This is a genomic window from Actinomycetes bacterium (assembly GCA_036510875.1).
In the GTDB taxonomy this organism is placed as follows: domain Bacteria; phylum Actinomycetota; class Actinomycetes; order Prado026; family Prado026; genus DATCDE01.
On sequence record DATCDE010000141.1, the window covers coordinates 1 to 41,035 of the forward strand.

The 41,035-nt window shown below is 71.8% G+C and carries 43 protein-coding genes, 1 tRNA gene and 1 pseudogene; 11 read left to right on the plus strand and 34 right to left on the minus strand.

The window, feature by feature from the left end; genetic code table 11:
- The first annotated feature begins 180 nt into the window (after window positions 1-180).
- The gene (locus VIM19_08365) at window positions 181-1,215 is read left to right on the plus strand and encodes a low specificity L-threonine aldolase (protein ID HEY5184896.1); all 1,035 of its coding nucleotides are present in this window, start codon (window positions 181-183) and stop codon (window positions 1,213-1,215) included.
- On the opposite strand, the gene VIM19_08370 is transcribed toward VIM19_08365, so the two are convergent.
- Window positions 1,203-2,981 carry a 3-hydroxybutyryl-CoA dehydrogenase gene (locus tag VIM19_08370; GenBank protein HEY5184897.1) on the minus strand — a complete coding sequence of 593 codons (1,779 nt, stop codon included), beginning with the start codon at window positions 2,979-2,981 and terminating at the stop codon, window positions 1,203-1,205. The two genes, VIM19_08365 and VIM19_08370, sit on opposite strands and share 13 nt — an antisense overlap.
- A gap of 87 nt (window positions 2,982-3,068) precedes the next feature.
- On the opposite strand from VIM19_08370, the gene VIM19_08375 reads away from it, so the two are divergent.
- Entirely contained in the window at window positions 3,069-4,574 is a 1,506-nt protein-coding gene (locus tag VIM19_08375) for an aldehyde dehydrogenase family protein (protein ID HEY5184898.1), read from the plus strand.
- A gap of 26 nt (window positions 4,575-4,600) precedes the next feature.
- Here VIM19_08375 and VIM19_08380 read toward each other — a convergent pair whose 3' ends face one another.
- Window positions 4,601-6,196, minus strand: coding sequence for a GMC family oxidoreductase N-terminal domain-containing protein (locus VIM19_08380; protein ID HEY5184899.1), 1,596 nt, complete (start codon window positions 6,194-6,196; stop codon window positions 4,601-4,603).
- A 67-nt stretch (window positions 6,197-6,263) separates the two neighbouring features.
- On the opposite strand from VIM19_08380, the gene nucS reads away from it, so the two are divergent.
- Window positions 6,264-6,938 carry an endonuclease NucS gene (gene nucS, locus VIM19_08385; GenBank protein ID HEY5184900.1) on the plus strand — a complete coding sequence of 225 codons (675 nt, stop codon included), beginning with the start codon at window positions 6,264-6,266 and terminating at the stop codon, window positions 6,936-6,938.
- A gap of 16 nt (window positions 6,939-6,954) precedes the next feature.
- On the opposite strand, the gene VIM19_08390 is transcribed toward nucS, so the two are convergent.
- The 4 genes and pseudogenes from VIM19_08390 to VIM19_08405 all read right to left on the minus strand — a co-directional run bounded on the left by VIM19_08390 (window position 6,955) and on the right by VIM19_08405 (window position 8,016).
- Window positions 6,955-7,134: a hypothetical protein gene (locus VIM19_08390; protein ID HEY5184901.1), complete on the minus strand. Its 180-nt coding sequence runs from the start codon at window positions 7,132-7,134 to the stop codon at window positions 6,955-6,957.
- Window positions 7,135-7,220: 86 nt separating this feature from the next.
- Window positions 7,221-7,616: pseudogene (locus VIM19_08395) on the minus strand (transglutaminase family protein).
- Window positions 7,613-7,798 (minus strand): transglutaminase N-terminal domain-containing protein, encoded by a 186-nt coding sequence (locus VIM19_08400; protein ID HEY5184902.1) that lies wholly within the window; start codon window positions 7,796-7,798, stop codon window positions 7,613-7,615. The pseudogene VIM19_08395 and the gene VIM19_08400 overlap by 4 nt, the downstream one beginning before the upstream one ends.
- Entirely contained in the window at window positions 7,798-8,016 is a 219-nt protein-coding gene (locus VIM19_08405; protein HEY5184903.1) for a hypothetical protein, read from the minus strand. The genes VIM19_08400 and VIM19_08405 overlap by 1 nt, the downstream gene beginning before the upstream one ends.
- Before the next feature lie 117 nt (window positions 8,017-8,133).
- Here VIM19_08405 and VIM19_08410 point away from each other — a divergent pair, with 117 nt between their 5' ends.
- From VIM19_08410 to VIM19_08420, 3 genes are all read left to right on the plus strand, one after another.
- Window positions 8,134-8,997, plus strand: a complete 864-nt coding sequence (locus VIM19_08410; protein ID HEY5184904.1) for an ABC transporter ATP-binding protein — start codon at window positions 8,134-8,136, stop codon at window positions 8,995-8,997.
- On the plus strand, window positions 8,994-9,812 hold the full coding sequence (locus VIM19_08415) for an ABC transporter permease (protein HEY5184905.1): 819 nt from the start codon (window positions 8,994-8,996) through the stop codon (window positions 9,810-9,812). Before VIM19_08410 ends, VIM19_08415 begins: the two co-directional genes overlap by 4 nt.
- Window positions 9,813-9,873: 61 nt before the next feature.
- A complete protein-coding gene (locus VIM19_08420) occupies window positions 9,874-10,251 on the plus strand; it encodes a hypothetical protein (protein HEY5184906.1) in 378 nt (125 codons plus the stop codon).
- Between the two features lie 7 nt (window positions 10,252-10,258).
- Here VIM19_08420 and VIM19_08425 read toward each other — a convergent pair whose 3' ends face one another.
- The 3 genes from VIM19_08425 to VIM19_08435 form a co-directional block, all read right to left on the minus strand.
- Window positions 10,259-12,265 (minus strand): protein meaA, encoded by a 2,007-nt coding sequence (locus VIM19_08425; GenBank protein ID HEY5184907.1) that lies wholly within the window; start codon window positions 12,263-12,265, stop codon window positions 10,259-10,261.
- 62 nt (window positions 12,266-12,327) lie between these two features.
- On the minus strand, window positions 12,328-12,666 hold the full coding sequence (locus VIM19_08430; GenBank protein HEY5184908.1) for an STAS domain-containing protein: 339 nt from the start codon (window positions 12,664-12,666) through the stop codon (window positions 12,328-12,330).
- Window positions 12,667-12,814: 148 nt separating this feature from the next.
- On the minus strand, window positions 12,815-13,669 hold the full coding sequence (locus VIM19_08435) for a 3-hydroxyacyl-CoA dehydrogenase family protein (GenBank protein HEY5184909.1): 855 nt from the start codon (window positions 13,667-13,669) through the stop codon (window positions 12,815-12,817).
- Window positions 13,670-13,735: 66 nt separating this feature from the next.
- Here VIM19_08435 and VIM19_08440 point away from each other — a divergent pair, with 66 nt between their 5' ends.
- Together VIM19_08440 and VIM19_08445 are read left to right on the plus strand one after the other, a co-directional pair.
- Window positions 13,736-14,065, plus strand: a complete 330-nt coding sequence (locus tag VIM19_08440) for a hypothetical protein (protein HEY5184910.1) — start codon at window positions 13,736-13,738, stop codon at window positions 14,063-14,065.
- A gap of 60 nt (window positions 14,066-14,125) precedes the next feature.
- Entirely contained in the window at window positions 14,126-14,875 is a 750-nt protein-coding gene (locus VIM19_08445; GenBank protein ID HEY5184911.1) for a DNA alkylation repair protein, read from the plus strand.
- 7 nt (window positions 14,876-14,882) lie between these two features.
- Here the strand turns inward: VIM19_08445 and murA are convergent, their stop codons facing one another.
- Window positions 14,883-16,163 (minus strand): UDP-N-acetylglucosamine 1-carboxyvinyltransferase, encoded by a 1,281-nt coding sequence (murA, locus tag VIM19_08450; GenBank protein HEY5184912.1) that lies wholly within the window; start codon window positions 16,161-16,163, stop codon window positions 14,883-14,885.
- A 48-nt stretch (window positions 16,164-16,211) separates the two neighbouring features.
- Between murA and VIM19_08455 the strand changes: the two genes are divergently transcribed.
- Window positions 16,212-16,796, plus strand: a complete 585-nt coding sequence (locus VIM19_08455) for a cob(I)yrinic acid a,c-diamide adenosyltransferase (protein HEY5184913.1) — start codon at window positions 16,212-16,214, stop codon at window positions 16,794-16,796.
- 56 nt (window positions 16,797-16,852) lie between these two features.
- Here VIM19_08455 and VIM19_08460 read toward each other — a convergent pair whose 3' ends face one another.
- From VIM19_08460 to VIM19_08575, 24 genes are all read right to left on the minus strand, one after another.
- Window positions 16,853-17,242 carry a F0F1 ATP synthase subunit epsilon gene (locus tag VIM19_08460; protein ID HEY5184914.1) on the minus strand — a complete coding sequence of 130 codons (390 nt, stop codon included), beginning with the start codon at window positions 17,240-17,242 and terminating at the stop codon, window positions 16,853-16,855.
- 1 nt (window position 17,243) lies between these two features.
- The gene (atpD, locus tag VIM19_08465) at window positions 17,244-18,710 is read right to left on the minus strand and encodes a F0F1 ATP synthase subunit beta (GenBank protein ID HEY5184915.1); all 1,467 of its coding nucleotides are present in this window, start codon (window positions 18,708-18,710) and stop codon (window positions 17,244-17,246) included.
- Between the two features lie 4 nt (window positions 18,711-18,714).
- Window positions 18,715-19,674 carry a F0F1 ATP synthase subunit gamma gene (locus VIM19_08470; protein ID HEY5184916.1) on the minus strand — a complete coding sequence of 320 codons (960 nt, stop codon included), beginning with the start codon at window positions 19,672-19,674 and terminating at the stop codon, window positions 18,715-18,717.
- A gap of 33 nt (window positions 19,675-19,707) precedes the next feature.
- Window positions 19,708-21,345, minus strand: coding sequence for a F0F1 ATP synthase subunit alpha (gene atpA, locus VIM19_08475; GenBank protein HEY5184917.1), 1,638 nt, complete (start codon window positions 21,343-21,345; stop codon window positions 19,708-19,710).
- A gap of 102 nt (window positions 21,346-21,447) precedes the next feature.
- On the minus strand, window positions 21,448-22,263 hold the full coding sequence (locus VIM19_08480) for a F0F1 ATP synthase subunit delta (protein HEY5184918.1): 816 nt from the start codon (window positions 22,261-22,263) through the stop codon (window positions 21,448-21,450).
- The gene (locus VIM19_08485) at window positions 22,263-22,811 is read right to left on the minus strand and encodes a F0F1 ATP synthase subunit B (protein HEY5184919.1); all 549 of its coding nucleotides are present in this window, start codon (window positions 22,809-22,811) and stop codon (window positions 22,263-22,265) included. The genes VIM19_08480 and VIM19_08485 overlap by 1 nt, the downstream gene beginning before the upstream one ends.
- Before the next feature lie 37 nt (window positions 22,812-22,848).
- The gene (gene atpE, locus VIM19_08490; GenBank protein HEY5184920.1) at window positions 22,849-23,079 is read right to left on the minus strand and encodes an ATP synthase F0 subunit C; all 231 of its coding nucleotides are present in this window, start codon (window positions 23,077-23,079) and stop codon (window positions 22,849-22,851) included.
- A gap of 66 nt (window positions 23,080-23,145) precedes the next feature.
- Window positions 23,146-23,973 carry a F0F1 ATP synthase subunit A gene (atpB, locus tag VIM19_08495; GenBank protein HEY5184921.1) on the minus strand — a complete coding sequence of 276 codons (828 nt, stop codon included), beginning with the start codon at window positions 23,971-23,973 and terminating at the stop codon, window positions 23,146-23,148.
- Window positions 23,974-23,998: 25 nt separating this feature from the next.
- Window positions 23,999-24,229 carry an AtpZ/AtpI family protein gene (locus VIM19_08500; GenBank protein HEY5184922.1) on the minus strand — a complete coding sequence of 77 codons (231 nt, stop codon included), beginning with the start codon at window positions 24,227-24,229 and terminating at the stop codon, window positions 23,999-24,001.
- An 81-nt stretch (window positions 24,230-24,310) separates the two neighbouring features.
- Complete coding sequence (locus VIM19_08505; protein ID HEY5184923.1) at window positions 24,311-24,721, minus strand: hypothetical protein; 411 nt, start codon at window positions 24,719-24,721, stop codon at window positions 24,311-24,313.
- A gap of 17 nt (window positions 24,722-24,738) precedes the next feature.
- The gene (locus VIM19_08510; GenBank protein HEY5184924.1) at window positions 24,739-25,854 is read right to left on the minus strand and encodes an MraY family glycosyltransferase; all 1,116 of its coding nucleotides are present in this window, start codon (window positions 25,852-25,854) and stop codon (window positions 24,739-24,741) included.
- A 12-nt stretch (window positions 25,855-25,866) separates the two neighbouring features.
- Window positions 25,867-27,135: a serine hydroxymethyltransferase gene (gene glyA / locus VIM19_08515; GenBank protein HEY5184925.1), complete on the minus strand. Its 1,269-nt coding sequence runs from the start codon at window positions 27,133-27,135 to the stop codon at window positions 25,867-25,869.
- A 65-nt stretch (window positions 27,136-27,200) separates the two neighbouring features.
- Window positions 27,201-27,785, minus strand: coding sequence for a hypothetical protein (locus VIM19_08520; protein HEY5184926.1), 585 nt, complete (start codon window positions 27,783-27,785; stop codon window positions 27,201-27,203).
- Complete coding sequence (locus VIM19_08525) at window positions 27,782-28,429, minus strand: L-threonylcarbamoyladenylate synthase (protein HEY5184927.1); 648 nt, start codon at window positions 28,427-28,429, stop codon at window positions 27,782-27,784. Before VIM19_08525 ends, VIM19_08520 begins: the two co-directional genes overlap by 4 nt.
- Window positions 28,426-29,286, minus strand: coding sequence for a peptide chain release factor N(5)-glutamine methyltransferase (gene prmC / locus VIM19_08530; GenBank protein HEY5184928.1), 861 nt, complete (start codon window positions 29,284-29,286; stop codon window positions 28,426-28,428). Before prmC ends, VIM19_08525 begins: the two co-directional genes overlap by 4 nt.
- Window positions 29,283-30,353 (minus strand): peptide chain release factor 1, encoded by a 1,071-nt coding sequence (gene prfA / locus VIM19_08535; protein ID HEY5184929.1) that lies wholly within the window; start codon window positions 30,351-30,353, stop codon window positions 29,283-29,285. Before prfA ends, prmC begins: the two co-directional genes overlap by 4 nt.
- Before the next feature lie 88 nt (window positions 30,354-30,441).
- Window positions 30,442-30,663: a 50S ribosomal protein L31 gene (rpmE, locus tag VIM19_08540; GenBank protein ID HEY5184930.1), complete on the minus strand. Its 222-nt coding sequence runs from the start codon at window positions 30,661-30,663 to the stop codon at window positions 30,442-30,444.
- A gap of 130 nt (window positions 30,664-30,793) precedes the next feature.
- Window positions 30,794-32,623, minus strand: a complete 1,830-nt coding sequence (gene rho, locus VIM19_08545; GenBank protein ID HEY5184931.1) for a transcription termination factor Rho — start codon at window positions 32,621-32,623, stop codon at window positions 30,794-30,796.
- Between the two features lie 273 nt (window positions 32,624-32,896).
- Complete coding sequence (gene thrB, locus VIM19_08550) at window positions 32,897-33,835, minus strand: homoserine kinase (protein HEY5184932.1); 939 nt, start codon at window positions 33,833-33,835, stop codon at window positions 32,897-32,899.
- Window positions 33,835-34,905, minus strand: a complete 1,071-nt coding sequence (gene thrC / locus VIM19_08555) for a threonine synthase (protein HEY5184933.1) — start codon at window positions 34,903-34,905, stop codon at window positions 33,835-33,837. Before thrC ends, thrB begins: the two co-directional genes overlap by 1 nt.
- Window positions 34,906-34,910: 5 nt before the next feature.
- On the minus strand, window positions 34,911-36,200 hold the full coding sequence (locus VIM19_08560; protein ID HEY5184934.1) for a homoserine dehydrogenase: 1,290 nt from the start codon (window positions 36,198-36,200) through the stop codon (window positions 34,911-34,913).
- Between the two features lie 77 nt (window positions 36,201-36,277).
- On the minus strand, window positions 36,278-37,699 hold the full coding sequence (gene lysA, locus VIM19_08565; protein HEY5184935.1) for a diaminopimelate decarboxylase: 1,422 nt from the start codon (window positions 37,697-37,699) through the stop codon (window positions 36,278-36,280).
- Between the two features lie 82 nt (window positions 37,700-37,781).
- Window positions 37,782-39,449, minus strand: a complete 1,668-nt coding sequence (argS, locus tag VIM19_08570; protein ID HEY5184936.1) for an arginine--tRNA ligase — start codon at window positions 39,447-39,449, stop codon at window positions 37,782-37,784.
- A 60-nt stretch (window positions 39,450-39,509) separates the two neighbouring features.
- Window positions 39,510-39,893 (minus strand): response regulator, encoded by a 384-nt coding sequence (locus tag VIM19_08575; protein ID HEY5184937.1) that lies wholly within the window; start codon window positions 39,891-39,893, stop codon window positions 39,510-39,512.
- Window positions 39,894-39,975: 82 nt separating this feature from the next.
- Between VIM19_08575 and VIM19_08580 the strand changes: the two genes are divergently transcribed.
- Both VIM19_08580 and VIM19_08585 read left to right on the plus strand, forming a co-directional pair.
- A tRNA-Arg gene (locus tag VIM19_08580) sits at window positions 39,976-40,047 on the plus strand.
- Window positions 40,048-40,343: 296 nt separating this feature from the next.
- Window positions 40,344-40,547, plus strand: a complete 204-nt coding sequence (locus VIM19_08585) for a helix-turn-helix domain-containing protein (GenBank protein HEY5184938.1) — start codon at window positions 40,344-40,346, stop codon at window positions 40,545-40,547.
- Window positions 40,548-41,035: the final 488 nt, after the last annotated feature.

The window sequence follows — 41,035 nt, forward strand, 5'->3', positions numbered from 1 at the left end:
CACCTTGGTCGACGCGCTGCCGGTGACCCGCCGGACCATCCAGGTACCGTCTGGCCCCTCCTCGGGCAGCTCGGCGGACAGCCCTGCGGAGAGCTCGGGCACCTCGTCCGTGCGGCGCCGGTTCGACCGCGGGCTCACCCGTCCACTCTAGGCGTCGTCGGTGCGGGCAAGATGGACGGCGTGCACCTGTTTGCCAGCGACAACTCCGCAGGAGTCCACCCAGCCGTCCTCGCCGCGCTCGCCTCGGCCAACGAGGGCCATGCCCTGGCCTACGGGGCGGACCCGTGGACCGAGCGGGCCACCGCGGCCTTCCGGGACCTCCTCGGCGACGTCGAGGTGCTGTTCGTCTGGGGTGGCACCGGCGGCAACGTGGTGGGCCTGCAGACCCTGCTGGGGCCGCAGCACGCGGTGATCTGCCCGGAGTCGGCCCACATCAACGTCGACGAGTGCGGGGCGCCGGAGCGGTTCACCGGCTGCAAGCTGGTCGACCTGCCGGTGGACGACGGCAAGCTGCGCCCCGAGCAGGTCGTCCAGCAGCTGCACGCAATGGGCGACCAGCACCATGTGCAGCCGCGGGTGGTGTCGGTCACCCAGTCCACCGAGCTCGGCACCGTGTACTCCCCCGACGAGATGGCCGCGCTGGCCGAGGTCGCGCACGCCCACGGGATGTACCTGCACGTCGACGGGGCCCGCGTCGCCAACGCGGCTGCCACGCTCGGCGGCGACGTCCGGTCCGTCACCGCGGACGCCGGGGTCGACGTGCTCACCTTCGGCGGCACCAAGAACGGCGCCATGTACGGCGAGGCGGTCGTGTGGTTCGACCCCGAGCTGGCCCGCTCCGCCCGGTTCCTGCGCAAGCAGGCAGGCCAGCTGCCCTCGAAGACCCGCTACGTGGCGGCCCAGTTCGAGGCGCTGCTCACCGACGGCCTGTGGCTGGCCAACGCGGGCAACGCCAACCGGATGGCCGGGCGGCTGGTCGACGGCGTCCGCGACATCCCCGGCGTCGACCTGCTGCGCCAGCCCGAGGTCAACGGGGTCTTCGCCCGCGTGCCCAAGGACGCGATCGCCCCGCTGCAGGCGGCGTCACCGTTCTACGTCTGGGACGAGGCGACCGGCGCGGTGCGCTGGATGTGCTCCTGGGACACCACCGACGCGGACGTCGACGCGTTCGTCGCCGGCGTCCGCTCAGTGCTCGTCGGCGGTCAGCGCTCGTAGACCCGGAAGCCGCGCCCGGTCTTGCGGCCCAGGTACCCCGCGGTGACCAGGTGCTCGAGCAGCGGCGCCGGGGCGAACCCGCGCTCGCGGAACTCCCGGTACAGCGTGGTCTGGATGGCCAGCGACACGTCGAGGCCGACGACGTCGAGCAGCTCGAACGGGCCCATCGGGTAGCCGCAGCCGACCTTCATGGCGGTGTCGATGTCGTCGGCGGTGGCGTAGTGCGCCTCGAGCATCCGCACCGCGTCGTTGAGGTAGGGGAACAGCAGCGCGTTGACGATGAAGCCGGCCCGGTCAGCGCAGCTGACCGCGTGCTTGCCCAGCTGCTGGCACACGGCCTTGGCCGTCGCGGTGACGTCCGCCGCGGTACTGACCGTCGAGACGATCTCCACCAGCTTCATCACCGGCGCCGGGTTGAAGAAGTGCATGCCCACGACGTCGTTCGGGCGCCGGGTCGCCGCGGCGCACTCGATCACCGGCAGGCTGGACGTCGTTGTGGCCAGCACGGCGCCCGGCTTGACGATGTCGTCCAGCGCCGCGAACAGGGTCTGCTTGACGGCGAGGTCCTCGACCACCGCCTCGACGACGAGGTCGACGTCAGCGAGGTCGTCCAGCCGGCTGGTGCCGCTGACCCGCGCCATCGTGGCGTCCCGGTCCTCCTCGGTGAGCTTGCCGCGGGCGATGCCCTTGTCCAGCGAGCGCGCCAGCGCGGCCTGCACCGTGGCGACCTTGGCGTCGGATCGGGCCACGAACACGGTGTCGTACCCGGCCTTGGCGAACACCTCGATCATGCCGGTGGCCATCGTCCCGGAGCCGACCACGCCGACCCGTCGGACCGGGCGGGCGCCGTCCGTGCCGTCGCCGTCCGTCGGCGTGATCTTGTCGGCGACCACGGTCGGCGAGTTTGGCGCGTCATAGGTGTAGAAGCCGCGGCCGGACTTCCGGCCGAGCATCCCGGCCGTGACCATCTGCTTGAGCAGCGGGTTGGGCGCGTGCAGCCGGTCCCGGCCCTGCCGGTACATCGTGTCCAGGATCTCGTAGGCCGTGTCCAGCCCGATCAGGTCAAGCAGCGCCAGCGGGCCCATGGGGTAGCCGGTGCCCAGCCGCATGGCCGCGTCGATGTCCTCGCGGGTGGCGTAGCGCGACTCGTACATCGAGACCGCGTGGTTGAGGTAGCCGAAGAGCAGGGCGTTGGCGATGAAGCCGGCCTTGTCCCCCACGACGACCGGCATCTTGCCTAGCTGCTCGGCGAAGTCCTTGAGGTCGGCCAGCACCGACTCGTCGGTCACCACGGTGCCGATGACCTCGACCAGCTTGAGGACCGTCGCCGGGTTGAAGAAGTGCATCCCGACGACCCTGGACGGTCGGTTCGTCGAGACCGACAGCTCGGTGACCGACAACGAGGACGTGTTCGTCGCGAGGATGGTGTCCGGGGGCGTCACGGCGTCCAGGCTGGCGAAGATCGACCGCTTGAGGTCCAGGTTCTCCGGGACCGCCTCGACGACCAGCTCGACGTCCTTGAGGTCGTCCACCGAGGTGGTGAACGTAACCCGCCCAAGGAGGGCCTGCTTGTCCTCCCCGGACATCTTCCCGCGGGACACCGCCCGGCCGGTGGACACCTCCAGGTGCGCCCGGCCACGGTCCAGCGCCGCGTCGTCGCGCTCGACGCCCACCACCGTGAGCCCGTTGCGGGCGAACACCTCGACGATCCCGGCACCCATGGTGCCGAGCCCGACGACCCCGACCGAGGAGAAAACGCGCGCCATCTCATCCGCCTTCCCGGTGACCATCTGCTCATCAGTGTTCCAGACTGGTCGCATCGTCCCCGACCCGACCCGACCCCGGAGGCTCCCGTGACCCTGGCCGACGACCGCCGCACGCTGGACACATTCCCGTCGCTGGACCCCGCGACCGGTGAGGAGATCGCCAGCTGGCCGGTGCACGACGAGCAGGCCGTGCGCGAGGCAGTGGACCGCGCCCGGGTGGCGGCCCAGTGGTGGGTCGACCTCGGCTACCGGGGCCGGGCCGAGCGGCTGCAGGAGTGGAAGGGGGTCGTGACCCGCCGGATGGCCCAGCTGGCCCAGCTGATGCACCGGGAGAACGGCAAGCCGGTCGACGACGCGATCCTGGAGATCATCATCGCGATCGACCACATCAACTGGGCGGCCAAGCACGCGCCCAGGGTGCTCGGCCCGCGCAAGGTCCGCCCAAGCCTGCTGTCGGCGAACCAGCAGGCCTGGCTGGAGTACCAGCCGCTCGGCGTGGTCGGGGTGATCGGGCCGTGGAACTACCCGGTGTTCACCCCGCTGGGGTCGATCACCTACGCGCTGGCGGCCGGCAACGCCGTCGTCTTCAAGCCGTCGGAGTACACCCCCGGGATCGGCGCCTGGCTGGTGGACGCGTTCACCCAGGTGGTGCCCGAGCAGCCGGTGCTGCAGCTGGTGACCGGCTTCGGGGCCACCGGGGCGGCCCTGTGCAGCTCCGGAGTGGCGAAGGTCGCCTTCACCGGCTCGACCGCGACCGGGCGCAAGGTGATGGCCGAGTGCGCCAAGACCCTCACGCCGGTGCTCATCGAGTGCGGCGGCAAGGACGCCCTCATCGTGGACGCCGACGCCGACCTCGACGCCGCCGCGGACGCTGCAGCCTGGGGCGGGATGTCCAACGCCGGGCAGACCTGCGTGGGCATCGAGCGGGTGTACGTCGCGGACGCCGTCTACGACTCGTTCGTCGAGAAGCTGGTGCACAAGGTGCGGGACCTGCGCCCCGGCTCGGACGCCAGCGCGTCCTACGGGCCGATCACCATGCCGGCGCAGGTGGACATCATCCGGCGGCACATCGAGGACGCCATCGCCACCGGCGGCCGGGCGGTGGTCGGCGGGATCGAGTCGGTGCGGGCGCCCTACGTCGACCCCGTCGTCCTGCTCGACGTCCCCGAGGACTCCGCGGCCGTGACCGAGGAGACGTTCGGCCCGACCCTGTCGGTGACCCGGGTGCAGGACGCCGACGAGGGCGTGGACCGGGCCAACGCGTCGTCCTACGGCCTGGGCGCGGCCGTGTTCTCCAAGCGCCGGGGCATGGAGCTGGCCCGGCGGATCCGCTCGGGCATGACCTCGGTGAACGCGCCGCTGTCCTTCGCATTCGTGCCGGCGCTGCCGTTCGGCGGCATCGCCGACTCCGGGTTCGGCCGGATCCACGGAGCGGACGGGCTCAAGGAGTTCAGCCGGGCCAAGGCGATCACCCGCCAGCGGTTCGCGCTGCCGATGCCGCTCACGTCGTTCGACCGCACGCCCGAGTCAGTGGAGATGATCGTCAAGGTGGTCACCGCCCTCCACGGCAAGCGCCGCCGCCTCCGCCCCTGACTCCCACCCCCTTCGTATGAAGGGGGTCACGCGAGAGGGGGGTGGGCCAGGATCAGGTCGGCCGCCTTCTCGGCCAGCGCGATCGTCGGGGCGTTGGTGTTGCCCCGCGGCACCCTGGGCATGATCGAGGCGTCGACCACGCGCAGGCCGTCCACCCCGCGCACCCGGCACTCGAGATCGACCACCGAGTCGTCTCCCACGCCCATCGCGCAGGTGCCCACCGGGTGGTACAGCGTCGCGCTCCAGCGGCGCACGTGCTCGCGCAGGTCGTCGGGGCTGAACGCGTCCGGGCCCGGCAGGAGCTCCTGGTCCAGGAACGGCCCCAGCGGGCCCACGGCGGCGATCTCCCTGGCCATCCGGACCCCTGCCGTCAGCGCCTCGAGGTCCTCGTCCGCGGTGAGGTAGCCCGCGTCGATCGACGGTCGCCACCGAGGGTCCGCGGACGCCAGCCGCAGCCGTCCCGAGCTCGCCACGGACACCAGGGTCGGACCCACCGTGAAGCCCGGGCCAGGGGGCTCGCCGAGCCCGTGGTCGACGAACGCCGCGGCGGCCACGTGGAACTGGACGTCCGGAGCCGGCAGGTCGGCCCGGGTCCGCACGAAGGCGCAGGACTCGGCCACCGTGGAGGCGAACGGACCCCGCCTGGTGGCCTGCCAGCGCAGCAGCTGGCCCACCGTCTCGTGGTCGTGGAGCGAGGTGGTGCCCCGGGTCAGCCAGACGACCGGCGTCGCGAGGTGGTCCTGCAGGTTGCCGCCCACACCAGGCAGGTCCGACACCACCGGCAGCCCCAGCTCACGCAGGTGCGGAGCGGGCCCGATGCCCGAGAGCATGAGCAGTTGCGGGCTGTTTACCGCGCCGCCGGAGAGGATCACCTCCGCGTCGGCCTCCGCGCGGTGCTCCGCACCGTCGTGCAGCCAAGTCGCCGCGACCGCCCGGCCGCCCTCGACGACCACCCCGGTCGCCAGCGCGTCCGTCACCAGCGTCACCCCGCCCGTGGCCAGCGCCGGACGCAGGTAGGCGCTGGCCGCCGACCAGCGAGCCCCCCGCCGCTGGGTCGCCTGGAAGAAGCCGGCGCCGTCCTGGGTGGCCCCGTTGAAGTCGTCGTTGCGCGGCAGCCCGAAGGCGACCGCCGACTCCACGAACGCCCGGGTGAGGTCGTGGCGGTAGCGCAGGTCCTCGACCCGCAACGGGCCCCCGACCCCGTGGTAGGCCGAGGCCCCCCGCTCGTTGTCCTCAGCCCGCTTGAAGTACGGCAGCAGCTCGGAGTACCCCCAGCCGGCACAGCCCAGGTCGTCGCGCCAGGTGTCGTAGTCGAGCGCGTTCCCGCGGACGTAGAGCTGGGCGTTGATGGACGACGACCCGCCCGCCACCTTGCCGCGCGGCCAGTACAGCCGGCGCCCGAGCAGGTGCTTCTGCTCGACGGTGGTGTAGTCCCAGTCGACCTGCGTCTTGAACAGGTTCGGGAAGCCGGCCGGGATCTTGATCATGTCGATCCCGGCGTCGTCGCCCCCCGCCTCCAGCACGAGCACCGAGGCGCCGCTCTCGGCCAGCCGGTAGGCCAGCACGCACCCGGCGCTGCCCGCCCCGACGATCACGTAGTCGTAGGTCCGCCGCTCGTCCATCCCCGAAACGCTAGCCGGGGTGGCGCCGGTCGGCAGCCGGATCCGGACGTCGACTACGGTGCCCTGCGTGCGGCTCGTCATCGCCCGGTGCAGCGTCGACTACGTCGGCCGGCTCACCGCCCACCTGCCCAGCGCCACCCGGCTGCTGCTGGTCAAGGCGGACGGCTCGGTCTCCATCCACGCCGACGACCGCGCCTACAAGCCGCTTAACTGGATGAGCCCACCCTGCACCACCCGCGAGGACGTCGACGACGCCGGCGCCGGCACCTGGACGGTCGTCAACAAGGCCGCCGAGCAGCTGGTGATCACGATCGAGGAGGTGCTGCACGACTCGGCCCACGAGCTGGGCGTCGACCCCGGCCTGGTCAAGGACGGCGTCGAGGCGCACCTGCAGCACCTGCTGGCCACCCACGTGGAGACCTTCGGCGTCGGCTGGCGGCTGGTCCGCCGGGAGTACCCGACCGCCATCGGCCCGGTCGACCTGCTCTGCCGGGACGCCGCCGGCGCGACGGTCGCGGTCGAGGTCAAGCGGCGCGGCGAGATGGACGGCGTGGAGCAGCTGACCCGCTACCTCGAGCTGCTCAACCGGGACCCGCTCCTCACGCCGGTCCGCGGCGTGTTCGCGGCCCAGGAGATCAAGGCGCAGGCCCGGGTCCTGGCCACCGACCGCGGGATCGAGTGCCTGACGGTCGACTACGACGCCCTGCGCGGGCACGACGACCCCGGCTTGCGGCTGTTCTGACAGCGGCTGACGGCGGTCACCGCCCCAGCTGCGTGATCTGGACGTCGACGACGAGCCCCCCGCTCGGCCCACCGGCGTAGATCCCCTTGAGCGGCGGCACGTCGGCGTAGTCACGGCCCCTCGCCACGACGACGTGCGCCGAGCCCACGACCCGGTCGTTCGTCGGGTCGTGGGCCTGCCACCCGCCGTCCCACACCTCCGGCCAGGCGTGGCTCTCGCCGTGGACCGTCTCCCCGACGGCTCCTGCTCCTGGTGCAAGTAGCCGGAGACGTACCGGGCCGGGATGCCGACGGCCCGCAGCAACGACAGGGTCGCGTGGGTGAAGTCCTGACACACCCCGAAGCCGGACCCCCAGGCCTCGCCGGCCGTCGTCGAGACGGTGGTGACCCCGGGCGTGTAGGCGAGCCGGTCCCGGACGATCCCGATGGCGGTGCGCACGGCGTCGGCCGGCCTGGCCGACGCCTGCAGCCGTTCCACGGCGGCGGCCCGCTCGGCTTCCGTGGCGGCGTCCACGTAGCCGGTGGGGCGCAGGAACTCCGACAGCGGTCGCGCACCGAGACCAGGTCCGCCCAGCCGACGCCGGGGGCGGCCCGGTGCCCGCCCGGCGTCTCGACCAGGCTGGTGGCCACCACCTCCAGCGCCTCGTGGCTCTCCTGCGTGTCGAAGGCCTCGACTCACGCGCCCCAGTAGTCGGGGTAGCTGAGGATCGCCGCCCGCGGCTCCACGTGCAGTTCGTGCTGCAGCAGCCGCTGGCCCCCGTCGTCGAGCCGGGTCATCCGCACCTCGTTGAACGACGCGACCACGGGAGCTGCGTACCGGTACCCGGTCCGGTGGGTGACCTGCAGCAACCGGCCGGCCATCAGTGGCTCCACACGATCGTTCCGGACTGCCGGAAGAAGTCGAAACCCACCGCGTCCGAGGCCCGCCCGGCCGCGGCCTGGGCCCGCTCGGTCAGCCGCTCCGCCTCGTCCGGCCCGGGGGCCACCGCGAACTCGAGCATCGAGCGCAGCAGGCCCACCTCCCGCAGCAGCTCCCCCGAGTCGGTGTCCCCCAACGCCTGCCCGGTGGCCTCGGTCACCGTACGCTTCGACGCCTCGCCGGTTTCGGGCCGGTTGCCGAGGCGTTTCGGATGGACGCCTGACGAACGGGCCGAAGGCCTGTTGACCGAGGCGGCCCGGCCGGACACGATCGAGCCATGGCTGAGCCAGCGATCCTGGTGAGCGCCTTGCACAAGGCCTACGGGGACACCTACGCGGTCGACGGCGTCGACCTGGCGATCGACCCCGGCGAGTGCTTCGCGCTGCTCGGCCCGAACGGCGCCGGCAAGACGACGACGGTCGAGATCCTGGAGGGGTACCGGCACGCCGACGCTGGCACGGTGAGCGTGCTCGGGGAGGACCCGTCCCGTCCCACGCCGGGCTGGCGGGCCCGGATCGGCATCGTGCTGCAGTCCGCCGCCGACCTCGCCGACCTCAGGGTGGACGAGGTCGTCCGGCACTTCTCGACGTACTACCCGAACCCCCGCGACTTCGACCAGGTGATCAGCGCGGTGGGGCTCACCGAGAAGCGCCGGTCGAAGGTGACCGACCTGTCCGGCGGCCAGCGCCGGCGCCTGGACGTCGCGCTGGGCATCATCGGCCGCCCCGAGCTGCTGTTCCTGGACGAGCCGACCACCGGGTTCGACCCGGAGGCCCGGCGGGAGTTCTGGGACCTGATCGCCTCGCTGCGTGTCGACGGCGCGACCATCCTGCTGACCACGCACTACCTCGAGGAGGCCGAACACCTGGCCGACCGGGTCGCCGTCATCGTCGACGGCCGTATCGCAGCTCTGGGCGACCCCGCCACCCTCGGCGGACGCCGCACGGCGGAGGCGCTGGTCTCCTGGCGCGACGGCGAGCCGCGCGAGGCGCGGACCTCCGCGCCGACCCGGTTCGTCCAGGAGCTGGCGGCACAGTTCGGCGGCGAGATCCCCGAGCTCGCCGTCCGCCGACCCACCCTCGAGGACGTCTACCTGAAGCTGGTCGGCGCCCGGACGTCCGAGACCGACGAGGCGCCATGAGCACCACCACGCACCTGCCCGGCGCCGCCGCCATCGGCTGGCAGCGGTTCCTCATCGAGCTCAAGTCGTTCTTCCGTGGTCGCGAGACGGTGATCTTCACGTTCTCGTTCCCGATGCTCCTGCTGCTCGTGTTCGGCACGGTCTTCTCGGGCGTGGCCGACCCCAAGAGCGGGGTCACCTACAGCCAGTACTTCCTGGCCGGCATGATCGCCTCCGGCCTGGTCTACAGCGGCTTCCAGCAGCTGGCCTTCGCCATCCCGATGGAGCGCGACGACGGCACCCTCAAGCGGCTGCGCGGCACCCCGATGCCGGCGGCGGCCTACTTCCTCGGGAAGTTCGGCGTCGTCCTGGTCGGCTACGTCGGTCAGGTCGTCCTGCTGCTGCTCATCGGGGCCGCGCTGTTCGACGTCAGCCCGCCGGCCACCGCCACTCAGTGGTTCACGCTGCTGTGGGTGAGCGCCCTCGGGCTGGTCGTGTGCGTGTCGCTCGGGATCGCGATGTCCGGCGCGGTCCGCAGCGCGCGGACGACGAACGCTGTGGTCACCCCGATCGTTCTGGTGCTGCAGTTCACGTCCGGCGTCTTCTTCGTGTTCTCCCAGCTGCCGCACTGGATGCAGGTGGCGTCCTCATTCTTCCCGCTCAAGTGGCTGTGCCAGGGGATGCGTTCGGTGTTCCTCCCCGAGTCCTTCGCCAACCAGGAGCCGGCCGGCAGCTGGGAGCTGGGGAAGGTGGCCGCCGTGCTGGCCGTGTGGGCCGTGGTCGGCGTCGCCCTCGCCCTGCGCGGCTTCCGCTGGCAGCGCCGGGAGGAGATCTGACCGGACGTCGGCAGGTCGAACGACCGGTCCCCACCAGTCCGTCCGGGCCTACCCTGAGGTCATGAACAGCACCAAGAAGTGGGACGAGGAGCTCGTGGAGCGGGCCAAGACCGCCGCGCAGCAGGTCGTGCGCGACGCGCAGAGCGCCCTGGCCCACGGCCAGCAGGCGCTCGACGAGTGGCAGGTGCGCCGCGATGCCAGCCGGCTGCTCGCCGACCTCGGCGCCGCGTACTACGGCGAGCAGCGCAGCGGCGGTGAGCCGGGAGCGGTGCGGGCTGCGATGGAGCGGCTGGACGACCACGTCCAGCGCTACGGCTGGGTCGGGTTCCCGCCCGGCGTGATGCCGGCCGGCGAGCCGCCTGCAGCCGTGCACACGGTCGAGCGCGTGGTGGAGCCGGCCACCGAGCCGGCGACCGAGGAGCACCCCCCGGAGGACTGAGCGCGGGTCAGCGCCCGGCACCCTCGAGCAGCGGCCGGAGTCCGTGTGCCTGCCGGATTTGCTCGACGATGCGCCCCATGACCGCGGTGATGTCGAAGTCCTTCGGGGTGAACACCTCGGCCACGCCCTGCGCGGTGAGCTGCTCGGCGTCGGCGTCCGGGATGATGCCGCCCACGACCACCGCAACGTCCACGAGCCCCTCGGCCCGCAGCCCCTGGACGATCTCCGGGACCAGCTGCAGGTGCGAGCCGGACAGGATCGAGATCCCGACGCAGTGCACGTCCTCAGCGACCGCGGCCGCGACGATCTGCTCGGGGGTCAGCCGGATGCCCTGGTAGACCACCTCGAATCCGGCGTCCCTGGCGCGTACCGCGATCTGCTCGGCCCCGTTCGAGTGCCCGTCCAGGCCGGGCTTGCCGACCAGCAGCCGCAGCTTCCCACCGAGCTCCTGCCCGGTGCGCCGCACCGCCTCCCGGACGGCGGCCAGCTCGTCGCTCGCCGTCGACATGCCCACGACGCCGGCCACCCCGGTGGGGGCCCGGTACTCCCCGAAGACCGAGCGCAGCGCGCCGGCCCACTCCCCCGTGGTGACGCCCGCCCTGGCACAGCGCAGGGTCGCCGCCATCAGGTTCTCGGTGCCCGCCGCGACGGTGCCCAGCTCGGCCAGCGCGGCCGCCACCTCGTCGGCGTCCCGCGCCGCCCGCCAGGCCCGCACCGCGTCGACCGCGTGCTGCTCGACCGCCGGGTCGACGGTCTGGATCGCGGCCTGCAGGTCCGCCGTGAGCGGGTTGGGCTCGGTCGAGGTGAACTGGTTGACCCCGACGACGACGTCCTGCCCGGACTCGATGCGGGCCCTCCGGGCGGCGTGCGCCGCGACCAGCCCGTGCTTCATGTAGCCGCTGTCGATGGCGACCACCGCGCCGCCCATCTGCTCCACCGTGGCCATCTCGGCCCGGGCGGCGACCACCAGCTCCGCGGTCTTGGTCCCCACGACGTGCGAGCCGGCGAACAGGTCGTCGTACTCCAGCAGGTCCGACTCGTAGGCCAGCACCTGCTGCATGCGCAGCGACCACTGCTGGTCCCACGGACGGGGCAGGCCCAGCGCCTCGTTCCAGGCCGGCAGCTGGATCGCCCGCGCCCTGGCGTCCTTGCTCAGCGTGACCCCGAGCATCTCCAGCACGATCCGCTGCACGTTGTTCTCCGGCTGCGCCTCGGTCAGGCCGAGTGAGTTCACCTGGACGCCGTACCGGAACCGCCGCTGCTTCGCGTCGGTGACCCCGTAGCGCTCCTGGGTCAGCTCGTCCCACAGCACCACGAAGGCGCGCATCTTGCACAGCTCCTCGACGAACCGCACCCCGGCGTTGACGAAGAACGAGATCCGCTCGACCACCTGGCCGAACCGCTCGGGCGGGACCTGACCGGAGTCGCGGACGGCGTCCAGCACCGCGGTCGCGGTCGACAGCGCGTAGGCGATCTCCTGGACCGTCGTGGCACCGGCCTCCTGCAGGTGGTAGCTGCAGATGTTGATCGGGTTCCACTTGGGCAGGTGGTTGACCGTGTACGCGATGAGGTCCGTGGTCAGCCGCATCGAGGGAGCGGGCGGGAACACGTAGGTGCCCCGCGACAGGTACTCCTTGATGATGTCGTTCTGGGTGGTGCCCTGCAGCACGGCGGGGTCGACGCCCTGCTCCTCGGCGGTGACCTGGTACAGCGCGAGCAGCCACATGGCGGTCGCGTTGATGGTCATCGACGTGTTCATCTCGCCCAGCGGGATGCCGCCGAACAGCCCGCGCAGGTCGCCGAGGTGGCTGACCGGGACGCCGACCTTGCCGACCTCGCCACGGGCCAGCGCGTCGTCCGGGTCGTAGCCGGTCTGGGTGGGCAGGTCGAAGGCCACCGACAGCCCGGTCTGCCCCTTGGCCAGGTTGCGCCGGTACAGCGCGTTGGACGCCGCCGGCGAGGAGTGCCCCGCGTACGTCCGCATCACCCACGGCCGGTCCCGGTCACCGCTCATGGCGAGCACCCCTCACGTGTCGTCCCACCAGACGAGCCTACTGAGCGGTAACCGGCGTCGGGTCAGGCGGTGGCCGCCCCGCGGGCGGCGGCCTCCCGGTCGAGGTAGAGCACCCTGTGCAGCCGGGTGACCGCCAGCAGCCGCAGCAGCCGCGGCTGGGGGTCGACGAGGACGAGCCGTCCGCCCAGCCGGGCGCAGGTGCGATGCGTGGTGACCAGCAGCCCGAGCCCGACGGCGTCCACGACCTCGACCAGGGAGACGTCGGCCACGACGTCACCCGTGGGGCTGGCCGCCAGGACACAGCCCAGCGCGTCTCGGACCGACGCCACGGTCGACACGTCCAGCCGCGTGGGCAGCCGGAGATCGACGCTCGGCGACGAACCCGCACCTACGTCCCGCATGGCCTCTCCCTCCGGGGCGGCCACACGCCGAGCAACCCGCGAGCCAGCGGGTTGCCGGGAGGGGAAGGGACCGCCACCGACGATGGTGCCGACAGGCTAGGGGCTGCTCAGGCCTCGGGGGGCGCGACACGCAGGGCGCGCGCGCCGCTCAGCCGCCGTACCGGTAGAAGCCCCGCCCGGTCTTGCGGCCGAGATCACCCGCGGCGACCATCCGCAGCATCGACTCCGGTGGGAGGAACTTGCTGTCCTGGGTCTCGCCGTAGATGTTGCGCGCGGCGTAGACCATGATGTCGACCCCGGTCAGGTCGGAGGTCTCCAGCGGCCCCATGGCGTGGCCGAAACCGAGCCGGCAGGCCACATCGAGGTCCTCGGCGCTGATCACACCGGACTCCACCAGCCGGGCCGCCTCCATGGCCAACGCCTTGTCGCGGTTGACCACCACGCAGGTCTTGCCGACGGACTCGGCGAACGCCCTGGCCGTGGCCAGTGTCTCGTCGGAGGTCTTGTACCCGCGGACCAGCTCGACCAGGCGCATCATCGGCACCGGAGAGAAGAAGTGGGTCCCGATGACCGACTCGGGGCGCCGGGTCACCGCCGCCACGGAGGTGATCGGGATGGCCGAGGTGTTCGTGGCCAGCACCGCATCGGGCCGACAGACCTCGTCGAGGACGGCGAACACCTCGTGCTTGACGTCGATGTGCTCGAACACCGCCTCGACCACGATGTCGGCGCTCGCGGCGGCCTCCTCCAGGTCGGTGGTCACCGTGATCCGCGCCAGTGCCGCGTCCGCGTCCTCGCGGGAGAGCTTGCCCTTCGCGACGAACCGGTCCACCGACTCGGTGATCGACCGGACGCCCCGGTCCAGCTGCTCCTTCCCGACATCGCGCAGCCGGACCTCGTGACCGGCCTGAGCGGCCACCTGGGCGACACCCGAACCCATGAGCCCGGCCCCGATGACTGCGACGGTCGACGTGAACGGCTCCTGATCTCTCGGCTGGCGCACCGTTGTCCCTTCGGCGACCCTAGCGCTGGGGGTGCCGGGGGCAGCTGGGCGGTCCACACTGGTGGAGTGGCCAGCTGGGGCGCCTACACCTACGCCTTCGGGCCGTTGCTGGCGTTCGGCGGGCTGGGCCTGCTCATGCTGCTGCTGCGCTGGGCGTTCGGGCACGGTGGCTCGCTGGTCGAGCGGCCGGTGCGACCGGGTGACCCCTCGGACTACGGGCTGCTGGTCCCGGTGGCCGCCCCGGTCGACTACCCCGAGGGGGAGCGGCAGCGGCGCACCCTCGAGCGGGCCGGCCTGCGCGCGACGCTCGCCACGACCCGGTCCGGCCATCGGGTGCTGGTCTTCGCCGGGGACGAAGAGCGCGCCCGCGAGCTGTTGAAGCCGCCACCCCCCTGAGCTCCGGTCGGTTGACCATGTTTGGCGTGCGGTCGAGTGCCCGATCGAGAGGACTCCCCAGTGAGCGAGCCAATCGCCTTCGCCGACGTGCTTGCGCTCGTACCCGCGATGGAGGAGCAGCTTCGTGCGGCCGGGACGAAGGAACGTGCCGATCATGAGCAAGCCTACCTGAAGAGCTCGCTCGAGCACTTTGGCACATCGGTGCCCGCGATCCGGGCGGTGGCCGTCCGGCTGCATCGCAGCCGCCCGGATCTGGAGCATGACGACGTCGTCCGGCTGGTCGAGGCGCTGTGGTCGGCACCCGTGCACGAACGTCGGATGCTGGCGGTGGAGGTGCTCGACCAGTTCGCCGGTCGCCTCTCCCCGGCCGACCTGGGTCTGGTCGAACGCCTGGTGCGGGAGTCGAGGACCTGGGCCTTGGTCGACGGGTTGGCTGCCGACGTCGCCGGCCGGATCGTTCTGGCGGCACCGGACGACGCCGTCGTCGGCGCGACGCTGGACCGATGGGCGGCCGACGACGACTTCTGGGTGCGTCGGGCCTCACTGCTCGCCGAGCTCAAGCTGCTGCGCGACGGTGGGGACTTCGCCCGGTTCGCTCGGCACGCTGACGCGATGCTCGGCGAGAAGGAGTTCTTCATTCGCAAGGCCATCGGCTGGGTGCTGCGGGAGACGGCACGGACCCGGCCCGACGAGGTCGTGGCGTGGCTGGAGCCGCGAGTGTCCCTGGCCTCCGGCGTGACCCTGCGCGAGGCCGTGAAGCCGCTCTCCGACGACCAGCGGGCGCGACTCGGGGTTCGTCGCCGTCCGTAGACGCTGGTCAGCCTCCGGCAGCGAACGGGTCAGGCTCGCGGGCCACGGTGGCGCCCAGGGTGCGCAGCTGGGCGTCGAAGTCGGGGTAGCCGCGGTCCAGGTGGTGCACCTCGCTCACCGTCGTCACACCGTCGGCCACCAGCCCGGCGAGGACCAGCCCGGCCGCGGCCCGGATGTCGGTCGCCCGCACCGGCGCACCGGACAGCCGCTCCCTGCCCCGGACCACGGCGTGGTGGCCGTCGGTGCGGATGTCGGCGCCCAACCGCTGCAGCTCGTCCACGAACACGAACCGCGCCTCGTAGACGTTCTCGGTGACCATGGCGGAGCCGTCCGCGACCGCGTTCAGCGCCAGCAGCATCGGCTGCAGGTCGGTCGGGAACCCGGGGTACGGCAGGGTGACGACGTCCACGGCGCTGGGACGCCGCTCGCAGGCCACCCGCACCCCGTCGTCCAGCCGGTCGATCTGCGCGCCGGTGCCGGCTAGCTTGTCGAGCACCATCTCCAGGTGCTCGGGGCGGGCGTTGCGGACCGTGACGTCCCCGCGGGTCATCACTGCCGCGATCAGCCAGGTGCCGACCACGATGCGGTCCGGCACGGAGGTGTGCTCGGCGGGGTGCAGCGCTGGCACGCCCTCCACCTCCAGGGTGGAGCTGCCCGCTCCACCGATGCGCGCCCCCATGGCCGTGAGCAGGTGGCACAGGTCGACGATCTCCGGCTCGCGGGCCGCGTTGTCGATCACTGTGGTACCCGTGGCCAGGACCGCGGCCATGAGCAGGTTCTCGGTGGCGCCGACGCTGGGGAAGTCCAGCCAGATCGGCGCCCCGACCAGCCCGGCCGGCGCCTTGGCCACGATGTAGCCGTGCTCGGTCTCCACGGTCGCCCCGAGCCGCACCAGCCCGTCCACGTGCAGGTCCAGCGGCCGGACCCCGATGGCGTCCCCCCCGGGGCGAGCGACGTCCGCCTGCCCGCAGCGGGCCACCAGCGGCCCGAGGACGCAGATGGAGGCCCGCATCCGGCGGACCAGGTCGTAGTCGGCCTGGTGCCCCAGCCGCTCCGGGACGTCGATGAACACGGTCGCGGCGGCCCGGTCGTGGGTGACGGTGCAGCCGAGCCGGCGCAGCAGCTCGGCCATGATCTCGACGTCGAGGATGTCGGGCACCTCGTGCAGGGTCGAGGTGCCCTGCGCCAGCAGGGTCGCAGCCATCAGCTTGAGCACGCTGTTCTTGGCCCCGCCGACCCTGATCTCGCCCGCGAGCCGCACTCCGCCCTCGACCCGCAACCGCTCCACCTGGCCAGCGTAGGACGGCCGGCTCCGGCGGAGGCTTAGGCTCGTGGCGTGGTCAACCTCACGCGCATCTACACCCGCACCGGTGATGACGGCAGCACCGCACTCGGCGACATGAGCCGCACATCGAAGACTGACCCCCGGCTGGTGGCCTACGCCGACGTGGACGAGGCGAACGCCGCCATCGGGGTGGCGCTGGCCCTGGGCGGGCTGCCCGACGCGGTCAGCGCGCTGCTAGTGCGGATCCAGAACGAACTGTTCGACGTGGGCGCCGACCTGTGCACGCCCGTCGTGCCCGACCCGCAGTTCCCGCCCCTGCGGGTCGAGCCGGAGTACGTGGACCGGCTCGAGCTGGCCTGCGACACCTTCAACGAGGACCTGCCCCACCTGCGCTCGTTCGTGCTGCCGGGCGGCACGCCGGGGACAGCGCTGCTGCACGTCGCGCGCACGGTGGTCCGCCGCGCCGAACGTTCGACCTGGACGGCACTGGAGACGTACGCGGACACCATGAACCCGCTGACCGCGCGCTACCTCAACCGGCTCTCGGACCTGCTGTTCATCCTGTCCCGGGTGGCCAACACCCCGGCGGCAGGAGGCGACGGCGACGTGCTCTGGCTCCCTGGCGCCACCCGCTGACCCTCCCGCATGCCGACCCTCCGTATGAGGGTCCCGTCATGCGGGGCCGGGGGGGATCAGCTGTGCGGGACGGGGTGGGCGGCAGCGCGCAGCCGGACCTCGGCCCGCTGCACCGCCGCCTCGTCGGGCTCCCCCGCGGCCTTCGCCCGCTCCAGCGCCGCCTCGGCCCGCTTGACGTCGATCTCGGAGGCGAGCTCGGCAGTCTCGGCCAGGATCGCCACGTTGTCGGAGTCCACCGAGAAGAATCCCTGGTGGACGGCGGCGATCTGCCGCTCGCCCCCGGGCAGGTGGACCCGGACGACGCCGTCGACGAGCAGGGCCAGCACCGGCTCGTGGCCGGGCATGATCCCGATCTCGCCCTCGACCGTCTTCACCACGACCATCAAGGCCGGCCCCTGCCAGATCTGCCGGTCCGCCGCGACGATCTTGACGTTGAGCTCGGCCATGTCAGCCGGCCAGCTTCTTCGCGTTCGCCTCGACGTCCTCGATACCACCGCACATGAAAAACGCCTGCTCGGGCAGGTGGTCGTACTCGCCGCTGGCCAGCGCCTTGAAGGAGGCGACGGTCTCCTCGATCGGCACGAACACGCCCGGCTGGCCGGTGAAGGCCTCCGCCACGAACATGTTCTGCGACAGGAACCGCTCGATCCGGCGGGCCCGGTTGACCAGAACCTTGTCCTCCTCGCCGAGCTCGTCGATGCCTAGGATCGCGATGATGTCCTGCAGGTCCTTGTACCGCTGCAGGATCTCCTTGACCCGCGCGGCCACCGCGTAGTGCTCCTCACCGACGTACCGCGGGTCGAGGATCCGCGAGTTCGAGTCCAGCGGGTCGACCGCCGGGTAGATGCCCTTCTCCGAGATCGGCCGGGAGAGCACCGTGGTGGCATCCAGGTGCGCGAAGGTCGTCGCCGGCGCCGGGTCGGTCAGGTCGTCCGCCGGCACGTAGATCGCCTGAAGTGAGGTGATCGAGTGGCCGCGGGTTGAGGTGATCCGCTCCTGCAGCTGACCCATCTCGTCGGCCAGCGTCGGCTGGTAGCCCACCGCGGACGGCATCCGGCCGAGCAGGGTGGACACCTCCGAGCCGGCCTGGGTGAACCGGAAGATGTTGTCGATGAACAGCAGCACGTCCTGCTTCTGGACGTCGCGGAAGTACTCCGCCATCGTCAGCGCGGACAGCGCGACCCGCAGCCGGGTGCCCGGCGGCTCGTCCATCTGGCCGAACACCAGCGCGGTCTTCTCCAGGACGCCAGACTCCGACATCTCCAGGAACAGGTCGTTGCCCTCACGGGTCCGCTCACCGACACCCGCGAACACCGAGACGCCGCCGAACTCCTCGGCCACCCGGTAGATCATCTCCTGGATAAGCACGGTCTTGCCCACGCCGGCGCCCCCGAACAGGCCGATCTTGCCGCCCTTGACGTAGGGCGTCAGCAGGTCGATGACCTTGATGCCGGTGGCGAAGACCTCGGTCTTGCTCTCCAGCTGGTCGAACGCCGGCGCCTGGCGGTGGATCCCCCACCGCTCGGTGATCTCCAGGGACGACTCGGGCACGTCCAGCGGCTTGCCCAGCGTGTTCCACACGTGGCCCTTGGTCACGTCACCGACCGGCACTGTGATCGGGCCGCCGGTGTCGTGCACCGGCGTGCCCCGGACCAGGCCGTCGGTGGGCTGCATCGAGATGGCGCGCACCATGTTGTCGCCGATGTGCTGAGCCACCTCGAGGGTGAGGGTGTGGACGGTCTCCCCCTCGACATGCACGGAGCCCAGCGCGATGTCGACGTGCAGAGCGTTGAACAGCTCTGGCATCGACTCGGCGGGGAACTCGACGTCGACGACGGGGCCGGTGACCCGGGCGACCCGGCCGACCCCGGGGGCGGCCTGCGCTGTGCTCGGGGCGTCAGTCGTGGCGGTCATGGTCTCACTCACTCCCTGCTGCGGCTGCGGCGAGCGCGTCCGCGCCACCGACGATCTCACTGATCTCCTGGGTGATCTCCGACTGCCGGGCCTGGTTGGCCTGGCGGGTCAGCGACCGGATGAGCTCTTCGGCGTTGTCCGTGGCGGACTTCATGGCCCGCCGACGGGCTGCGTGCTCCGACGCCGCGCTGTTCAGCAGCGTGGTGTAGATGACGTTCGCCACGTACCGGGGCAGCAGCGCGTCCAGCACGGCGTCGGCCGACGGCTCGAAGTCGTACAGCGGGAAGATCTCGCGCTCCTGGCGGCCCGGCAGGTGCGGATCGGCGTCCGCGTCGGGGACACCGAGGGGCACGACCTCCTCGACGACCTCCAGCGGGAGCACCCGGTTCGCCGACGTCCGCTGCACGACGGTGTTGACGAACTGGGTGCCCACGATGTGGATCTCGTCGGCGCCGCCGTCCTCGGTGCGCAGCAGGAACAGCTCAAGCAGCGCAGCGGCGATCTCCTGCGCGTGGTGGTACTGCGGCGCCTCGGTGAACCCGGTCCACGACTGGCGAACCTCGCGGTTGCGGAACCGGTAGAAGCTGACTGCCTTGCGCCCCACGAGGAAAGGCACGACATCCTTGCCCTCGGCCCGCAGCAGGTTGGTGAGCGCCTCGCCCTCCTTGATGGCGTTGGACGCGTAGGCGCCGGCCAGCCCGCGGTCGGAGCTGATCACCAGGATGGCGGCCCGCTGCTGCAGCCGCGCCTGCGCGGTCAACGGGTGGTTGCCCACCATCGCGGCGTGCGAGACGGCGGCCGTGATGGCCCGCACGAGCTCCTGGGTGTACGGCCGAGCGGCGTCCAGCCGCTGCTGCGACTTGACGATCCGCGACGCGGCGATGAGCTCCATCGCCTTGGTGATCTTCTTCGTCGACTGCACCGAGCGGATCCGGCGGCGGTAGACCCGCAGCTGGGCTCCCATGCGATCAGGCCCCTTCCTTCGCTGGACCCGCCATCAGGCCTGGCGGACGCGACGGGTGATCTTCTCGTGGTCGACGTCCTCCTCCGTCAGGGCCGCGACCGGCTCGTCCTTGACCAGCAGCTCGCCCGAGCTGGTCGTGAACTGCGCCTTGAACGTCGTCACGCCCCTCTCGAGCAGACCGACCGTCTCGTCGGAGATGTCCTTGGACGACGCGATCGTCGCCAGCACTCCGGCGCCGTCACGGCCGAGGAACTCGAGGAACTCCGACTCGAAGCGGCGGATGTCCTCGACCGGCACCTCGTCCAGCTTGCCGGTCGTGCCGGCCCACACCGAGACGACCTCCTGCTCCATCGGGAACGGCGTGTACTGGGGCTGCTTGAGCAGCTCGACCAGACGAGCACCTCGCTCCAGCTGCGCCTTCGACGCGGCGTCCAGGTCGGAGCCGAACGCCGAGAACGCCTCTAGCTCGCGGTACTGGGCGAGTTCCAGGCGCAGTCGGCCGGCCACCTTCCGCATGGCCTTGACCTGCGCCGAGCCACCGACCCGGGAGACCGAGATGCCGACGTTGATCGCCGGCCGGACACCGGAGTTGAACAGGTCCGACTCGAGGAAGCACTGGCCGTCGGTGATCGAGATGACGTTGGTCGGGATGTACGCCGACACGTCGTTGGCCTTCGTCTCGATGATCGGCAGGCCGGTCATCGAGCCGGCACCGAGCTCGTCGGACAGCTTGGCGCAGCGCTCGAGCAGGCGCGAGTGCAGGTAGAAGACGTCACCGGGGTAGGCCTCGCGGCCCGGCGGACGGCGCAGCAGCAGCGACACCGCGCGGTAGGCCTCGGCCTGCTTGGACAGGTCGTCGAAGATGATCAGGACGTGCTGGCCCTGGTACATCCAGTGCTGGCCGATGGCGGAACCCGTGTACGGGGCCAGGTACTTGAAGCCGGCCGGGTCGGACGCCGGGGCCGCAACGATGGTGGTGTAGTCCATCGCACCGGCGTCTTCGAGCGCGCCGCGGACCGCCGCGATGGTGGACCCCTTCTGCCCGATGGCCACGTAGATGCACTTGACCTGGCGGGTCGGGTCACCGGAGGCCCAGTTGCCCCGCTGGTTGATGATCGTGTCGATCGCGACCGCGGTCTTGCCGGTCTGCCGGTCGCCGATGATCAGCTGCCGCTGACCACGGCCGATCGCGGTCATCGCGTCGATCGCCTTGATGCCGGTCTGCATCGGCTCCTTCACCGGCTGCCGCTGCACGACGGACGGCGCCTGCAGCTCCAGGGCCCGGCGGGTCTCGGCGACGATCTCGCCCTTGCCGTCGATCGGGTTCCCCAGCGGGTCGACGACCCGGCCGAGGTAGCCGTCGCCGACCGGGACCGAGAGGATCTCGCCGGTCCGGCGGACCGGCTGCCCTTCCTCGATCTTCGACCCGTCGCCGAGCAGCACGACGCCGATCTCGCGGATGTCGAGGTTCAGGGCCAGGCCGAGCAGGCCACCCTCGAACTCCAGCAGCTCGTTCGTCATGGCCGAGTGCAGGCCCTCGACGCGGGCGATGCCGTCGCCGGTCTCCATGACCCGCCCGACCTCCTCGCGAGCGGTCTCGGGCGCGTACGCCTCGACGTTCCGCTCGATCGCGGCCCGGATCTCGTCCGGACGGATCGTCAGCTCGGCCATTGCTTCCCTGCTCTCTTGCTCGGCGCCCCCAAGGCTGAGGGGCGGTGGGTCAGATTCGGGCTGGGGTTCGAAGCCTGCTGCTGCGCGGTCATCGGGTGGTCATCAGGCCAGCTGCTGCCGGGCCTGTTCGAGCCTGCGGGCGACGCTGCCGTCGATGACCTCGCCACCGACGACGACCTTCACCCCGCCGACCAGGTCGGGCTCGACGATCTGGGCGATGCGGACCGATCGGCCGTAGATCCGGGTCAGCGCGGCCGCCAGCCGGGTCGGCTGGTCGCCGGTCATCGGGGTGGCCACGTGCACCTCGGCCATGACCTCGCCGTGACGGTCGGAGGCCAGCCGGGCCAGCTCGGTCAGGGCGTCCTCGAGCCGGCGGCCACGGGGGCTGGCCACCACCTGCTCCACGGCGACCTGGGTGGCCGTGGTCGTCCGCCCGCCGAGCAGGTCGCGTACGAGCGCGACCTTGCGCTCGGCCGGCAGCCAGCGGTCGGACATCGTGTTCCGCAGCTCCACGCTGCCCTGGGCGACCCGCGACAGGCGGTACAGCTCGTCCTCGACGGTGTCGAGGCTGCCGTCCGCCTCCGCTGCTAGGAACAGCGCCTGGGCGCCGAGCGCCTCAGCGGCGTCGGCGAGGTCGTTGGCCTCCGACCAGCGCCGCCCGACGACGTCCACGACGACCTCGACGGCGCGCTCCGTCAGCTTCCCGGTGAACAGCTCCTTGACCAGGGCGGTGCGCCGGTCGAGGTCAGTGCCGCTGTCGGACAGCAACCGGCGCAGCTCGAGGTTGTCGTCGAGCAGCCGGGCCACCGAGAACAGCTCGGTGGCCAGCTCGGGGTAGCCCGCGGTGCCATCGGCCTGCGAGCGTGCGGTCAGCGCCCCGCGGGCCTCGTCGAGGGAACGTCGGCTGGCCCCGAGCATCAGACCTGCTCCACCGTGGAGGTGGACAGCTGCTCGAGGTCGGCGATGAACCGGTCCACCGTCGCGCTGACCCGAGCGTCGTCGGTCAGCGACTCGCCGACGATCTTGCCCGCGAGGTTCACCGATAGCGACCCGACCTCGCGGATGAGGTCCGTGCGCATCTGCTGCTGGTCGGCCGCCAGCTGCGCCTGCGCCCGAGCAGTGACCTGCTCGGCGGCCGCCGTCGCCTCGACCCGCGCCTGCTCGACGATGGTCTGCCGGTCGGCCTGCGCCTGCGCCCGGATCTCGGCCGCCTCGTTGCGGGCCTGCGCGAGCTGCTGCCGGTACTGCTCGAGCAGCGCGTTCGCCTCGGCCTGGGCGTGGTCGGCCCGGGCCATGCCACCCTCGATCTTGTCGACCCGCTCGGCGAGGGTCTTCTTGATGTTCGGGAAGGCGAACTTGGCCAGCACGAAGAACACGATGAAGAAGGCGACGGTGCCGATGATGAGCTCGTCCAACGGCAACCGCAGGACGTTGGGGGTGGTCGCTTCGCTCGCGAGGTGGATCACGTGGCTCCGCCCTTCGTGGTGATGGCTGCGGCCTCGGTCAGGTGCCGTAGACGAACGGGACCACGAAGCCGATCAGGGCCAGCGCCTCGGCCAGCGCGAAGCCGAGCAGCATGTTCTGCCGGATCACGCCGTAGGCCTCGGGCTGCCGGGCGATCGCCTGGACGCCCTGGCCGAAGATGATGCCGATGCCGATGCCGGGGCCGATGGCCGCGAGGCCGTACCCGATCGAGCCGATCGAGCCGCTGACCGCGGCGAGGAGGTTGATCATTGCGTGTCCTTCGTGTCGTCCACGCCGGCTGTTCCGACGGGGGGCGGGGTGAAGCGATGCTGCGCGTCAGTGCTCGGCGTGCAGCGAACCGGAGATGTAGACGGCGGTGAGCAGGGTGAAGATGAACGCCTGCAGGGCCTGGATCAGCAACTCGAACGCGGTGAGGATGACCGTCACGAGGAACGACGTCGCCGAGCCGATCGCCCCCATCAGCGACGGCGACAGCAGGTACCAGGCGCCCAAGGTGAACACCGTGAGCAGCAGGTGCCCCGCGAACATGTTGGCGAACAGTCGGACGGCCAGCGTGAACGGCCGGACCAGGACGTTCGAAATCAGCTCGATCGGCGCGAGGATCACATAGATCGCCTTGGGGATCCCGGGCGGGAACATCATGTTCGTGAAGAACTTGATGGGCCCTTGGTGCTTCAGACCGAGGTACATGTAGAGCACCCAGACCATCACCGCGAGGGTCACGGGGAACGCGAACCGGGACATCGGCGGGAACTGCGCCAGCGGGATGATCCCGAAGATGTTCATGATCCAGACGAAGAAGAACAGCGACCCCAGGAACGGGACGAACTTGTCCCCCTCCTTGCCGATCACGTCGCGGGCGATCTGGTCCCGGATGAACAGGTAGCCCATCTCACCGACGTTCTGCACGGGGCGCGGCACCAGCCGTGGCCGCCCGAAGGCCACCAGGAAGAACACGATGACCAATGCCGCCCCGAGGATCACCAGCAGCGACGACTTGGTGATGTCGAAGGTGATCCCGAACAGGGTGAACGACGCGTAGGGATCGAACTGGAAGATCCCCGCGTTCGGGGCCGGGAACCCGCATCCGGACCCGAGGTGGCAGCCCCCCTCGGAGAGGGCGACGGCGGCGGCGCTGATCACGCGGAGTACCTCCGGGTGGCGGTCGTCATTGACCGTCCGTGCTGTGGATGCGGACGAACACGAGATATAGGGCTGCGGTGACGCCCACGAGGACGCCAATGGGAAAGAAGACCGGGCCACCCCCGCGCCACCGGTCGATCAACCACCCCACACCGCCCCAGACGAGGATGCCTGAGAGCAGATAGCTGACGATCGACCAGGCAGCGTTCGCGGTCGAGGAACTCGTCCGCGGGGCGTCCTGGCGCTCCCCTTCCATCGGTGCAGACCCTATCAGCGGCCAGGTGACCGCCGGAAATCGGGACCCCGCCTGGACAGCCCCTGGCGCCGGCCGGCTCGGCTAGTGCCGGTCGGCGTCCTTCGGATCGACGTAGAGGATCTGCAGCCTGGTGAACCCGCGGACCTCGAACCCGGTCCAGACCAGCGTGCAGACCACGATGGTCAGGCCGAACGCCTTGGTGTCGAAGATCGTGGTGTCCTTGAACGCGACGATCAGCGCGAAAAGCACCCCGATCTTGACCAGGTAGGTCAGGATCGCGGCGTTCATGGCCGCGTATGCCGAGACCCGTGAGGCCCGCCCGACCACGACCAGGCCTACCGTGAAGAACACCACGACCACAAGCACGCCGAGGGCGGCGCCCAGCGCCGCCTTGCCCCCGCCGACGAACGCCGCGACAACGACGGCGAGGACCCCGACCAGCACGGTCGGGATCAGGGCGGCGCGCAGGATCGAGGCATCGTGCTCGTGCATGGTCTACGAGGCTACCGCTATCCGCGGCCGGCCCGCCCCGCCGCAGCCCGGGCGGCCCGCCGCGGACCACGGACGACGATCACGAGCGTGGCGAACGCGACCGCGGCCAGGACCAGCGCCAGCCAGGTCGGCAGGAAGGCCAGCCCCACGGCCAGGTAGGCCAGCAGCGCGGTCCACCCGTACATGATCAGGACCGCCCGGCGGTGCGAGTGGCCGATCTCCAGCAGCCGGTGGTGCAGGTGCTGCTTGTCGGCGGAGAACGGCGAGCGGCGGGCCCTGGTCCGCCGCACCACGGCGAGCACCAAGTCCAGGAACGGCACCGCCAGGACGGCGAACGGCAGCAGCAGCGGCAGCAGCGTGGGGAACAGGTTCAGACCCGAGTAGGACGCCGGGTCCAGCCGCCCGGTGAGCGTGATCGACGACGCGGCGAGCAGCAGGCCGATGACCATCGAGCCGGAGTCGCCCATGAAGATGCGGGCCGGGTTGAAGTTGTGCACGAGGAACCCGGCGCAGACCCCGGCGAGCACCGCCGAGATGAGCGAGGGGGTGAGCGCGCGCTCGATCGCGTTCTGCACCGAGAGCAGGTAGGAGAACAGGAAGAACGCGCTCGCGCTGATCCCCACGATGCCGGCGGCCAGACCGTCGAGGCCGTCGACGAAGTTCACCGCGTTGACCGTGACCACGACGACCAGGACGGTGATCAGGGTGCCCTCGGCGGGCCCGAGCGCGATGGTCTGCCCCGGCCCTGGCAGCCACAGCAGCTGGACGCCCTGCAACGCCATGAGCCCGGCCGCCAGGGACTGGCCGGCCAGCTTGGTGATGGCGTCCAGCCCCCAGACGTCGTCCACCACGCCGACCAGGCAGATCACCACCGAGGCGAGCAGCACGCCCTTGGGCTCGTCCCCGGTCGCGAACACGCTGCGCAGCAGGGGCATCTTGCTCGCGACCAGCAGGGCCGCGGCCAGGCCGACCAGCATGGCCACCCCGCCGAGGCGTGGGATCGGCACGTCGTGGACGTCCCGGTCCCGCACCTCGGCGACCACCCCGAACCGGACGGCAACCGCCCGGACCGGCCCGGCCACCAGGTAGGTGACCGCGGCCGCGACGAACGTGGTGAGCAGGTACTCGCGCACCCCGCGTGCCTGCTACCCGCGGGGGTAGGCCCGGTGGCGGGAGACGAGGGTCCCCACCACCTCGCGGATCTCGGCCGCGGCCGAGCCGTCGGAGTCACGCACGGCCCGGCCGATCAGACCGGCGATCTCCTTCATGTCGGTCTCGGTCATGCCCTGCGTGGTCACCGACGGCGTGCCCACCCGGATGCCCGAGGCGACGCTCGGCGGCTGCGGGTCGAACGGGATGGCGTTCTTGTTCAGCACGATGCCGGCGGTGTCGCAGCGCGTCTCGGCGTCGGCACCGGTCACCCCGAGGCCCTGCAGGTCGATGAGCGACAGGTGGGTGTCGGTCCCGCCGGTCACCGGACGCATGCCCTCCTCGGCCAGGCCCGCGGTGAGCGCCTGGGAGTTGGCGATCACCTGGCGCGTGTAGGCCTGGTACGCCGGGGTGGCGGCCTCCTTCAGCGCGACCGCTTTGGCGGCGACCGCGTGCATGAGGGGGCCGCCCTGCATCATCGGGAAGACCGCCTTGTCCAGGGCGGCCGCGTGCTCCGCCGTGGACACGAGCATCCCGCCGCGCGGGCCGCGCAGCACCTTGTGGGTGGTGAACGTGACGACGTCGGCGTACGGCACCGGGCTCGGGATCGCCTGGCCGGCGACCAGACCGATGAAGTGCGCGGCGTCCACCATGAGGATCGCGCCGACCTCGTCGGCCACCGACCGGAACGCCGCGAAGTCGATCAGCCGCGGGATCGCCGAGCCGCCACAGATGATCATCCTCGGGCGGTGCTCGAGGGCCAGGTCACGGACCTGGTCGTAGTCGATGTCCTCGGTGGTCGGCGAGACGCCGTAGTGGACGGGGTTGAACCACTTGCCGGAGAAGGAGACCTTGGCGCCGTGGGTGAGGTGGCCGCCGTGCGGCAGGCTCATCGCCAGCACCGTCTCGCCCGGCTTGACGAACGCGCCGTAGGCGGCCAGGTTCGCGCTGGCCCCGGAGTGCGGCTGCAGGTTGGCGTGCTCCGCGCCGAACAGCTCCTTGGCCCGCTCGATGCCGATCGTCTCGGCCTTGTCGACCTCGCTGCAGCCGCCGTAGTAGCGGCGTCCTGGGTAGCCCTCGGCGTACTTGTTCGACAGGGTCGAGCCGAGTGCGGCGAGCACAGCGGGCGAGGTGAAGTTCTCGCTGGCGATCAGCTGCAGACCACTCCGCAGCCGGTCCAGCTCGGAGAGCAGCACAGCCGCGATCTCCGGGTCCTCTTGCTCGAGCTCGGCAAAGTCGGGACCCCAGAAGGGCACCTCGGTCATGGTCTTCTCCCTGACGGATCGGCGGCGCGGCCGAGTCTACGACGCGAAGCAGCCCGGACCGCCGACTAGAGCAGGTCAAGAACGGCCAGCACCGCCGCCCGGATCTCCGCGGCGGCCTGCTGGTACGCCGCCGGCGGACCGCCGTACGGGTCCTCCACGTCGTCGTCGAAGTGCCCGGTGCCGGCCACCAGCCCCCGGCGGTCCTCGGCCAGCTCGACCAGGACCTCGAACCTCTCGGCCAGACCGGCGGGCGGCAGCGACCGGGGGTCCAGCCCGCTGGCCAGCCGGGCCAGCTCCTTGAGCGTGAAGGTGCGCCGCAGGGCACGCGGCTGCAGCTGCAGGACCTGCCGGCGGTGGTCGGCCGTCGCCACGAGCACCAGGTCGGCGGCGTTGACGAGCGGCTCGCGCAGCCAGGTCGCCCGGAAGCCGTCCACCGGGTAGTCCAGCCCGGCCAGCACGGCCGCCGCGGGGGCGTGCATCGGCTGGCCCGCGTGCCCGCCGTAGGTGCCCGCGCTGGTCACCTCGACCGCTGCCCCCGCCGAGCCGAAGTGGCGGTCCAGCTCGGCCCGCATGATCTGCTGAGCCATCGGCGAGCGACAGATGTTGCCGGTGCATACGTGCAGGACACGGAAGACCGACCCGTCGGTCACGGCGCCACCTGCAGGTCGGGGACGACGGTGCGTAGCGTCTCCAGGTCGATCGCCCCGGACCGGAGCAGCAGTGGGACCGGACCGGTGAGGTCAACGATCGACGACGGCACCGGGTCACCGGCGGGGCCCCCGTCGAGGTACACGCGCACTGAGTCGCCGAGCTGGTCGACCGCCTCGTCGCAGGTGGTGGCTGGCAGCTCGCCGCTGCGGTTCGCGCTGCTCACGGCCATCGGTCCGACCATGACCAGCAGCTCGATGGCCACCGGGTGCAGCGGCATGCGCAGCGCCACCGTGCCGTCGGTGTCGCCGAGGTCCCAGGCAAGGGAGGGCTGCTGGTTCACCACGATGGTCAGCGCGCCCGGCCAGAACGCCTCGACCAGCCGCCGCCCGGCGTCGGTGATGTCCGTGGCCAGGCCCTCGACGGTCCGGGGGGAACCGACGAGCACGGGCACCGGCATGTCCCGCCCGCGACCCTTCGCGGCCAGCAGCGCGGCCACGCCGCCGGGCGAGAACGCGTCCGCGCCGATGCCGTAGACGGTGTCGGTGGGCAGCACCACCAGCTCACCGCGGCGGGCCGCCTGCGCCGCTTGTTCCAGGCCGCGGACCCGCTCGGCGGGGTCGTCACAATCGAACCGGCTGGTCACGCGGTCTTCACCTGTTCCATCCTCCTCGCGGTGCAGAACCGGTCACGACCGGCCAGGTCGTGATGGTCCATGACGTCGGCCCATCCTCCCCCGGCCGCGACCAGAGCCGGCACGGACTCGCCCTGCGCGTCCGCGTGCTCCACGACCAGCCAGCCGCCGTCGCGCAGCAGCCGGCCGGCCGCGGCGGCGATGCCGCGCATCAGGTCCAGCCCGTCCGGTCCCCCGCCCCACAGCGCCTCGGCCGGGTCGTGCTCGAGCACCTCCGGGTCGCGCACCAACCCGTCGTCGGGGATGTACGGCGGGTTGGAGACAACGACGTCGACGGAGCCGTCCAGCTCGAGCAGCGCGACCACGGCGTCGCCCTCGTGCAGGACGACCGAGCTGCCGGCCAGGTTCCGGCCGGCCCAGACCAGCGCCGCCGGGGCGAGCTCCACCGCGTGCACGACGGCCTCGGGCACCTCGCTGGCCACCGAGAGGGCGATGGCCCCTGACCCGGTGCACAGGTCGACGACGAGTGGACGGCGGCCGGTCGAGGCGACCTCGCGGGCCCGGTCGATCGCCCAGCCGGCGACCACCTCGGTCTCGGGACGGGGTACGAAGACCCCCGGGCCCACCGCCAGCTCGACGTGCCGGAACGCGGCCCAGCCGAGGATGTGCTGCAGCGGCTCGCGCCGAACCCGCCGGGCGACCAGCCGCTGGTAGGCCTCGGCGTCGATCTCGCCGTGCTGGAGCAGCCCCACCCGGGACACCCCGAGCACGTGGGCCGCGAGCTGCTCAGCGTCGTGGCGCGGTGAGGGAACGCCCGCGGCGGCCAGCCGCCGGTCGGCCTCGGCGATCGCCGCGCGCAGTCCGGTCACGCCTGGCCGGACAGCTTCGCGGCCAGGTCGGCGTCCACCGCCGACTGGATCACCGGATCAAGGTCGCCGTCCAGGAGCTGGTCGAGGTTGTGGGCCTTGAACCCGGTCCGGTGGTCGGCGATCCGGTTCTCCGGGTAGTTGTACGTGCGGATCCGCTCCGAACGGTCCACGGTGCGCACCTGGCTGCGGCGCACGTCCGAGGCCTCCTGGCTGGCCTGCTCGAGCGCGTGGGCGAGCAGCCGGGCCCGCAGGATGCGCAGCGCCTGCTCCTTGTTCTGCAGCTGGGACTTCTCGTTCTGGCAGGAGACCACGATGCCCGTGGGCAGGTGGGTGATCCGGACGGCTGAGTCGGTGGTGTTCACGCTCTGCCCGCCCGGCCCGGAGGAGCGGTACACGTCGATGCGCAGGTCGTTCGCGTTGACCTCGACGTCCACCTCCTCGGCCTCGGGCAGCACGAGCACGCCGGCCGCGGACGTGTGGATGCGGCCCTGCGACTCGGTGACCGGGACCCGCTGCACCCGGTGCACGCCGCCCTCGTACTGCAGCCGGGCGAACGGTGCCTCCCCCGGTCCTGGGGTGCCCTTGGCCTTCACGGCGACCGCGACGTCGCGGTAGCCGCCCAGGTCGGACTCCTGCGCGTCCAGGACCTCGGTGCTCCAGCCGCGCCGCTCCGCGTAGCGCAGGTACATCCGCAGCAGGTCACCGACGAACAGCGCGGACTCGTCGCCGCCCTCCCCCGCCTTGATCTCGAGGATCACGTCGCGGTCCTCGGCCGGGTCGCGCGGCACCAGGAGCACGGTGAGCTCCTCGGCCAGCTCGTGCAGGCGGGCGGCCAACATCTCGGCCTCCGCGGCGAACGCCGGGTCCTCGCTGGCCAGCTCGCGGGCGGCGCTCAGGTCGCCGCCGGTGCGCACCCAGTCACGGTAGGCGGCGACCACCGGACCCAGCTGTGCGTACCGGCGGCCGAGCCGCCGGGCGACGGCCTGGTCGGTGTGGACGGCGGGGTCGGCCAGCTGGCGCTCGAGGTCGTAGTGCTCAGCGACCAGCTCGGCCACGTGCTCGAACACGGTTCCTCCGGAGGGTGCGGCTGGCGCGGGCTGGAACGACACGACGGCGCCGTCCCGGACAGATTCCGGGACGGCGCCGTCGAGGAGGCTAGGAGGCGGCGTCGGCCTTCTTGCCGAACCGCTTCTCGAACCGGGCCACCCGGCCGCCGGCGTCGAGCAGCTTCTGCTTGCCGGTGTAGAACGGGTGGCACGCGGAGCAGACGTCCGCGTGGATGACACCGTTCTTGGCGGTGCTCCGCGTGACGAAGGTGTTACCGCAGGTGCAGGTCACCGTCGTCTCGGCGTACGTGGGGTGGATCTCGGGCTTCACGGGTTTCTCCTCATCGTCTGGATCCGGGTCGTGCCGGCGCTGCCGCGAGCACGTGAACCGGACCGGTTGACCAGTGTGCCAGCACCGGTCGCCTCCCCCCCAACACGGGTGCAGGCGCCGGTGTTCCCGCTCAGTCCTTCGAGCTCCCGTTGCCGGCCTGGTGCGTGGTCTTCTGCACCTGCAGCAGGAACTCGTAGTTGCTGGACGTCTCACGCAGCTTGTTGAGCAGCAGCTCGATCGCCTGCTGGGAGTCCAGTGCGTGCAGCACCCGGCGCAGCCCCCAGGTGATCTTGAGCTCCTCAGGGGCGAGCAGCAGCTCCTCCTTGCGGGTGCCGGAGGAGTCGACGTCCACCGCCGGGAAGATCCGCTTGTCCGCGAGTCGCCGGTCGAGCTTGAGCTCCATGTTCCCGGTGCCCTTGAACTCCTCGAAGATGACCTCGTCCATCTTCGAGCCGGTCTCGACCAGAGCGGTGGCCAGGACGGTCAGCGACCCGCCGTGCTCGATGTTGCGCGCGGCACCGAAGAAGCGCTTGGGCGGGTACAGCGCGCTGGAGTCGACGCCGCCGGAGAGGATCCGGCCGGACGCCGGAGCAGCCAGGTTGTAGGCCCGGCCGAGCCGGGTCATCGAGTCGAGCAGGACCACGACGTCGTGCCCCAACTCGACCAGCCGCTTGGCCCGCTCGATGGCGAGCTCCGCGACGGTCGTGTGGTCCTCGGCCGGACGGTCGAAGGTCGAGGCGATGACCTCGCCCTTGACCGTGCGCTGCATGTCGGTGACCTCTTCGGGGCGCTCGTCGACGAGCACGACCATGAGGTGCACCTCGGGGTTGTTCTTGGTGATCGCGTTCGCGATCGACTGCAGCACCATCGTCTTGCCGGCCTTGGGCGGCGAGACGATCAGGCCACGCTGGCCCTTGCCGATCGGCGCGACCAGGTCGATGACCCGGGTGGTCAGGTTGCCCGGGTCGCTCTCCAGGCGCAGCCGCTCCTGCGGGTACAGCGGAGTCAGCTTGTTGAAGTCGACCCGGCTGCGGGACTCCTCGGGGTCGGCCCCGTTGATGGTGTCCAGCCGGACCAGCGCGTTGAACTTCTCCCGGCGCTCGCCCTCCCGCTGCTGCTTGACCGCGCCGGTGACGGCGTCGCCCTTGCGCAGGTTGTACCGGCGCACCTGGGCGAGCGAGACGTACACGTCGTTGGGGCCGGGCAGGTATCCGGTGGTGCGGATGAACGCGTAGTTGTCCAGGATGTCGAGGATCCCGGCAACCGGCACGAGGACGTCGTCCTCACCGACGACCGGCTCGGCCTCGACCCCGAAGCGCTCGCGCTCGCGCGGCCGACGGTCCCGGTTGCGGCCACGGCGCCGACGACGGCCGCGGTCGCCGTCGCTGTCCTCGTCGTAGCGGTTCTGCTGGGCGGGTGCGCCACTCTGCTGGGCGGGTGCGCCACTCTGCGGCTGGCGGTCCCCCTGCGGCTGGCGGTCGCCCTGCTGGGACGACGTGCGCTCGGTCCGGCGCTCGCCGCGCGGCGCGCGCTCGCGGCCCTGGGGCGCCGCCTCGGCGGCCGGTGCCGCGGGCGCGCTCGCGGGCGCGCTCGCGGGTGCCTCGGACGGCGTCTCGGGGGCAGCCGCACTCGGAGCGGCTACCTCGGTGCGCTCCTCGGGCTGCGTCCGCGGAGCAGTCCGCGCTGCCGGGGCCGCGGCCGCCGGCGTGGTGGGCGCGGAGCCGCCGGACTGGGCCGCGGTGATCGCCTCGATCAGCTGCCCCTTGCGCATCCGGCCGGTGCCACTGATGCCGAGCGAGGAGGCCAGCTCCTGCAGCTCGGACAGCACCATGCCGGACATCCCGGCCGGGCGGCGGCGAGCCTTGGTGGTGCCGTTGGCGGTTGCGTCCGATGCGGACGCGGGGTGCGACTCGGTGCCGTTGGCCTGGTCGGCCGGACGGGCGTCGACGTCGCTGGTGATGGTGTCGCTCACGTGTGCATGTCCTTTGCGGAGCGGAATGGGATGGTGCGGTGGAGCTTCTTGGAGGCCGTGCCGACGCCGGGCTACGCCGGATCGACGTGCGGGCTCCGCGAGGAGAAGACCATTCGGATCGTCCGCGCTCGTGCGGGGCGTCGACCAAGGCGGAGATGAATGGCGTCGAGCACCGGCCGTGGGGCTTCTGGTGCATCAAGAACACTAACACCATCGGCGGACAGATACTTCCCGGACCCCCCGGCGTGTCCGGGTCGTGACCTATCGGGGCACCGAACGCATCCGCAGCACCCGTGCTCCCAGCCGGTCGATTCCCAAGACGCGCACGGAGAATCCGCGCACGGACAGGCCCGCGACCCGGGCCGCGTCGGCCTGGTCGCTCAGCGCAAGCACGGTGGGACCCGCACCGGAGATCACCGCGGCGACGCCGTCGGCCCGCAGCCGCGCGACGAGGGCGGCGGAACGGGACATGGCCGCGGCCCGGTAGGGCTGGTGCAGACGGTCCTCAGTGGCGGCCAGCAGGACCTCGAGGTCGACCGGGTCCGCGGTGATCGCCGCGGTGAGCAGCGCGGCGCGTCCGGCGTCGAGGGCCGCGTCGGCGAACGGCACGGTGCTGGGCAGCAGCCGACGGGCCTTCGACGTGCGGACCTGGGTGGGCGGCACGAAGGCCACCGGGACCAGTCCCGGCCCGACGTCCAGCCGGCGGGCGTGTGCCACCGCGTCCTCCCCCGTCCAGGCCACGGTGTACGCGCCGTGCAGACACGCGGCCACGTTGTCTGGGTGACCCTCCATCCGGTTGGCCAGCTGCAGCAGCGCCTCGTCGTCCAGCGGCTCCTGACCGCCGACGACCATGGCCCTGGCCGCCACCAGGCCGGCAACGATGGCCGCGGCGCTGGACCCCAGTCCGCGCCCGTGCGGGATCCGGTTGGTGCAGCTCAGCGTAAGGCCGTCGGGCTGGCCACCCAGTGCGGTGAGCCCGGCCCGCACGGCCTGCACGACCAGGTGCTTCTCGGTGCGCGGCACAGCCGCGGCGCCCTCACCGTCGACGTCCACCTGCAACCCGGAGTCGGTAGCCTGCACGACGACGTCGTCGTACAGCGCCAGCGCCAGCCCGCAGGCGTCAAAGCCCGGCCCGAGGTTGGCGCTGGTCGCGGGGACCCGTACCCGCACCGGTCCGCGGCGGAAGGTGACCCCGCGCATCAACCGGCCAGGTCGAGGAGTACGGCTGCGGCAGCAGCGTCCACCGGGACCGTCTGCGGCTGCGCGCCTCCGGACAACGCCCAGTCCGGGTCCTTCAGCCCGTGCCCCGTGACGGTGCACACCACGGTCTGCCCCGGGTCGAGCAGCCCGCGCTCGTGCGCCTGGAGCAGGCCGGCCACGCCGGCTGCGGACGCCGGTTCTACGAAGACGCCCTCCCTCGCGGCCAGCAGCTTGTGGGCCGCCAGGATCTGGTCGTCGGTGACGGAGTCGATGACGCCGCCGGACTCGTCCCGGGCCACCAGGGCTTGCGCCCAGGAGGCGGGGTTGCCAATCCGGATGGCCGTGGCGATGGTCTGCGGCTGGGCCACCGGTGCGCCGAGGACGATCGGCGCCGCGCCCGCCGCCTGGAACCCCCACATCCGGGGCCGCCGGCCGGCCGGCCCGGTGGCCGCGTACTCGGTGTAGCCGCGCCAATAGGCGGTGATGTTGCCGGCGTTGCCGACCGGCAGGCAGTGGATGTCCGGGGCGTCGCCGAGCGCGTCCACGACCTCAAAGGCGGCCGTCTTCTGCCCCTCGATCCGGGCCGGGTTCACGCTGTTGACCAGCGCCACCGGGTAGGAGTCGGCGAGGTCGCGGGCCAGGGTCAGGCAGGCGTCGAAGTTGCCGTCCACCTGGAGGATCCGCGCGCCGTGCGCCACCGCCTGGGACAGCTTGCCCATCGCGATGTTGCCCTGCGGGACCAGGACCGCGCACACCACGCCGGCCCGCACGGCATAGGCCGCCGCGGACGCGCTGGTGTTGCCGGTCGAGGCGCAGATGACCGCCTGGGCCCCGTCCTCGACCGCCTTGGAGATCGCCACGGTCATGCCGCGGTCCTTGAACGATCCGGTCGGGTTGGCCCCCTCGACCTTCAGGTGCACCGAGCAGCCGGTCAGCTGGCTCAGCGCGGCGGCCGGGACCAGCGGCGTCCCACCCTCGAGCAGGGTGATGACCGGAGTGCCCTCGTCGACCGGCAGCCGGTCGCGGTACTCCTCGATCACCCCGCGCCACAGCTGGGTCCGGGTCCCCATCGCCATCAGCCCTCCACCCGCATCACCGAAGCGACCGCCCGGACGACGTCCAGCTGCCGCAGCTCCTCGACCACGCCGGCGAGCGCGCCCTCGCTCCCCTTGTGGGTGAGCACCACCAACGAGGCGTCGTCCCCGCGCCCGTCCTGGCGCAGCGTCTCGATCGACACGTCGTGCCGCGCGAACGCCTGGGCGACCGTGGCCAGCACACCGGTCTTGTCGGCGACGTCCAGCGCGATGTAGTAGCGGGTGCGTGCCCTGTCCACGGGGCGCACCTCGAGGTCGGCGTAGGTGCTGGCCCGCGGGCCGTGGCCGCCGGAGAGCCGGTTGCGGCCGACCGCGACGATGTCCCCGAGCACCGCGCTGGCCGTGGGCGCGCCCCCGGCCCCACGGCCGTAGAACATCAGCTGCCCGGCCGCCTCGGTCTCCACGAACACGGCGTTGTAGGCCTCCCGGACACCGGCCAGTGGGTGGGTCCGCGGCACCATGGCCGGGTGCACCCGCACGGTGACGCCGCGACCGTCCTCCGACCGCTCACAGATCGCCAGCAGCTTGACCACGTGACCCATGGCGCGGGCGGTGGCCACGTCGGAGGCACCGACGCCGGTGATGCCCTCCCGGTGGACGGCGGCCAGCGGGACCCGGGTGTGGAACGCCAGGCCGGCCAGGATGGCCGCCTTTGCCGCAGCGTCGTAGCCCTCGACGTCGGCCGTGGGGTCGGCCTCCGCGTAGCCCAGCTGCTGCGCCTCGGCCAGCGCCTCGGCGAAGCCGGCGCCGCTCTCGTCCATGCGGGTGAGGATGTAGTTCGTGGTGCCGTTGACGATCCCGAGCACCCGCAGGACGGTGTCGCCGGCGAGCGACTCGCGCAGCGGGCGCAGCAGCGGGATGGCGCCGGCCACGCTGGCCTCGTAGTACAGGTCCGCGCCGGACGCGTCGGCCGCGGCGTGCAGCTCCGCACCGTGCTCGGCGAGCAGGGCCTTGTTCGCGGTGACCACCGAGGCGCCGCGGCGAAGGGCCCGGCCCAGCAGCGTCCGGGCCGGCTCGATCCCGCCCATGACCTCGACGACGACGTCGACGTCCGGCCGGTCGACCAGGCCGTCGAGGTCCTCCGTCAACAGCGCGGTGGGCAGGCCCGGCCCGCGCTCCGCGCTGGCGTTGCGGACGCCGATCCCGACCAGCTCCACCGGGGCGCCGACCCGGGCGGTCAGGTCCTCGGCCTGGGTGAGGAGCAGCCGGACCACCTCCGAGCCCACGACGCCGCAGCCCAGCAGCGCCACCCGCAGTGGCTGCCCGCCCATCGCCTGCTCCGTTCCTCGTGGTGTGCGGCCGCGTGGTGGTGCCCGAGTGCTCGCGTCGCCGACCGCGGCTGGCCAGGCTACCGCCCGGTACCGCCCGGCCCGTCGTCCGAGTCCCCCACGTCCTCCAGCCGCAGCAGGTCCTCGACCGTCTCCCGGCGGATGACCACCCGGGCAACGCCGTCGCGGACGGCGATGACGGGGGGCCGGCCCAGCAGGTTGTAGTTCGACGCCATGGACCGGCAGTAGGCGCCGGTGGCCGCCACCGCGAGCAGGTCACCGGGGGCCAGGTCGGCGGGCAGGTGGGCGTCGCGCACGACGATGTCACCGCTCTCGCAGTGCTTGCCCACCACCCGGGAGAGCATCGGCGCCGCGGCCGAGGTCCGGGACACCAGGGCGCACGTGTAGTCGGCGTCGTACAAGGCGGTGCGGATGTTGTCGGACATCCCGCCGTCCACGCTGACGTAGGTGCGCAGCCCGTCGACGTCCTTGATGGTGCCGACCTCGTAAAGGGTGACCATGGACGGCCCGACGATCGCCCGACCCGGCTCGACCGCCAGCCGTGGCCGGGCCAGTCCGGCGGCCGCGCACTCACGGTCGACGATCACGCGCAGCCGCTCGGCGACGTCCGTGGCCGGCATCGGGTCGTCGCCCTCGACGTACGCGACGCCTAGGCCACCGCCCAGGTCCAGCTCGGCCAGCTCGACGCCGTGGTCGTCGCGGATGGCGGCGGCCAGCCCGACCACCCGGTGAGCTGCCACCTCGAAGCCCGAGGTGTCGAAGATCTGCGAGCCGATGTGCGAGTGCAGGCCCATGAGCTCCAGCGCGGGCAGCGCGAGCACCCGGCGCACCGCCTCGGCCGCCGCGCCGCTGGCCAGCGAGAAGCCGAACTTCTGGTCCTCGTGCGCGGTGGCGATGAACTCGTGGGTGTGCGCCTCGACGCCGACGGTGACCCGGACCAGCACCTTGGCCCGGACCCTGCGCTGCTCGGCCAGTGCGGCCAGCCGGACGATCTCCTCGAAGGAGTCGAGGACGATGCGGGCCACCCCGGCGTCCAGGGCCTGGGCCAGCTCGGCGACGGACTTGTTGTTGCCGTGCACGATGACCCGCTCGGCCGGGAAGCCGGCGGCCATGGCCACGGTCAGCTCACCGCCACTGCTCACGTCGAGGGAGAGGCCCTCCTCCTCGACCCAGCGGGCCATCGCCGTGCACAGGAACGCCTTGGCCGCGTAGTAGACCTCGGCATCCGGCCAGGCCGCCCGCCACTCGCGCATCCGGGCCCGCAGGTCAGCCTCGTCGAGCACGTACGCGGGCGTGCCGTAGGTCTCGGCCAGGTCGCGCACGTCGACGCCGCCGAGCCGGAGCGCGCCGTGCCCCGGCTGTCGCTCCGTGGTGGTCGGCCAGACCACCGGGTCGAGCGCGTTCAGGTCGGACGGCGGCTGCAGCACCCCGTGCTCGGCGAGCACGTCCGCGTGCCGCGGCCCCGCCGGGTGCGCCCTCACCCCTCCCCCACCCCCATCTGCATGAAGGGTCCCTTCTGTGCGTACAGCCGAAGTTTCGGGACCTCCATGGCGAAGGCACCGGTCACATGCGGGCGGGGGCTTCGACGCCGAGCAGGTCGAGGCCGTTGGCGATGACCTGCCGGGTGGCCGCGCACAGCAGCAGCCGGGCCCGGTTGAGGTCGGTGACCGGCTCATCGCCCATGGGCAGCACCCGGCAGGCGTCGTAGAACCGGTGGTAGGCGCCCGCGAGGTCCTCCAGGTAGCGCGCCACCCGGTGCGGCTCGCGCAGCTCGGCAGACGAGGCCACCACGCGGGGGAACTCACCCAACGCGCCCAGCAGGTCACCCTCCCGGTCGTGGGTGAGCAGCTCAGGACGGAAGCCGTCCGGGACGACCGCGATGCCCAGCTCCTCGGCATTGCGCAGCACCGAGGAGATCCGGGCGTGCGCGTACTGCACGTAGTAGACCGGGTTCTCGTTGGTCCGCGCGGTCATGACCTCGAGGTCAAGGGTCAGCGGCGAGTCCGCAGGGTACCGGCACAGCGAGTAGCGGGCCGCGTCGACGCCGGCCTCCTCAGCCAGGTCCTCCAGCGTGACGATGGTGCCCGCCCGCTTGGACAGCTTGAGCTCCTCCCCACCCTTGAGGATCTTGACCATCTGGCCGATCAGGACCTCGATGTGCGTGTCCGGGTCGTCGCCGGCGCACGCGGCCACCGCGCGCAGCCGGTTCACGTAGCCGTGGTGGTCGGCGCCGAGCAGGTAGATGCAGACGTCGAAGCCGCGCTCCCGCTTGTCCACGTAGTAGGCCGTGTCCGACGCGAAGTACGTCGGCTCGCCGTCTGCCCTGATGAGGACGCGGTCCTTGTCGTCATCGAAGTCGGTGGTGCGCAGCCAGACGGCGCCGTCCTGCTCGAAGACATGCCCCTGGGCGCGCAGCCGCTCGAGACCGTGCTCGACCGCCCCCGACGAGTGCAGTGACCGCTCGGAGTACCAGACGTCGAAGTGCGTCCGGAACAGGTCGAGGACCTCCCGCTGCTGCCGCAGCTGCCGCTCGTAGCCCTCCTCCCGGAACGCCTCCATCTGCGCGGACTCCGGGAGGTCGAGCAGCTCCGGCCGGTCGGCCACGATGGCCGCCGCCAGGTCACTGACGTACGCGCCGTGGTACCCCTCGGCCGGCACCGGCCGGCCGTGCGCCGCTGCCATGATCGACTCACCGAACCGGTCCATCTGGACGCCGCGGTCGTTGACGTAGAACTCGCGCGTGACCTCGGCACCCGCCGCGGCCAGCACCCGGGCGATCGCGTCCCCCACGGCCGCCCACCGGGTGTGCCCGAGGTGCAGCGGACCGGTCGGGTTGGCGCTAATGAACTCCATGTTGACCCGCTGGCCTGCGAGTGTGTCGCTCTGGCCGAACGCCGACCCGGCCCGGACGACCACCCGCGCGATCTCCCCCTGGGCCGCATCGTCGAGCACCACGTTGAGGAACCCGGGGCCGGCGACGTCCACCCGGGCCACCCCGTTGACCTCGGCCAGCCGGCCGGCCAGCAGCTCGGCGACCTGCCGCGGCGGCCGGCCAGTTGGGCGGGCCAGCTGCAGCGCGATGTTGGTCGCGTAGTCGCCGTGCTCCCTGACCTTCGGGCGCTCGACCGAGACCGAAGCGGGCAGGTCGTCGGGCGACAGGGCCAGGGCGCCGTCGGCTACGGCGGAACGGACGGCGGCCAGTACCGCGTCGGCAAGCTCCTCGGGGGTCACACGGACAAGGCTATCGGCGGCCGTCCAACCGAATTCTCCGGTGGCACCTCGCCCGTCCGCTCAGCCCTCGTCGAGGCCCAGCAGCCGGCGCACGGTGGCCACCAGCTCCGCCGGGTCGAACGGCTTGGTCAGGTAGGCGTCCACCCCGGCCGCCCTGCCCCGCGTGACGTCCGACTCCTGGGCCCGGGCGGTCACCATGAGCAGCGGGATCTCCCGGGTGTCGGCCCGGGCCCGCAGAGCGGTCGCCGTGCTGATCCCGTCCAGGTTCGGCATGACGACGTCCAGCGTGATCAGGTCGGGATCGACGGCGGCGACCTCGTCGAGGGCCTGCTGCCCGTCACAGGCGGTGACCACCTCGAACCCCTCGAGCTCGAGGTTGACCCGAATCAGGCTGCGGACGGCGTCGCTGTCGTCGACGACGAGCACGCGCGGCGGCCGGGACATGCCCGCCAGGCTAGGCCGTGCACCCCCGGCAGAAGCGCGTCCAACACCAGGCCGCGTGGCTGGTACTCTGAACGCCGCCCTGGCCCCCGTAGCTCAGGGGATAGAGCACCGCCCTCCGGAGGCGGTGGCGCAGGTTCGAATCCTGCCGGGGGCACTCAGAAATCCCTTGCGCAGCAAGGGATTTCCTCGTTTCTCGGATGGCCGTGCCACAATTCGTGCCACTTCCGCCAGCGATCATTTTGTGCCCGGTCGCGTGGGCTTGCGCCCGCATCTGGCGTCGGGTTACCGTGCCCGTCAACGCCGCCGCAGTAAGTAACTGGTCCGAATCGGGGCGGTTGAAGACGCGCATCCACGTGGCAGCCGGAGCATCAGGATCCTGCGGCATCGGACTCGTAGGCTGGTGATTCCACCCGGTGCAGTGATCATCTTCTGCTGCCCACGTGGAGAGCCATGTCTGCAAACCGGACTTCCAGGAATCGGTTCGCCTCACTGGCTGAGGCCGCCGATCAGGCACGCGTCTCGCCCAGGACGGTCAGGCGTTGGGTCGCTGCCGGACTCCTCCCGGCCTATCGGCTGGGGCCCAGGGTGCTACGCGTCGACCTGGACGATCTCGACGCCCTGGCCCGTCGGATCCCCACGGCGGGCGGCCGGTGAGGCGGCCCGTAGAGGGCCCGTCCCCCGACGAGACATCGACAGGGGCTGCGCCAAGCCGACCCCGGGGGTTGTCGTCGTGAGTAGGCGACCACGTGGGCCGATGCACGACTGGAGCCCCAGGGTCGGCACCCGGCAGGAGGCCATCTTCTTCGACCTGCTCGACCTGTACGCACAGCACGAGCGGGACGACACGCTGCCCCGAGGCGGCCGGGGCGCGTTCTACGGACCTGCGGCCGCGCGGGTTCGGGCGAGGGGTGACCTACCGAAAGCTTGCAAGGGCACACCCGACGCTGGGGGCATGGGAGGCCGGGCCGGGCCAGGTACAGGAGGTGCTGGTGCTGGCTCGGCGCTCCGGTCAGATCCCCGAGGAATGGGTGGCGGACGACCGGGCACCGGAAGCCCTGCTGCCGATCACTGTGGACAGCGCCCGGGACGGGGCCGACTGGCTCGACGGTGTGCTCAGCATCGCGCATCTGGACCGGCAGGCC

Coding starts and splice junctions, on each gene's coding strand:
- VIM19_08380 (HEY5184899.1), bottom strand. CDS start 6,196: ATGGACGAGCGGCGGACCTACGACTACGTGATCGTCGGGGCGGGCAGC.
- VIM19_08425 (HEY5184907.1), bottom strand. CDS start 12,265: ATGAGCGGTGACCGGGACCGGCCGTGGGTGATGCGGACGTACGCGGGG.
- VIM19_08470 (HEY5184916.1), bottom strand. CDS start 19,674: ATGGGAGCCCAGCTGCGGGTCTACCGCCGCCGGATCCGCTCGGTGCAG.
- VIM19_08410 (HEY5184904.1), top strand. CDS start 8,134: ATGGCTGAGCCAGCGATCCTGGTGAGCGCCTTGCACAAGGCCTACGGG.
- VIM19_08560 (HEY5184934.1), bottom strand. CDS start 36,200: ATGGGCGGGCAGCCACTGCGGGTGGCGCTGCTGGGCTGCGGCGTCGTG.
- VIM19_08415 (HEY5184905.1), top strand. CDS start 8,994: ATGAGCACCACCACGCACCTGCCCGGCGCCGCCGCCATCGGCTGGCAG.
- thrC (HEY5184933.1), bottom strand. CDS start 34,905: ATGGGGACCCGGACCCAGCTGTGGCGCGGGGTGATCGAGGAGTACCGC.
- VIM19_08420 (HEY5184906.1), top strand. CDS start 9,874: ATGAACAGCACCAAGAAGTGGGACGAGGAGCTCGTGGAGCGGGCCAAG.
- VIM19_08480 (HEY5184918.1), bottom strand. CDS start 22,263: ATGCTCGGGGCCAGCCGACGTTCCCTCGACGAGGCCCGCGGGGCGCTG.
- glyA (HEY5184925.1), bottom strand. CDS start 27,135: ATGACCGAGGTGCCCTTCTGGGGTCCCGACTTTGCCGAGCTCGAGCAA.
- VIM19_08400 (HEY5184902.1), bottom strand. CDS start 7,798: ATGGCCGGCCGGTTGCTGCAGGTCACCCACCGGACCGGGTACCGGTAC.
- VIM19_08460 (HEY5184914.1), bottom strand. CDS start 17,242: ATGGCCGAGCTCAACGTCAAGATCGTCGCGGCGGACCGGCAGATCTGG.
- thrB (HEY5184932.1), bottom strand. CDS start 33,835: ATGCGCGGGGTCACCTTCCGCCGCGGACCGGTGCGGGTACGGGTCCCC.
- VIM19_08585 (HEY5184938.1), top strand. CDS start 40,344: ATGTCTGCAAACCGGACTTCCAGGAATCGGTTCGCCTCACTGGCTGAG.
- VIM19_08430 (HEY5184908.1), bottom strand. CDS start 12,666: ATGCGGGACGTAGGTGCGGGTTCGTCGCCGAGCGTCGATCTCCGGCTG.
- VIM19_08370 (HEY5184897.1), bottom strand. CDS start 2,981: ATGGCGCGCGTTTTCTCCTCGGTCGGGGTCGTCGGGCTCGGCACCATG.
- atpE (HEY5184920.1), bottom strand. CDS start 23,079: ATGATCAACCTCCTCGCCGCGGTCAGCGGCTCGATCGGCTCGATCGGG.
- atpA (HEY5184917.1), bottom strand. CDS start 21,345: ATGGCCGAGCTGACGATCCGTCCGGACGAGATCCGGGCCGCGATCGAG.
- VIM19_08500 (HEY5184922.1), bottom strand. CDS start 24,229: ATGGAAGGGGAGCGCCAGGACGCCCCGCGGACGAGTTCCTCGACCGCG.
- VIM19_08575 (HEY5184937.1), bottom strand. CDS start 39,893: ATGTCCCGGCCGCCGCGCGTGCTCGTCGTCGACGACAGCGACGCCGTC.
- VIM19_08505 (HEY5184923.1), bottom strand. CDS start 24,721: ATGCACGAGCACGATGCCTCGATCCTGCGCGCCGCCCTGATCCCGACC.
- atpD (HEY5184915.1), bottom strand. CDS start 18,710: ATGACCGCCACGACTGACGCCCCGAGCACAGCGCAGGCCGCCCCCGGG.